Origin of the sequence: uncultured Tenacibaculum sp., from assembly GCF_947502995.1 — a bacterium.
Classification (GTDB): domain Bacteria; phylum Bacteroidota; class Bacteroidia; order Flavobacteriales; family Flavobacteriaceae; genus Polaribacter.
In genome coordinates, this window is sequence record NZ_CANNBW010000018.1 from 57672 (window position 1) to 115342 (window position 57671).

At 29.9% G+C, this 57671-nt stretch carries 60 protein-coding genes, 1 tRNA gene and 1 pseudogene (1 of these 62 only partly in view); 45 read left to right on the plus strand and 17 right to left on the minus strand.

Annotation, left to right across the window (positions count from 1 at the left end; all coding sequences use genetic code 11):
* The first annotated feature begins 211 nt into the window (after positions 1 to 211).
* The 27 genes from Q1A46_RS15250 to Q1A46_RS15380 all read left to right on the plus strand — a co-directional run bounded on the left by Q1A46_RS15250 (position 212) and on the right by Q1A46_RS15380 (position 22448).
* Positions 212 to 1318, plus strand: coding sequence for a tyrosine-type recombinase/integrase (locus Q1A46_RS15250; RefSeq protein WP_299680594.1), 1107 nt, complete (start codon positions 212 to 214; stop codon positions 1316 to 1318).
* Between the two features lie 149 nt (positions 1319 to 1467).
* On the plus strand, positions 1468 to 1719 hold the full coding sequence (locus tag Q1A46_RS15255; RefSeq protein WP_299680597.1) for a type II toxin-antitoxin system ParD family antitoxin: 252 nt from the start codon (positions 1468 to 1470) through the stop codon (positions 1717 to 1719).
* Positions 1712 to 2011, plus strand: coding sequence for a type II toxin-antitoxin system RelE/ParE family toxin (locus Q1A46_RS15260; protein WP_066757883.1), 300 nt, complete (start codon positions 1712 to 1714; stop codon positions 2009 to 2011). The genes Q1A46_RS15255 and Q1A46_RS15260 overlap by 8 nt, the downstream gene beginning before the upstream one ends.
* A gap of 186 nt (positions 2012 to 2197) precedes the next feature.
* Positions 2198 to 3439, plus strand: a complete 1242-nt coding sequence (locus tag Q1A46_RS15265; protein WP_298767681.1) for a serine hydrolase domain-containing protein — start codon at positions 2198 to 2200, stop codon at positions 3437 to 3439.
* 393 nt (positions 3440 to 3832) lie between these two features.
* Positions 3833 to 4306: a hypothetical protein gene (locus Q1A46_RS15270; RefSeq protein WP_299680604.1), complete on the plus strand. Its 474-nt coding sequence runs from the start codon at positions 3833 to 3835 to the stop codon at positions 4304 to 4306.
* A 141-nt stretch (positions 4307 to 4447) separates the two neighbouring features.
* Positions 4448 to 5545: an SMI1/KNR4 family protein gene (locus Q1A46_RS15275; protein WP_299680607.1), complete on the plus strand. Its 1098-nt coding sequence runs from the start codon at positions 4448 to 4450 to the stop codon at positions 5543 to 5545.
* Between the two features lie 85 nt (positions 5546 to 5630).
* A complete protein-coding gene (locus Q1A46_RS15280; RefSeq protein WP_299680610.1) occupies positions 5631 to 6098 on the plus strand; it encodes a hypothetical protein in 468 nt (155 codons plus the stop codon).
* A gap of 190 nt (positions 6099 to 6288) precedes the next feature.
* A complete protein-coding gene (locus Q1A46_RS15285; protein ID WP_299680613.1) occupies positions 6289 to 6597 on the plus strand; it encodes a hypothetical protein in 309 nt (102 codons plus the stop codon).
* 156 nt (positions 6598 to 6753) lie between these two features.
* Entirely contained in the window at positions 6754 to 7653 is a 900-nt protein-coding gene (locus Q1A46_RS15290) for a hypothetical protein (protein ID WP_299680615.1), read from the plus strand.
* Positions 7654 to 7798: 145 nt separating this feature from the next.
* Complete coding sequence (locus Q1A46_RS15295; RefSeq protein WP_299680617.1) at positions 7799 to 8167, plus strand: hypothetical protein; 369 nt, start codon at positions 7799 to 7801, stop codon at positions 8165 to 8167.
* Between the two features lie 29 nt (positions 8168 to 8196).
* Complete coding sequence (locus Q1A46_RS15300; RefSeq protein ID WP_299680619.1) at positions 8197 to 8838, plus strand: hypothetical protein; 642 nt, start codon at positions 8197 to 8199, stop codon at positions 8836 to 8838.
* Position 8839: 1 nt separating this feature from the next.
* Entirely contained in the window at positions 8840 to 8989 is a 150-nt protein-coding gene (locus Q1A46_RS15305; protein WP_299680621.1) for a hypothetical protein, read from the plus strand.
* Positions 8990 to 9147: 158 nt separating this feature from the next.
* Complete coding sequence (locus Q1A46_RS15310; RefSeq protein ID WP_299680623.1) at positions 9148 to 9771, plus strand: SMI1/KNR4 family protein; 624 nt, start codon at positions 9148 to 9150, stop codon at positions 9769 to 9771.
* Positions 9772 to 9927: 156 nt separating this feature from the next.
* Entirely contained in the window at positions 9928 to 10689 is a 762-nt protein-coding gene (locus Q1A46_RS15315; RefSeq protein ID WP_299680625.1) for an RDD family protein, read from the plus strand.
* 89 nt (positions 10690 to 10778) lie between these two features.
* On the plus strand, positions 10779 to 11606 hold the full coding sequence (locus tag Q1A46_RS15320) for an alpha/beta hydrolase (protein ID WP_299680627.1): 828 nt from the start codon (positions 10779 to 10781) through the stop codon (positions 11604 to 11606).
* A 191-nt stretch (positions 11607 to 11797) separates the two neighbouring features.
* Positions 11798 to 12304: a hypothetical protein gene (locus Q1A46_RS15325; protein ID WP_299680630.1), complete on the plus strand. Its 507-nt coding sequence runs from the start codon at positions 11798 to 11800 to the stop codon at positions 12302 to 12304.
* 168 nt (positions 12305 to 12472) lie between these two features.
* On the plus strand, positions 12473 to 12868 hold the full coding sequence (locus tag Q1A46_RS15330; RefSeq protein ID WP_299680633.1) for a hypothetical protein: 396 nt from the start codon (positions 12473 to 12475) through the stop codon (positions 12866 to 12868).
* 156 nt (positions 12869 to 13024) lie between these two features.
* On the plus strand, positions 13025 to 14440 hold the full coding sequence (locus Q1A46_RS15335) for a hypothetical protein (RefSeq protein ID WP_299680635.1): 1416 nt from the start codon (positions 13025 to 13027) through the stop codon (positions 14438 to 14440).
* A 172-nt stretch (positions 14441 to 14612) separates the two neighbouring features.
* Complete coding sequence (locus Q1A46_RS15340) at positions 14613 to 16340, plus strand: DUF262 domain-containing protein (protein ID WP_299680637.1); 1728 nt, start codon at positions 14613 to 14615, stop codon at positions 16338 to 16340.
* A 148-nt stretch (positions 16341 to 16488) separates the two neighbouring features.
* Positions 16489 to 16980 carry a lipocalin family protein gene (locus Q1A46_RS15345; protein ID WP_299680639.1) on the plus strand — a complete coding sequence of 164 codons (492 nt, stop codon included), beginning with the start codon at positions 16489 to 16491 and terminating at the stop codon, positions 16978 to 16980.
* Between the two features lie 155 nt (positions 16981 to 17135).
* The gene (locus Q1A46_RS15350) at positions 17136 to 17603 is read left to right on the plus strand and encodes a hypothetical protein (RefSeq protein WP_299680642.1); all 468 of its coding nucleotides are present in this window, start codon (positions 17136 to 17138) and stop codon (positions 17601 to 17603) included.
* 147 nt (positions 17604 to 17750) lie between these two features.
* Entirely contained in the window at positions 17751 to 18227 is a 477-nt protein-coding gene (locus Q1A46_RS15355; RefSeq protein WP_299680645.1) for a biopolymer transporter ExbD, read from the plus strand.
* 195 nt (positions 18228 to 18422) lie between these two features.
* Positions 18423 to 19268, plus strand: a complete 846-nt coding sequence (locus Q1A46_RS15360; RefSeq protein ID WP_299680648.1) for a hypothetical protein — start codon at positions 18423 to 18425, stop codon at positions 19266 to 19268.
* Positions 19269 to 19341: 73 nt separating this feature from the next.
* Positions 19342 to 20445 (plus strand): hypothetical protein, encoded by a 1104-nt coding sequence (locus tag Q1A46_RS15365; protein WP_299680651.1) that lies wholly within the window; start codon positions 19342 to 19344, stop codon positions 20443 to 20445.
* A 3-nt stretch (positions 20446 to 20448) separates the two neighbouring features.
* Positions 20449 to 20961, plus strand: coding sequence for a hypothetical protein (locus Q1A46_RS15370; protein ID WP_299680654.1), 513 nt, complete (start codon positions 20449 to 20451; stop codon positions 20959 to 20961).
* Positions 20962 to 21109: 148 nt separating this feature from the next.
* Entirely contained in the window at positions 21110 to 21709 is a 600-nt protein-coding gene (locus Q1A46_RS15375) for a hypothetical protein (RefSeq protein ID WP_299680657.1), read from the plus strand.
* Between the two features lie 145 nt (positions 21710 to 21854).
* Entirely contained in the window at positions 21855 to 22448 is a 594-nt protein-coding gene (locus Q1A46_RS15380; RefSeq protein ID WP_299680660.1) for a hypothetical protein, read from the plus strand.
* A 285-nt stretch (positions 22449 to 22733) separates the two neighbouring features.
* Here the strand turns inward: Q1A46_RS15380 and Q1A46_RS15385 are convergent, their stop codons facing one another.
* The 4 genes from Q1A46_RS15385 to Q1A46_RS15400 form a co-directional block, all read right to left on the minus strand.
* Positions 22734 to 22919, minus strand: a complete 186-nt coding sequence (locus tag Q1A46_RS15385; RefSeq protein WP_299680663.1) for a hypothetical protein — start codon at positions 22917 to 22919, stop codon at positions 22734 to 22736.
* A 723-nt stretch (positions 22920 to 23642) separates the two neighbouring features.
* Positions 23643 to 23834 (minus strand): hypothetical protein, encoded by a 192-nt coding sequence (locus tag Q1A46_RS15390; RefSeq protein WP_299680666.1) that lies wholly within the window; start codon positions 23832 to 23834, stop codon positions 23643 to 23645.
* Positions 23835 to 23956: 122 nt separating this feature from the next.
* Complete coding sequence (locus Q1A46_RS15395) at positions 23957 to 25270, minus strand: site-specific integrase (RefSeq protein ID WP_299680669.1); 1314 nt, start codon at positions 25268 to 25270, stop codon at positions 23957 to 23959.
* A 111-nt stretch (positions 25271 to 25381) separates the two neighbouring features.
* Positions 25382 to 25454: transfer RNA gene (locus Q1A46_RS15400), tRNA-Met, on the minus strand.
* A gap of 122 nt (positions 25455 to 25576) precedes the next feature.
* On the opposite strand from Q1A46_RS15400, the gene era reads away from it, so the two are divergent.
* From era to der, 3 genes are all read left to right on the plus strand, one after another.
* Complete coding sequence (era, locus tag Q1A46_RS15405; RefSeq protein ID WP_095069344.1) at positions 25577 to 26458, plus strand: GTPase Era; 882 nt, start codon at positions 25577 to 25579, stop codon at positions 26456 to 26458.
* Positions 26459 to 26550: 92 nt separating this feature from the next.
* Complete coding sequence (locus Q1A46_RS15410) at positions 26551 to 28107, plus strand: choice-of-anchor I family protein (RefSeq protein ID WP_299680678.1); 1557 nt, start codon at positions 26551 to 26553, stop codon at positions 28105 to 28107.
* A gap of 83 nt (positions 28108 to 28190) precedes the next feature.
* Positions 28191 to 29501, plus strand: a complete 1311-nt coding sequence (der, locus tag Q1A46_RS15415; RefSeq protein WP_299680681.1) for a ribosome biogenesis GTPase Der — start codon at positions 28191 to 28193, stop codon at positions 29499 to 29501.
* Between the two features lie 21 nt (positions 29502 to 29522).
* Here der and Q1A46_RS15420 read toward each other — a convergent pair whose 3' ends face one another.
* The 3 genes from Q1A46_RS15420 to Q1A46_RS15430 form a co-directional block, all read right to left on the minus strand.
* Entirely contained in the window at positions 29523 to 30230 is a 708-nt protein-coding gene (locus tag Q1A46_RS15420; protein ID WP_299680684.1) for an energy transducer TonB, read from the minus strand.
* Between the two features lie 134 nt (positions 30231 to 30364).
* Positions 30365 to 31204: a type IV pili methyl-accepting chemotaxis transducer N-terminal domain-containing protein gene (locus tag Q1A46_RS15425; RefSeq protein ID WP_299680686.1), complete on the minus strand. Its 840-nt coding sequence runs from the start codon at positions 31202 to 31204 to the stop codon at positions 30365 to 30367.
* A gap of 23 nt (positions 31205 to 31227) precedes the next feature.
* The gene (locus Q1A46_RS15430) at positions 31228 to 31587 is read right to left on the minus strand and encodes a hypothetical protein (protein WP_299680689.1); all 360 of its coding nucleotides are present in this window, start codon (positions 31585 to 31587) and stop codon (positions 31228 to 31230) included.
* A gap of 428 nt (positions 31588 to 32015) precedes the next feature.
* Here Q1A46_RS15430 and Q1A46_RS15435 point away from each other — a divergent pair, with 428 nt between their 5' ends.
* Entirely contained in the window at positions 32016 to 34820 is a 2805-nt protein-coding gene (locus tag Q1A46_RS15435; protein WP_299680692.1) for an outer membrane beta-barrel protein, read from the plus strand.
* Between the two features lie 114 nt (positions 34821 to 34934).
* Positions 34935 to 37325 (plus strand): GAF domain-containing protein, encoded by a 2391-nt coding sequence (locus Q1A46_RS15440; RefSeq protein ID WP_299680695.1) that lies wholly within the window; start codon positions 34935 to 34937, stop codon positions 37323 to 37325.
* A gap of 51 nt (positions 37326 to 37376) precedes the next feature.
* Here Q1A46_RS15440 and Q1A46_RS15445 read toward each other — a convergent pair whose 3' ends face one another.
* Together Q1A46_RS15445 and Q1A46_RS15450 are read right to left on the minus strand one after the other, a co-directional pair.
* Positions 37377 to 37865, minus strand: coding sequence for a hypothetical protein (locus tag Q1A46_RS15445; protein WP_299680698.1), 489 nt, complete (start codon positions 37863 to 37865; stop codon positions 37377 to 37379).
* 121 nt (positions 37866 to 37986) lie between these two features.
* The gene (locus tag Q1A46_RS15450; RefSeq protein ID WP_299680701.1) at positions 37987 to 39201 is read right to left on the minus strand and encodes a Pycsar system effector family protein; all 1215 of its coding nucleotides are present in this window, start codon (positions 39199 to 39201) and stop codon (positions 37987 to 37989) included.
* Between the two features lie 87 nt (positions 39202 to 39288).
* Here Q1A46_RS15450 and msrB point away from each other — a divergent pair, with 87 nt between their 5' ends.
* Positions 39289 to 39738, plus strand: a complete 450-nt coding sequence (gene msrB, locus Q1A46_RS15455; RefSeq protein ID WP_299680704.1) for a peptide-methionine (R)-S-oxide reductase MsrB — start codon at positions 39289 to 39291, stop codon at positions 39736 to 39738.
* A complete protein-coding gene (msrA, locus tag Q1A46_RS15460; RefSeq protein WP_299680707.1) occupies positions 39728 to 40258 on the plus strand; it encodes a peptide-methionine (S)-S-oxide reductase MsrA in 531 nt (176 codons plus the stop codon). The genes msrB and msrA overlap by 11 nt, the downstream gene beginning before the upstream one ends.
* 1 nt (position 40259) lies before the next feature.
* Here msrA and nrdG read toward each other — a convergent pair whose 3' ends face one another.
* From nrdG to Q1A46_RS15490, 6 genes are read right to left on the minus strand one after another with little or no spacing between them, the layout of a single operon-like run.
* A complete protein-coding gene (gene nrdG / locus Q1A46_RS15465) occupies positions 40260 to 40862 on the minus strand; it encodes an anaerobic ribonucleoside-triphosphate reductase activating protein (RefSeq protein ID WP_299680710.1) in 603 nt (200 codons plus the stop codon).
* A 1-nt stretch (position 40863) separates the two neighbouring features.
* Entirely contained in the window at positions 40864 to 41862 is a 999-nt protein-coding gene (locus Q1A46_RS15470; protein ID WP_299680713.1) for a helix-hairpin-helix domain-containing protein, read from the minus strand.
* A gap of 14 nt (positions 41863 to 41876) precedes the next feature.
* Complete coding sequence (locus Q1A46_RS15475) at positions 41877 to 42860, minus strand: hypothetical protein (RefSeq protein ID WP_299680716.1); 984 nt, start codon at positions 42858 to 42860, stop codon at positions 41877 to 41879.
* 14 nt (positions 42861 to 42874) lie between these two features.
* Complete coding sequence (locus tag Q1A46_RS15480) at positions 42875 to 43081, minus strand: DUF2997 domain-containing protein (protein WP_299680718.1); 207 nt, start codon at positions 43079 to 43081, stop codon at positions 42875 to 42877.
* A gap of 10 nt (positions 43082 to 43091) precedes the next feature.
* Positions 43092 to 43586, minus strand: coding sequence for a hypothetical protein (locus tag Q1A46_RS15485; RefSeq protein WP_299680722.1), 495 nt, complete (start codon positions 43584 to 43586; stop codon positions 43092 to 43094).
* Between the two features lie 18 nt (positions 43587 to 43604).
* A complete protein-coding gene (locus tag Q1A46_RS15490; protein ID WP_299680725.1) occupies positions 43605 to 45278 on the minus strand; it encodes an AAA family ATPase in 1674 nt (557 codons plus the stop codon).
* Positions 45279 to 45420: 142 nt separating this feature from the next.
* Here Q1A46_RS15490 and Q1A46_RS15495 point away from each other — a divergent pair, with 142 nt between their 5' ends.
* The 11 genes from Q1A46_RS15495 to Q1A46_RS15545 all read left to right on the plus strand — a co-directional run bounded on the left by Q1A46_RS15495 (position 45421) and on the right by Q1A46_RS15545 (position 56378).
* Positions 45421 to 46641: a bifunctional alpha/beta hydrolase/OsmC family protein gene (locus Q1A46_RS15495; protein ID WP_299680728.1), complete on the plus strand. Its 1221-nt coding sequence runs from the start codon at positions 45421 to 45423 to the stop codon at positions 46639 to 46641.
* 35 nt (positions 46642 to 46676) lie between these two features.
* The gene (locus tag Q1A46_RS15500; protein WP_299680731.1) at positions 46677 to 48239 is read left to right on the plus strand and encodes a YdiU family protein; all 1563 of its coding nucleotides are present in this window, start codon (positions 46677 to 46679) and stop codon (positions 48237 to 48239) included.
* Positions 48240 to 48480: 241 nt separating this feature from the next.
* Complete coding sequence (locus Q1A46_RS15505) at positions 48481 to 48714, plus strand: thioredoxin family protein (RefSeq protein ID WP_299680734.1); 234 nt, start codon at positions 48481 to 48483, stop codon at positions 48712 to 48714.
* 69 nt (positions 48715 to 48783) lie between these two features.
* Positions 48784 to 49176, plus strand: a complete 393-nt coding sequence (locus tag Q1A46_RS15510; protein WP_299680737.1) for a hypothetical protein — start codon at positions 48784 to 48786, stop codon at positions 49174 to 49176.
* A gap of 78 nt (positions 49177 to 49254) precedes the next feature.
* Positions 49255 to 49509, plus strand: coding sequence for a hypothetical protein (locus tag Q1A46_RS15515; RefSeq protein WP_299680740.1), 255 nt, complete (start codon positions 49255 to 49257; stop codon positions 49507 to 49509).
* Position 49510: 1 nt separating this feature from the next.
* Positions 49511 to 49774 (plus strand): DUF2024 family protein, encoded by a 264-nt coding sequence (locus Q1A46_RS15520; RefSeq protein WP_299680743.1) that lies wholly within the window; start codon positions 49511 to 49513, stop codon positions 49772 to 49774.
* 54 nt (positions 49775 to 49828) lie between these two features.
* Positions 49829 to 50434, plus strand: a complete 606-nt coding sequence (locus tag Q1A46_RS15525; protein ID WP_299680746.1) for a MarR family winged helix-turn-helix transcriptional regulator — start codon at positions 49829 to 49831, stop codon at positions 50432 to 50434.
* A gap of 206 nt (positions 50435 to 50640) precedes the next feature.
* Complete coding sequence (locus Q1A46_RS15530) at positions 50641 to 50739, plus strand: AraC family transcriptional regulator (protein ID WP_306420535.1); 99 nt, start codon at positions 50641 to 50643, stop codon at positions 50737 to 50739.
* Positions 50740 to 50771: 32 nt separating this feature from the next.
* Positions 50772 to 54419 (plus strand): metallophosphoesterase, encoded by a 3648-nt coding sequence (locus tag Q1A46_RS15535; RefSeq protein ID WP_299680749.1) that lies wholly within the window; start codon positions 50772 to 50774, stop codon positions 54417 to 54419.
* A gap of 3 nt (positions 54420 to 54422) precedes the next feature.
* Positions 54423 to 54791 carry a DUF423 domain-containing protein gene (locus Q1A46_RS15540; protein ID WP_299680752.1) on the plus strand — a complete coding sequence of 123 codons (369 nt, stop codon included), beginning with the start codon at positions 54423 to 54425 and terminating at the stop codon, positions 54789 to 54791.
* A gap of 72 nt (positions 54792 to 54863) precedes the next feature.
* Complete coding sequence (locus Q1A46_RS15545) at positions 54864 to 56378, plus strand: hypothetical protein (RefSeq protein WP_299680755.1); 1515 nt, start codon at positions 54864 to 54866, stop codon at positions 56376 to 56378.
* A 75-nt stretch (positions 56379 to 56453) separates the two neighbouring features.
* On the opposite strand, the pseudogene Q1A46_RS15550 reads toward Q1A46_RS15545, so the two are convergent.
* Together Q1A46_RS15550 and Q1A46_RS15555 are read right to left on the minus strand one after the other, a co-directional pair.
* A pseudogene (locus tag Q1A46_RS15550) lies at positions 56454 to 56819 on the minus strand (DUF2237 family protein).
* Between the two features lie 14 nt (positions 56820 to 56833).
* A protein-coding gene (locus Q1A46_RS15555) for a hypothetical protein (protein WP_299680758.1) crosses the window boundary here: on the minus strand, positions 56834 to 57671 show its 3' portion. It continues 29 nt past the right edge of the window; 838 of the gene's 867 nt are visible here — the last part of the coding sequence; the start codon falls outside the window, past its right edge; its stop codon occupies positions 56834 to 56836.

Sequence of the window (57671 nt, forward strand, 5' to 3'; positions counted from 1 at the left end):
GGACTCGAACCTGTGACCTTCGGGTTATGAGTTCGAAGGAATGCCTATTTTCACGCTTTTAAACATCAAAAACTAATCAAATCGTTTACGATATTGTTTACGGTAATTAAACTTTAATTTGTTGTCAAATATAGTAGAAAATACACATTTATATTGATTAATATATTTTATTTAACTTTAAAAGACTTATCTCACTATAAGTCTTTTTGTTATGAGTAAAATTCACTTATCAAAACTTTATCATAAAAATAAGAATCAAATTAAAGTTGATTTTGAATATGATTATAATGTAAAAGAATATATAAAGAAGTATCCTTTGGTTAAGTGGAGTAATACTTATAAAACATTTTATCTCCCTTTCTCTAAAGAGAATGCTAATAATTTTTGTATTTATTTACGTAAAAATAATTACCATGTTGATTTTAAAAAGTTACAAGACGGTTTCCCTAATTACAATTTATCTAAACAGTTAAATTCTGAAATTATTTCCTCTATTGATTTATTTAAAAGATGGCTAATTCAAATGAGATATAGTAATAACACTATTAAAACCTACATATCAATGATTAAACTTTTCTTTAGGTTTCATTCTCAAAAAGACATTGATAAAATTAACGTAAAAGATATTGAGTTATTTAACGATCAGTATATTATTAAAAATAATTTCTCTTCTACATTTCAAAATCAATTAATTAACGCAATTAAGCTTTTTTACAGCTATAACAACAACAAGCACTTAGATTTACAAAATTTAAATAGACCTAAAAAAAGCAAAAAACTTCCTGAAGTATTAAGTCTTGACGATATAAAACTTATCTTAACTTCTATTAAAAATGTTAAACATAAAACTCTTTTAAGTTTAATCTATTCTTGTGGACTAAGAATTGGTGAAGCTTTAAACCTAAGAATAAATTCAATTGATTTAAATCGGAAATTACTTCACATAAAATCTGCAAAAGGAAGAAAAGATAGGTTTGTTCCCATATCACTCACGATGATTGATCTTCTGAAAAAATATTTTTCTCTATATAACCCCAAATTATATTTATTTGAAGGACAAAAAAATGCAACATACAGCGCAACAAGTGCAAGACAAGTTTTAAAACGAGCTTTAAACAAAACTAACATTAATAAAAATGTTACACTACATACTTTGCGCCATAGTTATGCGACACACCTTCTTGAAAATGGTACAGATATTCGTTTCATTCAAGAATTACTTGGTCATAACAGTCCTAAAACAACAATGATTTATACACATGTTAGTACAATTAGCCTACAGAAAATAAAAAATCCTTTTGACGATTTCAATATTTAACTTTTATATTTGTTGTATAACCGCAACTAAATACGTCGATTTTATTCTAAATCGGGTGTATAACGACGTATTTTATGCGTATATAAACAAGTTGGGTGTAATTTGGAAAACTTACCAATTTTTGGTACTTTTGAGTAAATATTTGAATTATGAGTAAGAACACATCAATATCACTCGGAAATTATTTTGACCAATTTGTGAGCAGCCAAGTCTCTGCTGGACGATACAAAAACGTAAGTGAAGTAATTAGAGCTGGACTACGTCTTTTAGAAAACGAAGAAAGTAAAGTCATTGCTTTGAGAAATGCAATCCAAGAAGGAATTGACAGTGGGATTGCACACGATTTTGATCCAGAAAAACATCTTCAGGAATTAAAAGCTAGACATAAAAAGAATGGCTAAATATGAACTGACCAACAAAGCTGTTGAAGATTTAACTGGAATTTGGGAATACACAATTGAAAAGTGGTCTGAACAACAAGCTGATAGATATTATAACTTGCTATTAGATAGTTGTCAAGACATTGCTAATAATCCTGATTTAGGAAAAAATTACGAGGGAATAACCAATGACTTATTCGGACTTAAAACAAGCCGGCATATAATTTTTTACCGAAAACGAATTAACCTACCGATTGAAATTACGAGAATTTTACACGGACAAATGGATTTAAAAAATAGAATAACCGAATAAAAAACTACACCCAACAATGGCTATAAATAATTGCTTGGTTCGTGCCTACTCGGAAAATCCTACGGATTTTCCTCTGGTTCGTGAACTTTTGCTAAATTAGTAACTAAACCACGCAACTATCCATAGCCGAGACCGTTGCCAACCATAAGACCAAAAAATAAATAATTCAATTAAAAATCTATAAATATGAGAAAAAGTATCTCTGTCCTCTTAGTGATAGTTTTTTTTCAATCTTGTCAAAAAGAAGAAAAAAAAGACAGTGACATCTTAAGCAATACAAGTCCAAAATATGAAACGTATAATTATTCTGGATTTACTAAAGAAGAGATTTACGCATTCCACAAACATATTTATGAAGGTGGGAATTGGACTGTATATGGAGATACAGAGCGGTATTTTTATTTAAACTTCTCAGAAATAGGAAATCATTCACGTATACTCAAATCAGACACACCAAGAGTTCTTGAAGAAACGCCAAGAGATGATGTAAAAAATTTTATAACCACAACGGATTTAAAAAAAGGAGGTGGATTATCGTTAAACGACTATGTGCAGCAAGTAGAAGTTAATGGCTTAATTATAATTCATAAAGGCAAAATTGTTTTTGAAGGCTATCCGAGAATGTTTCCAACAGATTTGCATATTAATATGCTAATAACGCAAGTCTTTGTTAGTTCTTCAATTGCAATTTTAGAAGATAAAGGTTTAATCGATACTAGTAAACCCATTGATTATTACTTTGATGCCTTCAAAAACTCAGGTTGGGAAGGTGTACCAGTAATAGATATTCTTAATAATAGCTCTGGAATTGATCCGAGTTCAATGAAAATATATAAACCAAGTTATAACCCAATTAAAGATCTAACCACTGCAAAATCTGTTAAGCCTTCAGGAACAGAATACCAATTTTCGAATGCTGATGCTTTAGTGTTAACATTACTAGTCGAAAAAGCAAGTGGTCTTACCTTTCGTGATTTTGTAGAACAGGAAATATGGGACAAAATAGGCGCTGAACATAGCGCCCTTTTAGCAATCAATAAAAACGGAACCTCTCTTTCATATCTTGATGGTATGTCAACAACACTTCGAGATCTTGCTAGATTTGGTCTTTCATTTACGCCTAGTGGTAGAAAGAGTGCTAATCCAATCATTTCTGATGCTCACTTGTTTAAAATTCGAGATGTTAATAAAGACTTAGATAAATCAAGGGATTTGGAAGAAAAGAAATACAGCTGTTATCAATGGGGTGAAGTATATGAGGATGGCGATTTTTATAAGGGTGCGCATGGAGGTCAAGGTCTTTACATTTCTCCATCTAAAGATCTAGTCATTGCATTTTATGGAACTGCCAATACTGATCGTGAAAGTAATCAACTGCATATTATTGCTCGACAACTTTCTAAATCTGGACTTTTTGATCTTGATTAAAATGACCTGCAAAGGATATATTTAGTAGATCAAATATCTATACCTATAAGCATTTACTAATAAAGTAACCACTTGAATAGAACACAGAAAATAACGACGTCTAGAATAAAATAAAGGAATTTCAAAAAAATGAATAAAACCGCCTTACATCAAATTAAAGTTGAATTACGGTTGGCAACAAGGTGTATAAAACATAGCAGGTGAGTGCTAAACCCAAAGGTTTTTGCTTATTTGCAAAGACCGCCAAATTTTTAAATTTGGCTTTTATGATTGATAAGTTAAAAACAAAATATAAAAATTCGGCTTTGTGCTAATCCGAAAAGTACTTGTCTTTTTACACGCTACGTTTCATACACAAGACCGTTACCATACATTATATTTAAAAATTGAAATTTGAGATTAATCATTTACATATCTATTTTGAACTTTTTACTTGCTGGATGTTCAAATCCAAAACGGGATTTAATTATTGTGGAAAATGATTATGAAATTGATTTAAGTAAATTAGACTCTGTACGTGAAAATCTAAGAGGATTTTGGATTCATGAAAACAAAGTAGATTCTAATGAAATAATATGGTTAGAATTTATTGGTAAAAGCAACTCTACACGTTGGGAAACCATTTTCTATAACAAAGAAAACGAAAAGACTAAAACGCTTAACTACTTAACTTCCGCTCCTTTTATAGAACTAACAAAATTTGATGGAAAAACTATGATGAAATTTATAAGTTTATCTGGAAATGATACTATAGAAATTGAAAAATTGACAAAAACAAAATTGAAAATATATGGAGGAACTTACCTTAAACACAAAGGTTATGACTTTCTAAAAAATAATAAATGTAAAACCCATAACGTCTGGTAACAAAATGTATAGTTAATTGCTTGCGGATTTATTCCTTCGGACTAAATCTCGCAAAATCTAAAGTTTATCACCTTTTAATTAACTTTACAACTAAAAACCGCAAATAACAATACACAAAACGTTAGCTCTAATTGAAGAAAGATGGATATACATATAAATAATGATGAACCGGAAGCTTCACCGAAAAAAATTGAAGAACTAGAAAGCTTATTGGGTACTAGTTTACCTAATGAATATAGATCATTTCTTCAAAAACACAATGGTTGTACCATTTATCCCGATGTTCCAACAATAGAAGCTGATACTAATATGGGAGTATGGGCTGTTGAAAGGTTTTTGAGTGTTGAAGACTTAATTATGCAAAAACAGACCAAAGTAATGTATTCAGATAACGAATATATTAAAGAGTATGATGGTGAAAAGTATCCAATAAATATTGAAAAGCTACTAACCATAGCTATTGCGGAAAGAGGCTGCTATCACATCTATCTTGGTAATGAAGAAAAGGGGCAAATTTACGCTACTTGTTATTCGGATGGAGATGGATTAGTGAAATTTGACACTAACTCTTTTAATGATTTTATTGATTCTCTATCGTTTTATGATTTTGGTGATGATGAAATCGAAGAATATTCGCCTCCAAAACTAGAGAGATCTTCTAAAGTTTTTGACTATTTCCTATTCGATACTGTTCAAAATCCTGAATTAGGTTTTCAGCGGTTCAAAGAAGTCTTGAAAGAATATGGAGATCCTAATTTTCCCAAAGATGATGGATATAAAAACGTTGTGGAAACATATGTTCATAACCACCGATTTTTAAAACATATTCTTTCTCAAGGAGGAAAAACAGAAGGTTTATTAAACTCTTGTAATAACTATGAGACAATTCAATTATTGATTAGTGAATATAACGAAGATATAAACAAACCTTACAAAGGAAGGTTCCCAATTCATAACTATGCGACAGCAACATCAATGCACGATCATAAAGTAGGTTATGAATTGATTGATAAAATTTTAAAATCAAAAATTCACATTAATTTATCTGTAACTGATAGTAATGGAGTGGATATTAAAACAAAACTTATAAAACTGAATAAAGGTTACAATGATTATATTGATTACGATAAAAAAAGAGGAAACTACAACCCAGAAGATTGGATCTTCAGCGAAGAAATTGAAAAAATCATTAATGGATCAAATCATAAAGGTTGGTTAGGTAAATTATTTAAAAAATAAACTAGAGCTAACAAAGTGTATAGTGTATAGCACCCTTCAGGATACTACGACACCATACACAAAACGTTGTAGCCAATTAAACTGAATGCGAAAAACAGTCGAATTTATAGAAGATAGAATTAAGTGGAGAGCTTCTCAACATAATCTGCCGAATAAAAATGCATTTTTATTTGAGAACTTGACTGACGAAGTCAAAATGAAATACTTAAATCATTTTGACGAAAAAGATAGCGGAAAAATAATCTTACTATTTACGGATTCAAAGAATAATTGGACAGCATTGGGAACAAAAAGAATTATTGGGTATGATGGAACAAAACTCAACTCTGTAAAATTAGATGCAATTGAAGATGTGGATTCTAAAAATCGGAAAGAATATTTCGAAAAAGCAGAAGCTGGTGAAACTAAACTCAAAAAAATTAATAAACGCAACGAACGCGAATTGCTAGTCACTGAATTTGACGGGAAAGAAACGGTTTTTATTACGAAAAAAGGAAGTGACTTATTCTCTCTATGGAATATTATGATTATGATAACAAGATTAAATAAATAAACTGGCCACAACAACATATATGTGATCATAGCATTTAAGCGATCAATCGAAAGGTTGTTGTTTTTTTGGTAAGGCGCAATGCTTGCAAAAAGTTAAAGTTCGCAACCAATGCGCAGAAAAATCAAAAAGCGGGGTAACATTTTGCTCTGCTACGACACATATATTAAACGTTGGCAATAATTTTATAAAAATGGAAAAAGAAAAAATATCTGGATTTGAAACAATTGACTCAATAAAACTATATAATTTCTTGACTTTAAATCTTCCTGATTTGGTAACTTATAAAGATCTATATAATTTATGCCTATCTCTATTTTGTTCTCTGGATATTTTACCCGATCATTTAAGAAATTTAAAAATTGACAAAGATATTTTAGCTATAATTTTCAATAAAATTTCTAAGAAAAATAATTGGGCTGAGGAAATTGATAGTTTTTTAAAGCTTGAAAACAACTTTCCTGATCACGAAAAAGCAAAACTCTTAATTGGAATGGATTAAAACAATTGCCAACAAAATGTATAGTTAATTGCTTGCGGATTTATCCTTCGGACAAATCTCGCAAAACCAAAAGTTCAACTCTTTTAATTAACTTTACAAATAAAAAATCGCAAATAACAATACACAAAACGGTTAGGGCAAATTTGAAAAAGAAAAATGACTTTAGTAATATGTAGACAAGTAGAAGAAAAAATTTATATCGCATCTGACTCGAAAGTTACCGATAAAAATTCAGTGAGAAATAATCCTCTTACTGGGAATTTAAAATCCTTAATATTAAATCCTTTTCTGAGCTTATCATTTGCTGGAAATATTCATTATGCTGAAAAAATACTCGAGCTATTTTATAGTAATAAGATTTTTTCTTTCCAACAATTAATACTTGAATGTCTTAAAGCAAATATTGACTCAAATAATGAAACTGATTTTATAATAGCTTCTCTCGATAAGGGAAAAAGAATAATTATTAAAGTTTCTAATAAAAATGTTCTTCAAAACCAACAAAACGCTTGGATTGGAAATCAAAAAGCATTTAGTAAATTTCAAGAATATTATCATTCAGATCAAACCGATAAAAAAGAATCTTCAAAAATAAATCATGCTTTTAAACAAGTTATAAAAAATGAAAATATTGAAGATGTTGCTGATTTCTGTTTATCAATCGAAACAGTTTATCAAAAACAAATTAAGCAATACTGTTTTATTTATGAGATGAGTGGTGAGGTATCTTTCGCGCCTGCAGAAATTAAAATTACTGAACAAAATAAAAGTCAAATTCTTCCTTTTGGCGGACCAGAAAAAGGTGCCTTTCTAGCACTTTATATGAGGTCTTTCAATTTACTAAAACCTGCAATAGCAATTCACTTCCCAGAAGGAAAATTTGGAGTGTTATTTTGTCCAACTGTAAATCTTAATAAAGCTGAAATAATTAAAGAAGAAGATGGAGAAAAGTTTATGGATATAATTTCTGACAAATATGGAATAAACCTTGAAGGTTTAGTTGCAAAAGATGGTAATAGACTAACTATGATAATGAATAAAAAAAACATGCCCTAACAAGGTGTATAATTAATTGCGGCTGCATTTCCTCACCGGAAATTCAATCTTATTAATTATCTTTCCACTACATTGGAAAAGAACTCGCGTCCTTTTCCCGCAAAAAATCATACACAAATACGTTAGCCACAAGTAAAAACTAAAAATGAAAAAAAACATAATCTTTATTCTGATATTTATAACTGTGTACTTATCCTCAGGATTTATATCTGGTTATAATAACATTAATCATAAAGAATATGGAAAGAAATATAATTCTGAAAGAACAAAACAAGGAATTTCTGAAATACCTAAATCATTTATTCTAACTGAAAAACCGATTAATAGTTTCTTAGACTATTTTAATGCTGTTGGAATTTACTCGTTAGAATACACTACTAATATTAAATTAGATTCTGGACTGATAAAAAAAAGAATTGATGTTGACGAGACTACTATTGGAATAATTAGAGAATATAGTTTTTATAAAAAAGGGAATGATACTATTATAGACATTCATAATTATTATAAATAAAACCAGTGGCTAACAAAGTGTATTATTAATTGCTTGCGGATTTATTCCTTCGGACTAAATCTCGCAAAATCAAAAGTTCACCACTTTTAATTAACTTTACAATCAAAAAATCGCAAATAACAATACACAAAACGTTGGCTGTAATTCGAACCAAGGAAATGGGAAAAAAGAAGAAAAATAAAGAGAACTTTCAAAAAGATAATAATTGTCAAATACTCGCTTTAAAATCTAGAGAATTACTAACAGACCAAATAAATTCTGTTGATACAAATAATAGTAAAGCTGGAACTTTCATTTCAATTTCATCTCTTTTTATTCCATTAGCTTTTTCTTTGTTTGAAAAATTTGAATTGTCAATTGTTTGGATTCTAATATTTTTTATTCCAATAATTTTAAATTTAATAGGATTGTTTTTTTTAGTTAAAGCATTGTTTCCACGAAAAATTTATCATGGAATAAACTTTAATGAGTTTCAATCTTTAATAGAAAAATCAGAGGATGAAATTTACCTTTTTGAAATTGGAATAAACAGGGACTCATTCAATGACAACAAGATTACAATAAATGAACAAAACAAAAATTTGAAAACTGGATTAAGTATTATTTTTTTGAGCGCGGGAGTTTTAACTTTAATAATTTTTGTAAATTTATTAATTACAAACTGTAACTAAAATGGCTAAGAGTAATAATAACGGGAATTCTAGCAGCAACAATTCGAATAATAATTCAGGTAATAGCTCTAGACAAATTCCATCAACAAGTCCTTCTCAAAGATCTACTATTGATAAAGGAAAAAACGGAAATAATAGTACAAAAAAGTAAAAACTACAGCCAACAAGGTGTATAATTAATTGCGGCTGAATTTCCTCACTGGAAATTCAATCTTATTAATTACCTTTCCACATCAACGGAAAAGAACTCGCGTCCTTTTCCCGCAAAAAATCATACACAAATACGTTGTACTGCATTTAAAGAGCGAAATGAAAATTCTATCAAAATACATTTTAATTATATTATTACTGATGTCTTGTAATTCAATTACGGATAAAAATAACTCTACCGAACGATCAAAGTCAGATATAGAAATGCAAGAGTTAATTAGAATTTTAAAAGATGACTTAAAATATCACGAAAATATCAATTCTAAAATTACTAATCAGCAAATAAATAAGTTGGAAAATGATATGAATATTAAACTTCCTGATTCTTATAAAGTGTTCCTTCAAGAATTTGGAAACGGAGCTGAATCTCTATATCATATTGACCAGCCAATCAATGGTATAAATATAGAATTCGGAGCTATACATTGGATTGGAAAGTTTCGAAAAAAATTAGGTAAAGAAGTTCCCTCTGATGGTTTCGGCATTTATAAAAAAGATAGTTTATTATGTTTAATGACTGAAAACTCAAATGGTGGAGCTTGGGTGTGGTTGACTTCTCAATCAGATGAAAATGGAGAATGGCCTCTTGCTTTTTATAATATTAAAGATGGAAAATTATATTACAAAGTAAATAGTTTCAAAGAATGGATTCGAATAGCAACAAAATGCAAGAATGAAGTAATTCGAGAATTAGATAAGAAAAATAAATTAGGTTTAGGATAAAAAAACGCAGTACAACAAAGTGTATAGTTAATTGCTTGCGGATTTATCCTTCGGACAAATCTCGCAAAACCAAAAGTCCATCACTTTTAATTAACTTTACAAACAAAAAATCGCAAATAACAATACACAAAACGTTAGCACCAATAAAAAACAACAATGAACGAAGAATTAGAACAACAGTTAAATCTATCAAGTAGAAAAAGAAGAATAGCGGCATTTATGATTGACCATTTTGTGATGACATTCCTTATGGTTTCAATTGTCTTTTTAGCTCTCGGACCTAATTTTATGGATGAAAATAATATAGGAAAAATGACATCTACAATGTTAGCGGTTATGCTTCCTGGATTTCTACTTTATTTCGCTAAAGATTCAATTAAAGGAATTAGTGTTGGGAAGTGGATTATGGGAATTATGGTACGAGATGCTAATAATCCATATGATATCCCTTCTTTTGGCAGATTACTTGTTCGAAATTTGTTTATCCTAATTTGGCCAGTTGAATTTATCGTTCTTGCTTCAAGTCAAGAAAAGAAAAGGCTTGGCGACAAAACAGCAAAAACTATAGTCGTTAAAAACCCAAATAAACCTTCAAAACTACCAAGGATTTTAGCATTAGCTGGAGTTGGAATCGCCTTTTACACATTCACATTTTTATTTGTTGGTTCAGCTATGAAAAATTCTGACGCATATAAAGTTGCGGTACAGGAAATTGAACAAAATCAGGAAATATTAGATGAAACAGGTGGGATAAAAGGGTATGGAATGATGCCAACTGGAAGTGTAAATATTTCAAATGGAAATGGACAGGCTCAATTGGAAATAAAAGTTCTTGGGAATGAAAAAGATTTGAATATCAGTGTTTACTTGACGAAAGAGCCGAATGGAGAATGGAAACTCATAGAAATGAATAAATAAAGGTGCTAACACTGTATATGAAATCATAGCACCCTTCGGGATGCTACGCTTCATATACTCAACGTTGTACGTCATTAAAAAACAAACCATTGAAAAGAAAAAAAATAAAGATTTTTAAAATCATCTCTTTTTCCTTTATAGCCTTGTATTTAATTAATTGTGCTGGATTCTATTTTACTCAAGAAAAACATTTTTTTACCCCAACTAAACTTTCTGTAGATCATAAGTTTCATTCGAACAGAAGTTTTGAAGAATTAAATTTTAGAACAACAGATGGTGTAACTTTAAACAGTCTCTTATTTAAAGTAGACAATCCAAAAGGTCTAATATTTTATCTTCATGGTTCCGGAGAATCACTAGCTTCTCTTGAAAAGGGATCAGATATATACACACAACTAGGTTATGATGTTTTTATGATAGATTATAGAGGTTTTGGAAAAAGTGGAGGAAATATAACAAGTGAGAATCAATTATATGCAGATAATCAAATGTTGTATGATGAACTAAAAAAGACTTATGCCGAAGAAGACATCATTCTTGTGGGATATTCTCTTGGAGCTGCAATGGCAGCTAAATTAGCCTCTACGAACAGTCCAAAGCTATTAATAATGAAAGCTCCTTTTTATAATTTAAATGAAGCTATATCTAAAAGGGTGAAGTTATTAAGTAAGCTTTTTCCTTTAAATATGTTAAGCAAATACAGCTTTAACAATAATCAATTTATTCAAAAATGTAAAATGCCTGTTTTAATTTTTCACGGTACTAACGATAAGACTAACCCACACAGTTACTCTTTACAACTCCAAAATCTTTTTAAACCAAAAGATAAATTAATACTTCTAGAAGGTGAAGGGCATGACAATATTTCTAACAATCCTCAATTTCGAAAGGAATTAAAAATACTTTTAGGAAAATAAAAACGATCGTACAACAACATATATGTGATCATAGCAGCAAAGTGATCAATCCAATGGTTGTTGTATATTTATAAAGGTGCAATGCTTGCAGAATGTTAAAGTTAGCAATCAATGCACAGAAAAAACCAAAAACAGGGTAACATTTTTCCCTGCTACGACACATATATTAAACGTTGTACGCAAGCTGAAAAATGGAACGCATAGGAAAAATAAATAACAGAGATGTATTCTACATTTCGACAAAAGACAACTCGAATTGGTTGGATTTTCTTCCGACTGAAAAATGGGTTGTTTTTACCATTGCGGACAAGGAAAACAGAGAAATACTTCACGAAAGTACTGCTCGAATATTAGATAAAAACGTGACTTATACTTGTAGCGCAGGAGAACTTGCAGGATTGACTGAACAATACTTTGACGAGGAAATTGGTTGGCGTGGAGTTCAATTTGAGGAAAAAACTGGAAAGGAATACGACTATGAACTATCGCCTATGACAACTATGCACCAAAATTTTAGTGAAGGATTTTGGTTTTCAGGGTTTTGTGCATTTGATGGAGAAAAGGAAATTGATAAAATTGTATGCGTTGACTTTACAACTCGAAAAGTAAAAAAACATCTGACTGAATTGGTTGAAAAAATAAATAATGGTTGGTTACCAAGCGACGAAGAAATTGAAATGGCGGAATATGATAACTGACAAAAAAAGCCAGCGTACAACAATGTATAACCGCAATTACGGCGGATTCGACTTCGTCCGAATCCACTCGGAATTGCTAAGGTCAGTGCTTAACCGAAAATCATTAACTTTAATCCCGTAACTGACGGTTATACGAGACCGTTGTGTGTCATTAAACTGAATAAAAATATGAGTTGGGACTTATTTATTCAAGACTGGGGGAATGTGAATTCGTTAGATGAGATACCAGATGATTTCACTCCTAAACCTATTGGTAAAAGATCTGAAATAATAAATAAGATGAGAGAAGTTGAACCTACTATAGACTTCTCAGACTCTTCGTGGGGTAAACTTGAAAATGATCAATTTTCGATTGAATTTAATATGGGAGACAAGGAAAAATTATATGGATTCACTATGCATATTAGAGGAAATGAAATGGTAATTCCGTGTATAGCCAATATCCTTTCGAAACTTAGCTTAAAAGCAGCAGATGGATCAAACCCTAATTTCTTTGACGTTGAAAATTCGAAAAATGACATTCAAAAATGGATAACTTATAGAAATAAAATATTGAATAAATAAAACGAACACACAACAAAATGTATAGTTAATTGCTTGCAGATTTATCCTTCGGACAAATCTCGCAAAACCAAAAGTTCATCTCTTTTAATTAACTTTACAAACAAAAAATCGCAAATAACAATACACAAAACGTTGTAACCAATGCCGAAAAAATGAATGGTAAGAATATATTTTGACAAACAAATCTTCAGTCACCTGTTCAAACAGGAAAAAGCTCAATATGTCAAACTATTGAATCAAATCAGGAAACAAAAGGCAAGTTTGTTCTGTTACTCTCACGCACATCTTCGAGATTTAAAAAACGATAAAACAAATATTAAATATTCCGAATTAGAATTTATGGATTCAATTGTGAATGATAATTACCTATCATACCACGCAATTGAAAAGAAAACCTCTTGCTATTTAGCAAGACCTTTAGAAGCATTTGCAGATGTTGAAAAAGAAACAGATGATATTGATTTCTCAAGCATCTTTGATTTTGACACGAGCGACCTAAATCCAGAAGACCAAGAAAAGTTTGAAAATGCAAAAACTCTCTTAACCGAAACAAAGTTAGATTTCAACTTTCCAGAAATGGAAAACTTGGACTCGTCAATAACTGACCCATTAAAAAACTTTCTTCCTTTTGGCAGAGAACCAATGAGTATATTGCAATGGAGTGAACACTTTATGGGAATGCTTAAAAATATGCAGGAGGATAAATCTGTGTATAAGGGATTGAGAAACGTTACAGACAAGCATATTAACAATGGAAAGTTTACTATTGACTATGACGAGATAGATTTCAATGAAGACTTGAAAGATTCTCATCTTCAAAAGACGTTTATAGAATATGTGAATAGTAATTTAAATCCAAATGGAGACAAGGAAATATCAAAATATGACTTTTTTACAAACGCATACTTTACTCTTGATCTTTTAGGTATAAGTAAAGAACCATCTAAAAGTGTTAGATTCAATAATATGCTAAATGATGGGATTCATAGTTATTATGGAGCTTACTGCGATTGTGTTGTTTCAGACGATAATGGTTTTTTGAAAAAAACCAGAGCACTTTATAAGTTACTTGGAATTGACACTAAAGTTATTCACGCTGATGAATTCATCCAATCTTTTGACTTTATTGTCGAAAAGGAAGAAAAAGACCAAAATACTTTTTCCGAACTTTTAGTGAATGATTTGAAAAATGGATTGATTGTAGATTCTTATAAATCTATTGATATAAATAGAGAGACAAATACAATTAAGCCTGTTCATAATTATTTGGGATTCTTTAATAGAATTGATAAAATCCTTGAGGATGGTAAAAGCTACCTTTATTTTTATCGAAAAACCAATAATTATTCAAACTTCACATTTATAAGAGAATACGAATTAGTTGTTAATAATGCGGTTGAAATTTTTGGAGCGGATAAATATTTTAAAGAAAGATTTGAATGGGAAAAAGAAAAGGATTTGATTCAATCCAATAAATGGTATGGACGAATATGGGACTTTGAAACTTTTACTTTAAAAATTGAGACAAATAAAGGTTCAGGTAAATTAAGTATATTGATATCAATAAAATAAAAAGCACTGGTTACAACAATGGCTATAATTCATTGCGGTTGTATTCCTTATCGGAATTCAACGCAAATTTCCTATCTTTCGGCTACGGCGGAAAGAATCCTGCGGATTTTTCCGCAACGAAATCATAGCCGAAACCGTTGCCACCAATTAAAACAAAACGCAGAAATAGAATATGTCATTTCAAACACCAATAACGATTTCTGATGCTATTGAAAGAATAGAATCAAATAAATTTTTACTTCCAGCTATCCAAAGAGAATTTATCTGGACACACTCGAAAATCGAATGGCTTTTTGACTCAATTATGAGAAACTATCCAATAAGCTCATTTCTATTTTGGAACGTAGAAGAAAGTACCTCAAAAAATTATAGATTTTACAAATTCATAAATGAATATCGAGACAGATACAAAACTCACAATGAAGAAATTTCGACAAATGGAATTAACTCATTTAGCGCAGTTTTGGACGGACAACAAAGACTGACTTCTTTGTATTTAGGCTTAAAAGGGAGCTTTGGCTACAAAGAATACAGAAGAAAATGGGAAGATACCGAATGGAGCATTCCGACAAGACATTTATACCTCAATATTTCTAACGAGTTGACCGAAGAAGAAGATGGTAGAATTTACGAATTCAGCTTTCTTAAAAAAGATTTAACCCAAGAACGTGAAGTTTACGAAACCGAAGATAAAAATTGGTTCAAAGTTGGAGCAATCTTAAACTATTCGGATGACGAAACATTTGACAACTTCGTTGAAGAATTTGAAAATAGCTTTTCACGAAAAGCCATAAGACAATTAAGGCGAACAATTGTAGAAAAGTCCATTATAAACTACTTCCTTGAGAAAGAACAAAGTCTTGACAAGGCTTTAAACATTTTCATAAGAATAAATAGTGGTGGCGAACCACTAAACTTTTCTGACCTATTAATGTCTATTGCTGTTGCCAATTGGACACAGAAAGACGCAAGAAAGGAAATTCACAAATTAGTTGATACTGTTCGAGATAAGGGGTATTCAATTTCAAAAGACTTGGTGCTAAAGTCATTTTTGTATTTGCATAGTAAAGACATTAAATTTAGAGTAACCAACTTCTCAAAAGAAAACGCAAAGGAATTTGAAACAGAATGGGAACAAATTAGAGATGCAATTCTATCAACCTTTGACTTGATAAAATCATTTGGGTTTACAGACTTTACTTTAACCTCAAAAAATGCTGTGATTCCTATAATTTACTATTTGTATCATAAAGGAATTTACAGAGACTTTTCAAATAAAATTGAGTTTAAACAAGATCGAGAGAGTATTAAGAAATGGTTACATATTGTGCTTATAAAAAGACTTTTCGGTGGAACTTCAGACAATGTGCTTTCACAAATGCGTAGAGCATTTACAGACAACATTTCGGAAACTAAAATTAAAGCTGTAATTTCAAACTTCCCGATTGACACAATTTTCAACCACATAAGAAAAGACACGAGCGTTGGAGATGAATTTATTGAAGAAATATTATTTACGCAGATTGACAATCAATATTCTTTTTCAATTCTTTCGCTATTGTATCCGAATTTAGATTATAAAAACAACAATTTCCATAAAGACCACATTCACCCAGCTTCAACTTTCGGAAGTTTAAGTGAAGATAATAAAGAGAAATATGGATGGAGAACTTTTAACTCTATCTATAATTTGCAGATGCTTGATGCAAATGAAAATATGTCAAAAAACGACTTAAACTTAAAAGACTGGGTTGACAAAGAAACTAATGAAAATAACAGAGAACAATTTTTGAATTTACACATAATTCCAAATGTGGACTTGACATTAGAAAACTTTAGTGAATATCACGAAAAGAGAAAGGAAATACTAATGAACAAATTGAAAACACTACTGAATTAAAAATAACTAGTGGCAACAATGTGTATAAGTAATAGCGGTTTAAGTGATAAAACGAAAGTATAAACATAAAACAAAGGTCAGTGCAAAACCGAAAGGTTTGTGAGTAAAAATCCGATACTACTCATACACGAGACCGTTGCCCACAATTATGAAAAAAATCCTACTGACAATAATATTGACTTTTCAAATTGGGATTATAGTTGCTCAAAAAAATCAATCTGAATTGATAATTGGAACCTGGCGTTTTGAAAAAGAATGTGATTTAAGAACCGACAAAGAAAAATCTGAATTTGTAAATGTTGCTATTGACCCAATAGAAACTGAAAATGGAACTGGTTATTCCGACAGGACTTTTAAAGAAAACGGTGAATTTGAATTTTACTATAACTCAGATCATACGAATATTGGAACATACCGAATTGAAAATGACAAACTGATTATTGAGCGACGTTTATCCAAAGAAATAGCGAAAAACCGAAAAGAAGCAGTTGATTTGCATTTAAAACGGAAATTAATGATAAAAAAAAAGGACGGATTTTATTATTTCAAACCGCTTGGATTGGATTTAAAATCAGTCTCTGATAATCGAATTGAATTTGGGACTGAAAAACATTATACGATTTGGAAACGGATAAAATAACTGTGGGCAACATCGTGTATAATTAATAAGATTGAATTTCCTCACCGGAAATTCAATCTTATTAATTATCTTTCCGCAACATCGGAAAACGACTCGCGTCCTTTTCCCGCAAAAAAATCATACACAAATACGTTAGCAATAATTAGAAAAAGAATATGAAAATAGAATACTCAGAAGAAGAAGATCAATATTATTCATTGGTAACCTTAAAATCACTCAATCAATTTAAAAAAGACAATCGACCGGTAAACGACTTTATATGTATTGATTTTTTTGGTTTTGGAGATAAACCCAGCAAAGAACAATTAAATGCTTATAAATTTCTCTTAGAAAATGAAGAAAAGATCTTTAATTCTTTAATCATTGGAGCAGTAAACTCATATAATTCCATTTACTTAAAGAGATTTGAAAAACACATAGAGTTCTTGCCTAAAATTACAGATACCTGTGATTTTGAAAAAGCTATATCAATTGAGAATATAATAATTTCTGATAATCATAAAAATGATTCCTCATTTATTATGTTCAAAGGTGAATGTAGCTGGGATGAGGAACATGGAGTTTGTATTGTTATGTTAAAAGATGAATTTATAACAATGCAGTCTTGGGACTATTACCACTGATAAACTATTGCTAACAAAGTGTATAATTAATTGCGGCTGAATTTCCTCACCGAAAATTCAATCTTATTAATTATCTTTCCGCAACAACGGAAAACGACTCGCGTCCTTTTCCCGCAAAAAATCATACACAAATACGTTAGGCAAAATATGAAAAAGACTATTATTATACTTTTGACTTTGGGATTTACAATCATTTCATCCCAAGCACAAAAAATTAAAAATGAAAACAATGCACTCAATAATGTTGACAATCGGGGAATACCAAAAAGATTAACAAAAATAAAAAAAGAGAAAAAAAGGCATGATCTAGGTAGTGCTATCAAAGTTCACATTGACTCTGAAAATCAAATCTTTGTAAACAACAAAAAAGTAAGTATTGATGAGTTAAAGAAAGATATTCGAAATTATGAATCTAAGTACAAATCAAAATCAGTTATTATTTTTACATCAAGTAAAGCTACAAGTTTTGGTTTTTACATAGAAGTAGAAAACGCAATGCTTAGAGAAATAAAATATTTGAGAGAACTACTTGCTAACAGAAAGTTTAAGACAAATTTAGATAACCTTTCAGACAAGCAATTACTTGAAATTAAAGAGGTATATCCTCAAGAAATAATTGATTGACAATAATACTTTGCCTAACAAAATGTATTATTAATTGCTTACGGATTTATTCCTTCGGACTAAATCTCGCAAAAACCAAAAATTCATCCCTTTTAATTAACTTTACAAACAAAAATCGCAAATAACAATACACAAAACGTTATATCAAATTATGGACTAACTATCAAGCTCTACGAAATTTAATAAAATTGAAACATGAAAACATACTTGGAACTAGACACGTCAGAAAATTCACTTTTTTGTAGGATAGAAATAAAAAAAGGTCAATTTATTGAGATAGAAGAAGGATTGATTGGAGAAAAAGGTCAAAAACGAAGAACTAAGCCTAAAATAGAGATAGAAAAGGCATTCTTAGATTTAATTGAAAAATATATTCAGAAAGGGTATATAAAAAGTGATGAACCTACCATTGAAATTAGTACTGAACTGCTGAATCTTTTGGATTGTAAGGACATTGTGATTGGATTAAAAAAGTACTTTCGTTATTTAGTTGTTTCTGACGAAATTCTTCCTGTCTTTAATGCTATTATGGATACAGGTAAGGAAGTAACAATTAAGGATAACATTCTAAATATTGAGTTTGATACAGCAACACTTAGAGCTAGCTTACCTTTAAAAGGTAAATCAGACAAAGATTATAGCTCCTGGCCTAAATCATTTCAAGAAATAGTAAAAAGACATAGTTGGATTGAATTCCCACAAATGAATTGGGCTCTACACCTAGGAGATATAAAGCACAAAAACAAAACTTTTTTGTCTTATTCGGAAATTCTAAAAAACGCAAAATGTGATATACCAAACTACATTAATGATCCTTCTAAAATATTCTGTCCTTTCATTGATTATGGTAGTTTTATATTTTACCACCCCACAATAAAAAACTCTTATGGAGAACCAGCTTTGTTCAGTGCTGATAATGTTAATTATAAAACGGAAAAACCAGTTGACTGGAAAGTTGGAGATTTATTTTTATTAAAAGCGGCAAGAGTGATTGACTTAGATCATACCAATATAGTTCTTCCTGAGATACCGTATATTTAAAAAATAAAAATGATATAACACCATGTAAAATGCATTAAAACGCATTTTACATTAAACGTTAGCAACCATTAGAATGAAACAACTTCAAATCATAATTTTTCTTTTTTTCAGCATCAGTGCTTTTGGACAAAAAGTGACATATAATCACGTTGTTGATTCAACAAATGCGGAAACCAAAGAAGTAATGAATCTTTTTGAAAACTACTTGTCATCAAACCCACAAGACAAAACAAAAAATCCCTTTTGGAATATTGAAGAACAACAGAATCATAAGAATTTCGACTTCTTGGAAAGCGAGTTTCAGCCTTCACTTTATATGGGATTTCCAGTTCACATTTTAAGCATAAAATTCAGAAATGAAATCTGTGTAATTAAAGCCCAGTTTTCTTATTGCAAAGAAGATGGTAGCCCTTACGTTTTGGCGATTGCGAACTATTTCGCGAAAAAGGAAAACGGAAAATTCAAATTATTCAATGCTTTAACTGTGAATAAACAAACTTGGAATTGTACAACAGTAGGTGTTGTGGACTTCTTTTATCCTACATCCCATAAGTTCGACTACCAAAAAGCTCAAAAGCTTAATCGTTTTATAACTGAAACTTGTAAGAATTTTGGTGTAAAGCCAAAACCTTTTGAATATTATCTCGCTGACGATTATGATGAAATTCAAGTGTTAAAAGGGCTCGATTATTACATTGGTATGGGCGGGCAGTTAAAACCAAGCGGCAAAGCAACTGACGACAAAGTTTATTCTGGTGGTTTGGGAGAATATTATCCGCACGAAGCTTTCCACGTTCAAATAGACGAACACTTTCCAGACAAGCATTTTTGGGTTTCCGAAGGAGTAGCAACATTATTGGGAGGAAGTCGTGGAAAAAATTTGGATTGGCATATAAAACGGACAAACCTCTATTTACAGAAACATCCTAAAATAGACCTAAACAATATGCTCAAGCTAACTAACTTGGATGGCGAAACTTCCTATCATTATGTTTTGGGTGGACTAATAGCAAGGAAAATATTAGAAAAAGGTAGTTGGAGTTTACTCAAAGAATTTATGTCAAGTGGAAAAACTGATGAGGACTACTACAAAGCGATTGAAAAATACCTAGATATAAATAAGTCTGAATTGAATGACTATATTAGAGAACAATTACAGTTTGAATCAAAAAAATAACGGTTGCCAACAATATCCAAACTGAACGCAAAACGAATGAAAAAGAAATTAAAGCAAAGTATTCTGACTTCTTATCTGATTGGAGCACCAATTGGAATTTTTGTTGTTTTCGCAACGATTTTTGTTCCAAGCTTCTTATTCGGAGAAGGACTTATAACAATTGCTATTCTTGGAACTTATGGAGTTTCAACAATCGGACTTGTAGTTGCGTTTTTGGTTGCTCTATGGATTGGCGGAAAATTAGCGCACAAGAATATTAAAAACGGAAAATCATTAATTCTGACTTCCTTTAAATATTCAGCTGTTGTGAATTTAATAATCTGGATGACTTTTTGTCTGATTGTCGGACTGACTATAACAGAGGAAAGATTTTTAATGATGATTCCACCAATTATTGCATTTGTTGTTTGTACCATTCTGACAACATTTACAATTGGACTTTTAATAACATACATGATAAAACGAATAAATAATAAACCAACTGAATTAAAAAATACTGTTGCCTACAATGTATAACCGCAATTACGGCGGATTCGAACGTAGTCGAATCCACTCAAAATTGCTTAAGCTAGTAAATAACTAAAATCTTTTGGCTAATTTAGCCCGATAACTGACGGGTTATACGAAGCCGTTGTGCATAATGTCCAAAAACCACAGAAAACAAATGAAAGACCTGAATGGAACTTGGTTAAAGATTAAAACAGGAGACGATTATTGTCGACCAGAATTTATTGAATTCACTAACGACCAAATTATCCATTTTGAACTTGAATTAAAACGCGAAAATGAATTATCAAAAGTCCAAACTGAATGGAGCGAGAAACTTTCCGAATCAAAATATGAATTCGTAAATGACAACCGAATAAGAATATTTAGAAAAGGAAAAACTCTCACGATTTTGAGCGAAACTGAGTCTAAAACAGAGGATACTGAATTTGCGACTGACTATGAAAGAATTGAACCAACCAAAACGGAACTTGAATCTAAAAAAATTGAAAAGCTCGAATTCAAAGCACACTGGAATAACGAGAAAATACCATTAACATTCAACAAAATTTTGGATAGTCCAGTAATCCAAGAACTCAATAAAAGAGTGAAAAGAAATGGACGGAAATTAATATTAGAAAATTTGCAAGGAACTTATTTCGCATCAATTTTCGAAAATGACGAACGAGAAACGCTAATCGGAATTAAGGAAATAGATGAGCAAAAAGCAATATTATTTGGATTTCCAGAAGAACCTTATGAAATAAAAGCTGAATAAAACACTATGCACAACAAAATGTATAGTTAATTGCTTGCGGATTTATTCCTTCGGACTAAATCTCACAAAACCAAAAGTTCATCACTTTTAATTAACTTTACAATCAAAAAGCGCAAATAACAATACACAAAACGTTGCCCACAATTTGAGAAAAATAGAGTACATATTATATTCACAGCCAATTCAAGAAGAATGGAATGACACAGAACTTTATAAAAAAGCGACTGAAATTAATGCGTTGATTAAAGTTGACGAGTATAATAATGAACTTATTTTATCCAAAGTAACAGACGATTTAATAATAGCAACAATTGACTCACATATTGAGGAAATAGACCCTAAAGATTATTATGACCAAATTGTTCCATTAGATGGTGGATTGCGAATTGAAAAAGACAATCTGATAATTGAACACCAATGTTGTAGTGAATTAAATGACTATCAAAATTGGAAAAAAATTATCACGGAGAAATCAAGAAAATGGAAAGAAATCTGGATTGGTCATCCATCAATTTTTTATCGTAACAAAGGAAACGAAATTGAATTGTCTGAATATTATGATGATTCGCCAAAAGACGAAGAGATAAAAACAAAATTGATATTTAACGAAACTGAGTTTATAAACGAATTGGAAAGAGCAAATTCAGAATTAGAAATATTTAAACAGAGAGTTTATCGAATCGTAGAAAATGGAAATTATAAAAATAAAGAAGTGCTAAAAAAAGCATTAATTGAATAAAAACTGTGGTCAACAAGGTGTATAATTAATTGCGGCTGAATTTCCTCACTGGAAATTCAATCTTATTAATTACCTTTCCGCAACAACGGAAAACGACTCGCGTCTTTTTCCCGCAAAAAACCATACACAAATACGTTGTACAACATTAACAATGAAAATAAAATTACTCATAATATTTTTATTTTTTGCTTTTTTTATTCTAAAACGTTAAATTTTATTCCCTTTAACATTTAATAAAATGGGTGAAAAATAAAGGTTTTGGGAATCAAGTATTTTCTATTTATCTTATTTCTTATTGAAAACATTTTTAAGCAAATACTGAATCGCTGCTTCTTGTGTTAACACTGATTGTTTCTTTTTTGTTGTTTGAAGTGAATTTACACTAAGTTCTTTTTGTAGCATTTCATATAGCACTATTTGCTCTTCTTTAGGAAGAGCTTTGGCTACTTGATATACTACTTGGGCATTCAATATTACTTTTTACTTTAATTAAAAAGCAATAGTAAGATATCTCTAGAATTGATTTCAAGATTCGCCAGTTTCTGCAAGCTTTTGCAAGGATTAGCCAACTTAGTCTACTTTCTGCTAAGATTCATAAGGTTTCTTTTTCTTATTTTTACTCTATTAATGAAGAACAATATTCTAGAAGTTCTGCATCATATCAATCCATTTTAATATAATTAATAATTTTGAAAAACAAGTGGATTTAAAGTATACTATTTGTTACGTCAGAAATGACTACGTAAATTTTTAATTGTTAAGGTATAGTCCAAATTTCACTAAACCTAGTAAAGTAGAAAAATATCACATAAAAAAATGTTTCAAATGGTACATGAGAAGCTCCAATTGCTTCCGCTCCAAATGAAACACTACACAAATGTAGTAAAAAAATCACTTTTAAACACAAAACATAGATTGACAAACATAAGCTTTACGCAAAAGCGAAAATAGAAACGCAAAAAACAAAAAAGTCTTACAAACACTCTTAAACACCTAAAATACAAATACATTAATATTTTAGATTTAGAAAAATATCATTTTACAAAAAAAACGCAAAGAAAACGCAAAACGCAAAAAAGAGTCATTCAACTACTAGAGGGGTAAAATTATCAACGATTCAAATTACTCTTTTATATAAAAAGAACATGAACTTATAAATACAAGAATACAATTTCTGTTTAAAATATTAGTGATTTATAAACTAGCTTTGCTAAAAACATTCTTTAACAAATATTTTATAGCTTCTTCTTTAGATAATATAGGTGATTTTAATTTATCAATTTTAGAAGGTTTGATAATGAACTCTTCTTGTAGCATTTCAAATAACCTCTTTTGCTCTTCTTTTGGAAGAGCTTTAGCCACTTGATATACTACTTCTGCGTTCAATATTCTACTTTAACTATTTAATTAAAGCACAATAGTAACGTCTTAAAAATAATAAGTCGAAGACTAAAGTAACCTAGCATAAACTAGCTCACTTTTTTGCAAAAAAACTTTATTTTTTTCTGTTATTTTATCAATAAAGAATAATCTTCTGGCAATTCAGCATCTATATCTCGTAAATATTTTTCTAAGGCTGTTATGGTAGTATGCCCTGTAATGAGCATTAGTTTACTTTTTGTTTCAAAAGGAGAATAGGTTTTTCGTAACTCTCTATATAGTTTTGTAATGAACGTATGCCTAAAACTATACAACCCATATTCTTTTCCTAACTTAAAAAACTCTTTTATCTTTTTAAATCTCTTAGTAAAATGATCTCTTTTATTTTCTTCTTCAATATCCCACTCTCCTCCTATTTCATTTTGCGTAAATAAAAATGATTTTCCGTCTTTTGTCGTAAGGTCTGGTAATTGATTGATTAATATATCTGGTATAATTTTTATTTTAACAGGACTATTTTTTGCTTTTACATATAGCTTTTTATCTTTAATATCAATATCCTCTACTCTAAGTCTACATACTTCTATTGGGCGCAAAAAATTATAGGAGATAAACTGAATAAACAATAGTAAATGTCTATCATTTTTTTCTAGATAATTATAAATATCTTTTTGAAGTTGTGGTGTGTAGGTTTTGTTTCTTTTAGGAATAGATTTTAAAACATTAATCTTTTTAACATAGTTCTCTTTGATAATCTCATTATCTTCTAAAATCTGAAATAGCGAACTTATATCGGTTCTTGTATTGTTTCTATTTCTTGCACTTGAGCTTTGTAAAACTTCATTTAAGTACTGAATAATCAACTTTTTATCTAAAGATTTTACAGATTGCTTTTCGTATCCTTTAGTTTTTAACCATTTTGAAAATCGATTAATTCTACTCTTGTATTTAGTAAAAGAGTTTTTATTCATCAATTTTTCTTTTAAACCCAACCCTAATTCAAAGGCTCTAACAATAGAAGTTTCTTCAATCTCAGTTATTGCTTCAGAATTAATTTGCACTTTTTGCGTTTTTTCTTGCGTTATTTTTTCTTCAACAGCAGTAACATTAGAAATAGTATTTTCGTTAGCATCACTAAACAATTCCGCTTCTAATGCTGAATTATCTTTATATGGGTTAAATCCTGCTTGAAGTAATTGTAACAATGCTTTTTGCATAGTACGCAAAAACGCAATACGCTCTCTCTTTGTTTTTAATTTATTAACTCCTGCTTTAATATAAGGCTGTCTTTGTAACTTCTGAGTTTTAGGATTTCTATAAGAATAATAAACAAACCAATCTTTATTCAAAGCTTCTTCTTTCTGTAATTTAGATAACTTTGACCATTCGGAAATTAACACTCCTCCTGTATAAATTTTGGGACTTGAAAAATTCAGTTTCATATCAAAAACGTTTACGGTAGTGTTTACGGTTTGTAAAAGTAACGAAGTTATAGGCATAAAAAAACGGATTGTCCATAAACAATCCGTTAATTTTATTAGCTTTAAGCTCTGTAGCGGGAACAGGACTCGAACCTGTGACCTTCGGGTTATGAGCCCGACGAGCTGCCTACTGCTCTATCCCGCGATATTGGACGGCAAAGATACAGACTTTAAAAACACTTTACCAAATTTATTTTAACTTTTTTTTCAAAAAACTATAAGAGCATTTTATAATCAACACTATAAAAAACACTTACCTTTGCACCTATGACACATAAAGCAGGATTTGTAAACATTATCGGAAACCCTAATGTTGGAAAATCAACCTTAATGAATGCTTTAGTTGGTGAAAAGTTATCTATTATCACATCTAAAGCTCAAACTACAAGACATCGTATCTTAGGAATTGTAAATGGAGAAGATTATCAAATTGTTTTTTCTGATACACCTGGAATTATAAAACCAGCATATGAATTGCAAGATTCAATGATGGATTTTGTTAAAGCTGCTTTTGATGATGCAGATGTATTAATTTACATGGTTGAAGTTGGTGAGAAAGAGTTAAAAAATGAAGCCTTTTTTAATAAAATAATTAACAGCAAAATTCCTGTCATTTTATTATTAAATAAGATTGATACTTCTAGTCAAGAACAAGTTGAAGAGAAAATCGAATACTGGAAAAAGAAAGTTCCAAATTCATTTGTATATGTGATCTCTGCTTTAGAAAAATTTAATGTAGAAACTGTTTTTTATAAAATTATAGAGTTATTACCAGACTCTCCTCCTTTTTATCCTAAAGATCAATTAACAGATAAACCCGAACGTTTCTTTGTTAACGAAACTATTCGAGAAAAAATCTTACAACATTACAAGAAAGAAATTCCTTATGCTGTAGAAGTAGAAACTGAGAGTTTTGTGGAAGAACCTAATATCATAAAAATTAGAGCTGTAATTATGGTAGAAAGAGAAACACAAAAAGGAATTATTATTGGTCATAGAGGAACAGCAATTAAACGTGTTGGTACTGAAGCTCGAAAAAGCTTACAACACTTCTTTGATAAAAAGATATTCTTAGATCTTTATGTTAAGGTGAATAAAAACTGGCGTTCAAACGATAAACAATTAAGAAGGTTTGGTTATAAAGAATAATTTAACATTCTTAAGTTTAATCTAACAAACTCTTTTACTTCGCATAACTTTTAAGTAAAGTTTTAAAATAAGTTTTGTCAAAATTATCAACCATGAAAAATTTATTTAAAACTTTATTGTTAATGCTTGCTTTAAATTTAGTGAGTTGTGACGATGATAAAACTACAGATCCAGTTCCTACTCCAGTAGATACAACTGTGAATTTTCAATATTTAAGTTCCATTAGTGTAGGTGGTGAAGGAGCTGCTGAAATTTCAGCATACGATAAAAAAACAAAAAAGTTGTTTGTTGTAAATGCTGAATCAAAAGAAATTTCTGTTTATAATATTGAAAATTTAGTTGCACCTCAACAAGTTTCTTCTATTTCTGTAATGAGTGGTGCTCCAAATAGTATTTCTGCTTATGACGGTAAAATTGCTATTGCTTTAGAGGATGAAGTAAAACAAAACAATGGGAAAATTGCTTTATATAATGCAGAAAATAATACTTTAATTAATACTTACACAGTTGGAGCATTACCAGACATGGTTACTTTTTCTAAAGATGGTAAATTATTAGTTTGTGCTAATGAAGGAGAACCTAATGGTTTGTATACAAATGATCCTGAAGGTAGTGTGAGTATTATTGATATTGAAAACAGCCAAGTAACTACATTAGATTTTAATGCATTTAATGGACAAGAAGCTTCTTTAGAAGCCAATGGGTTTAGAGTATTTGGTCCCAATGCGAATTTAGCTACAGATGTTGAACCTGAATACATTGCTATTTCAAATGATTCTAAAACTGCTTGGGTTTCTTTACAGGAAAATAATGGTATTGCTAAAATAAATTTAGTTTCAAAATCTATTGAAGCAATTTACCCTTTAGGTTTTAAAGATTATAGCCAAGCAGGAAACGAAATCGATCCTAGTAATGAAGATGGTAAAACTGAATTAAGAAGTGTTCCGGTTTACGGAATGTATCAACCAGATGCAATTACTTACGTAAATATAAATGGAGTTGGATATATTATCTCAGCTAACGAAGGTGATGCTAGAGAATACATTGACGATAAAGGAACAGATACTGAAGACGATGATGAAGATGTTTTTGTAAACGAAAAAAGAATCAAGAAAATTGATTTAGATCCAACTGCTTTTCCTAACGCTGCTGATTTACAAAAAGAAGAAGATTTAGGTAGATTAAAAATTGCATTAGATTTAGGTGATACCGATGGTGATGGCGATTATGACAAGTTATATTCTTACGGTGCTCGTTCTTTCAGTATTTGGTCTGAAAACGGAACTTTAGTTTACGATAGTGGTAACAGTATTGCTAGTAAAACTTTGGAATTAACTCCTGCTAGATTTAATGATGAAGATAAAAGAAGCGATGACAAAGGTGCAGAACCAGAAGCGGTAGAAGTATTAAACATAGGTAATGAAAGATATATTCTTTTTGTTGGATTAGAAAGAACTGATCAGGTATTAGTTTATGATATTACAACACCTACTGCACCAACATTTTTATCAATTTTATCTCACGAAGGCGACGAAGCACCAGAAGGTCTGTTAGTTATTCCTGCAGCAGACAGTCCTAATGGAAAAGACTTAGTACTTGTTTCGAATGAAGATAGTGGAACTGTAAGTATCTATCAGAATGTAAAATAAGAACTAATTTACGTATTCATAAAAAACAACTATTGATTCTCTTCAATAGTTGTTTTATTTTATAGAAACGCTACCTTTGCAGCATGAATAGTATTGTAGCCATTGTAGGAAGACCTAATGTAGGTAAATCTACATTATTCAACAGATTAATTAAAAGAAGAGAAGCCATTGTAGATTCTGTAAGCGGTGTAACTAGAGACCGTCATTATGGAAAATCTGAATGGAATGGAAAAGAATTCTCTGTAATTGATACTGGTGGATACATCGTAGGATCAGATGATATTTTTGAAGGAGAAATAAGAAAACAAGTACAATTGGCTATAGATGAAGCTGATATTATTTTATTTGTTGTAGATGTAGAACAAGGTATTACTCCAATGGATGATGCTGTTGCTAAAATTTTACGCCAAGTAGATAAACCTTTATTTATCGCAGTAAACAAAGTAGATAACGCCATGCGTGCTGCTGATGCTGTTGAATTTTACAACTTAGGTTTAGGTGACTATCACACTATTTCATCTGTTAACGGAAGTGGAACTGGTGATTTATTAGATGCAATTGTTGAAGAAATTCCTGAACCTGTAGAAGAAGAACAAACAGAAAATGAATTACCACGTTTTGCTGTAGTAGGTAGACCAAATGCAGGTAAATCTTCTTTTATCAACGCATTAATCGGTGAAGACAGAAATATTGTAACAAATATTGCTGGAACTACTAGAGATTCTATTGATACAAAATACAATCGTTTCGGTTTTGAATTCAATTTAGTTGATACTGCAGGAATTCGAAAGAAATCGAAAGTTAAAGAAGATTTAGAATTTTACTCTGTAATGCGTGCTGTTAGAGCCATTGAATATTGTGATATCGCAATTGTTATGGTAGATGCAACTCGTGGTTTTGAAGGACAAGATGAAAAGATATTTTGGCTTGCTGAAAAAAACAGAAAAGGTGTTGTTATTTTAGTTAACAAATGGGATTTGGTTGATAAAGAAACCAATACTATGCGTGATTTCGAAAATAAAATACGTAAAACAATAGAACCTTTTACAGATGTTCCGATCGTATTTATCTCTGCTTTAACAAAACAAAGAATTTTTAAAGCTATAGAAACGGCTGTTGAAGTTCATGAAAACAGAAAACGTAAAATACAAACGAGTAAACTTAACGAAACTATGTTGGAGATTATGCAACAAACTCCTCCTCCAGCTACAAAAGGTAAGTTTATTAAGATTAAATACTGTATGCAGTTACCAACGCATACGCCTCAGTTTGCCTTTTTTGCGAATCTGCCACAGTATATAAAAGATCCGTATCGTAGATTTGTTGAAAATCAATTACGTGAACATTATAATTTTAACGGTGTGCCTATAAGTATTTATTTCAGACAGAAATAATATAACATTACTAATTAATTTTTAGTCTTCTAACTCAAAATCAATTGGTATAAAATATTCTACGTTAACAAAAGCATCATTTTGTTTACCAGGAATAAACTTAGGTAATAAAGTAACTAATCTTTCGGCTTCTTTTTCTAATAATTCAGCATTATCAGGACCAGAAGTCGTTATATTTTTTACATAACCTTCTTTATCTACAATAAATCGCACCCAAATTCTACCTTCAATTCCTTCCGAGGCTGCATCAAATGGATAAATAAGATTTTCTAAAATATTATTTAATATAGTTTCTTTAATACACTCTTCTTTATTGTAAATAGTATTATCAGAACATGTAATAAACACAGGTTTGTCTGTAACTTGATCGAACCTAATATAATTTTTAAGTAACACTTCTTCTGAAGTTCTCCCTTTTAAAATAGCATCTTTAGAGTTATTTTTTAAGGTTTCCTTTTTTTCTACGATAGTTTTCTGTTTAGAAATAGCCTTTAAATTCTTCTTAATTTTTAAAATGTTAGGAGTATTTCTTCTTCGTACTACTCTGCTTCGAGTAGAAACTGTTAAATACTCTTTCTCGTTTGATTTTTTAAACTTTTCTATAGCGCATTTCCCTATACTGTTTAAATCTTCTATTTGATTTTCTGGAGAAGTACAAACATTGTTTTGTGCATTTGCTATCGTGTAAACAAAAACAAAACAAATAGCTAAATAGTTCTTAAGTTTCATAATATTGGGGGTATGATTTTTAAACTAATAAGATGGTATTTTTAAAACACTACCAAATTCATAAGACTTTTAGTTATTCACGTAATAGTCTTTTAAGTTCCACACATATTTAATTAATGTTCTCAGTTTATACTTTATTCAATTCGTACTTTTTCGTACAAATTGGTTATTTTGTTAAAAGTTTTAGTTAATTGATTACTTAACTTATACATTTCAGCATCTTCATAACCTTGCTTAAACAATCTATCTGAATTAGATGTTACACTTTCCCATAATGCTGAAACATCTCCTAAAGCTTCATCTATTCTATCATTATTAAAACTAGAAATTAGTAAATCATTTAAAGCATTATCTAATTCTGTATATACACTTTTTAAATTCCTTTCACTTTTAGGTGTTTTTAATTCTGGTTTATTAGCAAAATAATACAAAGCTAATCGTTGCGAAAGCATACGCTGCCTCCCAGATTTATTAATAATCTGTTTTAATTCTGAATCTTCTTCTTTCACAAAAGAATCATTCGAATTTGTTTTTCCTTTAGATTCTAAAATAATAGCATTTACAACATTATTAGCATATTTTAAAATTGTAGAATTGGTATTAATAATTTTAACAGCATCGTCTTTATTTGGTTCAGATGCTAAGAACTTCTTATACTTTTCCCAAGTATCTTTCACTTCTTTAATACGTTCTTTTGTTAAAGGAGCTTCAGTATTTTTATCAAGAATATTATTTTGTTTTTCAAATATTATCTTAGTTATTTTTAAATCTTTTTTTGCTTTAAAATCATTTGGATTACTTAAAAGGTATAAATAAATTTTACCCATTCTTTGCGTTAACATTCTTTGCTTTCCTGAAATATTAACAGCTTTATTATAGGTAAGTGCTCCATATTTTTCACTCTGACTATGGCTTAAATTAACGGTTAACATTAAAAAAACAGAAAGGGTTATATTTTTAAATATTTTTCTCATGATGTTGTGTTTGTACTTAAGTATTAATAGTCTTTAATTTGGAAGCTTGTAATTTTTCCATCTTTGGATAAATAGAGTAAAACCAACATTGAACCATTTTCAAATTCAACTAGAAAGTTTTTCTCTTTTTCATCTTCCATAATCAACTCATAAGTCGACATTTTACCTTTATCTTTATGTAAACTGTCTACCATTTTCCCAAACTTATCAGGACTCCATTTTCCTTTTAGTTTAGCATCAAATTTTTCGTGAATTAATGATGATTTTTTTTCATTGAGAGCTTTTTTAATTAACTCTAATGTAGTCGTGTAATCTTTTTCAGATTGAGAAAAAACCGAAGTAGATAAAAATAAAGTCAATATAGAAATAAACAAAATTTTCATAAGGGGGGGATATTTTGTTATTAAAAATTCAGGGTATAAATATAGTGCCTTACACCATCTATTCAAAATATTTTCAATAAAAACAGTGAAAAATCTGTAAAAATTCAGGAAAACACCTTTTTTTAACATTATTTTTAAATATATGGAATTTTAAGTGTTGATTTTTCAAAAATTAACACTTCTTAACCATTGTTAACTTATATTAACTTTATATCGTTAGTTTTTTTCGTTTTTTTGTCGAGAATTTATTGGTAAGAATAAAATGTTATGAAAAAATTGTTTTTCAATATATTCAAAATCAGTGTTTATGATTTTTGAAATTGAGAAACATTACAATTAACCACATAAAATATACATTTCACTACATTTCGTTTTTCCATCTGAAAAGAGTCTAATATTTTTGGCGACTTTAAAATAAAAGGGGACATATGAAAAAAACATTGTTAATTATTGCTTTAATACTATCCTGTAGTATGTATGCTCAATCATACAAATTTAAAATATCAGGTACTATTAAATCTGAAAAGGAAAAAACAGCTATTGAAGCGGCAACAATTCATTTAGAAAAAGAAAAGGATAGCACCGTTTTATCGTATACAATTTCTGATAACAAAGGTAATTTTTCACTAGAAGGAAAAGTATATAATAAAAATGTGAAGTTATTCATTTCATTCATTGGAATGGATGAATACAAAAAGGCGATTGTATTAGACAAGGAATCTAATATTAACTTAGGTACAATTTTATTAAAAGAAGAATCTAATCTACTAAATGAAGTCGTTGTAAAATCAAGAGCTCCAATTACCATAAAAAAGGACACATTAGAGTTTAATGTAAAATCTTTTAAGACAAAGAAAGATGCTAATGTGGAAGATTTATTAAAGAAACTACCAGGAGTTGAGGTTAACGAAGAAGGTCAAATTACAGTTAACGGAAAACCTGTAAATAAAATCTTAGTAAATGGTAAACCTTTCTTTGGAAACGATCCTACAATTGCCACTAAGAATTTATCTAAAGAAATTATTGAAAAAGTTCAAATCACAGATACTAAATCTAAGTCTGAAGCTTTCTCTGGTGAAAAAGGAGATGCTAATAATAAAACCATTAATCTTACCATTAAAGAAGAAAACAACAAAGGTTGGTTTGGTAGAGTTGCAGCTGGTGGTGGAACAGACGAACGTTATGAAGCTGCTACTATTGTAAATAGATTCGACAATAATACTCGTTTTAGTGTTTTAGCTGGAACAAATAACATTAACTCTCCTGGATTTAGTTTTGGTGAAATCACCAAAATGTTTGGTAATTCTAATAATGTAAGCTTCTTTGGAAATGGACAATTTTCTGTTGGAGGTAGAAATTTTGGAGGCGGACAAGGTATTATAACCTCTAGAACTGGTGGAGCAACTTATGCCGATGAATATGGAAAAGGAGTTGATCTTAATGCAAATTACTTTTATTCTGGTAGTGATTCAGAGAACATAAATAGAAGTAATAGAGAATATACTGTTCAAGTACAAGATGAAAATGATCCTACTCAAACTAGAGAACTTCGTTATTTTACAAATTCAAATTCTAGCAGCACTACAGAAAATGACAATCATAATTTCGATGCTGATTTAGATATTGAAATAGATTCTACGTTTTTAATTAATGTTACACCTCGTTTTACGTTTAATGATAGAAGTTCAAACTTCACTCAATCGGATGAAACATTAGATGAAAATAGAGCACTTACAAACAGGTTTTCTAGTAATTCATTTTCTACTTCAGAAGCTAAAAACTTTCAAAACAGAATCGACATTACTAAAAAGTTCGGTAACAAAGGTGGTTTTATTAAAGCCTCTATTACAAATCAAATTGATCAAACTGAAGGAGAAGATTTTAATAACTCAACAATTGAGACTTTTGGAACAAATGCTAACACTGAAATACGAGATCAAAAAACTGATATTACGAGTGATTTAAATGGATTTAGAACTCGTTTATCGTATCGTCAACCAATTATCGCTAAAAAGTTATTCATTAATTTAAATTATCGTTATAGAATAGACGAAAGGACTAGAGTTGAAAGTACTTTTGATTTTGATAATGCAACACAAGATTTTACAAATTTCAACACTGATTTAAGTACCAACTTTACATTTAATGATATTACAAAAACTCCATTAGTTGGAATTACATACGACACAAAATCATTTAATTTAGATTTCGATATCGGTCAAACAATAAGAACTTTAGAAAATCAAGATGTTTTAAGACCTAATTTAAGTTTAAATAAAGACTTTAATAACGTTACTGTTGATGCTAGTATGCGTTATAGATTTCCATCTAAAGCTAGAGTTTATATCGGATATAATTTAGATAATAACGCTCCTGGGATAACACAATTACAACCTTTCACAGATGTATCTAATCCATCTAATATTGTAACTGGTAACCCAAACCTTAGACCAAGTCAAAATCACAGAGTTTTTGCAAACTTTAATAAGTACAACTGGCAAAAAAGAACTGGATTCTTCTTCTGGGGAGGTGGAGATATTACAAACAATCAAATTGTAAGTAAAACAACAATTGGAGACGACTTAGTAAGAACAACTACATATGAAAACGCAGATGGAGTTTACAGTTTTTATGGAGGAGGTAGCTACAATAGAGGAATTAAATTAGATTCTGTGTCAACATTTAATATTAGAACTGGATTAAGATTTAATGCTTCTAAAAGTTTAAATATTTTAAATGAAATAGAAAACACAACAAAAACTAACGCTATTACTCCTCGATTAGGTTTTGAGTTTAACTGGAAGAAAAAGATAGTTATAGAACCTAACTATGAAATTGCTTTTACTAACACTCGTTTTAACGCTAATAATATTGCAGATCAAAACTTTACTAGACATTCACTTCGTATAAGAACAAGAACTAGTGTACCTAAAAAATTAGAATGGAGAAATGATGTGCGTTACACTTTTAACCCAAATGTTATTGGATTTAATAGATCAGCCTGGTTCTGGAACTCTACTCTATCGTATTCAATATTAAAAGATAAAGGTACAATTACTTTAAAAGCTTATGATGTATTAAATCAGAATACAAATGCCAGAAGAACTGTTGTTGGAAATTATGTTGAAGACTCAGAAAGTACCGTACTACAACAATATTTTATGCTTGGATTTAGTTGGAAATTTAATAGCTTAGGAAAAAAAGGAGAAGTTCGAGATTACGGATTCCATTAAAACACAACAAAAAGTCATCTTAAAAGATGGCTTTTTTTATTTTAAATCTGCAAGTTGTCATAGATCAATACGACTAAAAAATACATTTCGTAATTTTGCAATTACAAAAAAGAGATGAAGATGACCATTAGAAGCTTTCACGATAACGTTGATTTAGAATTACCGCTACATATTAATATCAGTTTTAAAATGGTATACGACCTTTTTGAAAAGTACACTGATAATCAATACAAAACACATCCTTTTCATGAAGCGGCAAAACATATGGTTGAGGAAATTGACAAAATTCCTGAGCTTATTAATGGGTTTTCAGATTTCTCATTACTTCAGAAACATGAAGACATTATCAACTTAGTTTTAGATCCTTTATTTCCTGAAATATTAAGTACAAACGAAATAAAAGCTGCTACAGTTCCATTTTCATTTACTTGTTTTAAGTTTACTGAACGTTTTGAAAATATTTTAACCAATGCTGGTGACGACTATGAATTTGTAGTTCGTAATTTCGAGCAAGATGCTATGTACATTTATGCTTGTACTTTAATTTTATCATATATATACAATTATCATGTAGATTTAAAACGTCCGTTTTATTTTGATATTCCAGATAAAACTAGCGATTTTACTAAACATTATAGAGTAGCATTTAATGGTGATTTTATGGACATTACTCCTACTGAAAATGCTCCAAAGATTACTGAAGACGATATTAAATTATTATTAGATAATTTTGATAATATTGAAATTTGGAAAGAAAAATTTCCACCAAACTCCTATATTTTTAAAGGGTTTGGTATTATGAATCTTTTTGATGTTACTGCAGATGAAACTATCACTTCTATTCGCGACAATCTCGTTAGGAGAGAAGATCAAAGCATGACAGAAAAATTAAGAGATAACTTACGAGATTTTTATACTATTAAAGACTTAAAAGTTGGATATTCTGTTTTTGACATCAGTAATATTTCCGAAGGAAAAGTAAAAGTAAAAAGATCGGAAAGCATACTTCTTAATCAAGAAACTCAAATTACTTGTAATGAATATTTTTGCAATCATTTAATTAGTAAAATTTTCAGAGAAAACGAGAGTATCGTAATTTCTGATGCTAAGAATTATCACGATTTATCTGGTGGAAATAAATTTTCAAAAAACTTAGAAAATCGAGAAATTGGTAGTATTATTCTTATCCCAATTAAGAACAGTACCAATCAAGATTTAGTTCTTATAGAAATTGCTTCACCTAGAGCTTATGAATTAAACTCTGTTAATAAACAGAAACTTAAAGATATTATTCCTGTTTTTCAAGCTGCTGCAGAACGTAATTCAGAAGAATACATGAATATTCTTGAAGCAACCATTCAAGAATACTATACTTCTATCCATCCTGCTGTTAAATGGCGTTTTTACGAAGCTGCTGAAAACTATCAAAATGCACTTTTAGATCAGGAAGAAGATGCTAAAATCGAAAAGATCACTTTTAACGATGTTTATCCATTGTACGGACAATCAGACATTAAAGGTTCTTCTCATGCAAGAAATTTAGCCATTAAACAAGATTTAACAAAGCAGTTAAAATCTGCAATCCATGTTTTAAGAGAAGCTTGTTTAAAAGAAAACTTACCGATATATGATGAATTAATGTATCGTGTAGAAGATTATTTAGTTGAAGTTGAAAAAGGAATGAAGGCTGGCGATGAAGTTGCTATTTTAGACTTTTTGAAACGTGATATTTATCCTGTTTTTAATCATATCAAAGAAATCAACGACGAACTTACACAGGTTGTAAATGATTACTTAGGATTGTTAGACAACAATCTTCAAGTTGTTTACGAAAAGAGAAAAGACTATGAAAATAGTGTTACTAAACTTAATGACAAACTAGCTAAGTTTATCGATAAGAAACAAGAGGAAGCTCAAAAGATATTCCCACATTATTTTGAACGTTACAAAACAGATGGTGTAGAATATAATTTGTATATCGGACAATCGATTACAAAAGAAAAAAAGTACGATCCTTTATATCTTTATAATTTAAGATTATGGCAATTGCAAACCACTTACGAAATGGAAAATGTTGCTTATAACTTGAGAAAAGATTTGGATCATGACTTACGTGTTGCATCATTAATTTTAGTTCATAGCAATCCTTTAGCTATTGAATTTAGAATGGATGAAAAGCAATTTGATGTAGATGGTGCTTACAACATTCGTTATGAAATCATAAAAAAGAGAATCGATAAAGCACACATAAAAGGTACTACAGAACGTTTAACAACTCCTGGAAAAATAGCCATTGTTTATTCTCAAGATAAAGATGCACAAGAATACTTAAAATATATAAAGTATTTACAATCTAAAAACCAATTAGGAAAAGTAGAGATTTTAGAATTAGAAGATTTACAAGGAGTTTCTGGATTGAAAGCTATTCGAGTAGAAGTTAAATATAATGAAGAAGAGAACTCAAAATCTTCTTTATCTATTGATGAATTGATTAAAAAAATATAATAAACAACTATATAAAATAAAAAGAGCCTCAATATTGAGGCTCTTTTTATTTTAGTTTACTTCTTTTCCGTCTTTGTCCAAGAATCTTAATTTATAATTACCATCATTATCTTTAAAAACAACTGTTTTCTCAGTTTCTGGCTTATTAAAATCAGTTACATTTTTCGCAGTTACAATTAATGTTTTACACGTTTTATCTGGAGTACAATCGTTGTTTGCAATTGCTACAGTTAAACAAACAGTATACTCTCCTTCTCCAATTCCCCAAACAAATGAACTTTCTCCTTTACTTGTATCTTTTGACTCTTCAGTTTTACCTGTTGCATCTTTTTGATTTACCTGAAAAGTATATGTGTATCCATCTTTCTTTTCTGCTTCGAATTTTAAATCTAATCCAACATTTTCAGAAATTGTAAAGTCAACTTTTTCACAAGTCGCAGAACCATTATCTGGATTTACAACATCAGAATCGTCATCATTACAAGAAACAAATAAGATTAATGCTAAATTAATTACTAATAGATTTTTGATAAATTTCATGAGAATTATTTTTTAAATTATTACTCATGTAATACAATTCAATAGAAATTTACCCTATCATTTTTCAAAATATTTTTAGCTTAAAAGAAAATTTTCCTTTAAACTATCTATTAACAAGGAATTAAGCAGCCGGAACAACCCCCGCACTTTGATTATAAAAAGCTACTGCAAAAGCAATAACACTTACAATAATTCCTATCATAAATACGGTGTAAGTAGTGCGTAATAAGCTATATTTTCTATTTAAAACTAATCCTAAGAAATATAAATCTTTCGTTAAAGACCCGTATAAATAATCACGATCTTTCATCATTTCACTCATACCCCATTCAAACTCTTGCAAACTCATTTTATGAAAGTTGCCAAAGAAAATCAGATTTACTTTCTTGTTTGCAATATCTTCCTTTGTAAACTTTCCTTGAGTAACATTAGGTCGTGTTGCTAATATGGAAAGAATTATAGAGATTACAGTAAAAACAACGAAAATAATTGTTGGTACTATTAAATACCCATTAGAAGGATTATCTAATTTTGGAATTAATGTAGATAATGCCATAGAAATAATAATTGCATTTACAGAAAGTAAAATATTGGCTTTCGTATCAGCAATATCACTTAGTGTGATATGATTTCTCAATGCAACACGAAACATCGTTTCAATTCCTCTTTCAGGTAACTCAACTTTATCTTTTTTTAACTGAAGTTCTTCTTTTTTCTGAGATAATTTCTTTTGTTCTTGCTTGATTTTTTTCTCAGTTTTTAAAAGCTGTGCTAAATTTTTTGATTTTTGCTTTTCCCATTTTCTTACAGCAATATCTGTATAAAAACGATGTCCGTTAGTTAAAAAATCAATATTCTTTTTTATCCAATCTGTATCTTTAATTTTGGAATCAGATAATAACTCCATTTCTTTATGAAGCAATTGAGAAAACTCATTATAATTTTTACTTCCTAAATGAGAACAATCGGCATCTTTTAGTAATTTTTCTAATTCAGAAACAGGTTCAACATCCATTTTAGTTGCTAAAATAGTCCCTTTAATGGCTTTAATTTTCTCCTCTTCTACTCCTTCTTTAGATAAAAAATCAGATACAATAATCGTACTTTCCTCTTCATGATTGTTAGGGTCTACAGTAAAACCTGTATCATGAAACCAAGCAGCAATAACCAAACACTCTTTATCTGTTTCAGATAGCTTTGCTTCTTCTGCCAATTCAGAAGATTTTTCTACTACTCGAAGTGTATGTGATAAGCTATGATAAACTAATTTCTTGTCTAGTTTTTCATTTAAAGTATTCATCACAAAACTTTCTGCTTTTTCTAGGAGAGTGCTCATAAATCCGTAATTTAGTTTAGTAAAAGTAACTAAACTTTATCAATTTTTATAACGCAAGGATTCTTGTATTATTTCGACATAATAATTATGCTTACTTGGAAAAATATTATACACTTTACCGTTAATGGTAATCCAACTCCTGACAAGAGAGTTGAAAAAACTGATGAGGAATGGAAAGAAATCCTTTCTCCTGAACAATTTAAGATTACTCGATTAAAAGGAACTGAAAGACCTTTTAGTGGAGAACACTGTACTTCGTTTACTGAAGGAAAATATAGTTGTGCTTGCTGTGGCACTCCTTTATTTGATTCTTCAATAAAATTTGATTCTAGTTCTGGTTGGCCTAGTTTTAATCAGCCAATACAGGAGAACGCTATTAAGTATCATAAAGATTCTTCACATGGAATGATTCGTGTTGAGATTGTTTGTAATACTTGTGATTCTCATTTAGGTCATGTTTTTCCTGACGGACCAGAACCTAGTGGTTTGCGTTATTGTGTAAATTCTTTATCAATTCAATTAGACGATGAAAACTAAAATAGCTACAGTTGGTGGTGGATGTTTTTGGTGTACTGAAGCCATTTTTAATCAAATTAAAGGTATTGAAAAAGTAGTTTCTGGTTATGCAGGTGGAAACGCTCCTGGACATCCGACATACAGAGAAATTTGTTCTGGTTTAACAGGACATGCTGAAGTAATTCAGATTACTTATCATCCTGATGTAATTTCTTTTCAAGAAATTTTAATCATTTTTATGACCACTCACGATCCTACAACGTTAAATCGTCAAGGAGCAGATGTTGGCACTCAATATCGTTCTGTTATTTACTATCAGAATGAAGAAGAGAAAAGCATTATCGAAGAAGTGGTTAAACAAGTACAACCTTACTTTGATAATCCAATAGTTACTGAAGTGAGTGAAATGCCAATTTTCTATGCAGCAGAAGATTATCATCAAAACTATTACGAAAACAACAAAGAACAAGGATATTGCAATTTTGTGATTACGCCAAAGCTTTCTAAGCTTAGAAAATTATATGCTGATAAGCTGAAGTAATTCAATTTGAAATTAAATTTTCTAAATACCTTATAGAATCTTTATGAGCTATACCATTAACAACAACTTCACCCGTATTTTGTATGGTAATGGTTAGCTTGTTTTTAATATTGAGCTTCTTAACCAATTCTTTATATCGATCGGTAAAAAAGAAATATCGTTGATTACTTGAGCCCGACCATGGACGGGATAAATCGTGTAACTTTTCTATATAGGGTCCATCAACAAAAATATCACATAGTTCCAGCAGTAAATGATTTGTTATTTCCTTTCTCCTTCTAATGTGCTCAATTGTGTAACCACTAAAAATCATTACAGATAATTTAGTTTGGCTCTTAATTTTTTTAATTAATGAATACAGTGCTTCATGTTGATCAAAGGGCTCTCCTCCAAAAACAGTTATCCCTTCAATATCCTCTTTTACGTTTACTATAATATCATACAATTCATCAACTTTAATTTCTGTTCCTTCTTTTCTATTCCAAGTTTGAGGAACAAAACAATTTTCACATTGTATGCTGCATCCTTGAACCCATAAAACAAAACGTTTTCCTGGACCTTCAACCTCTGAAGAAGTGATATATTTATGAATATTTAAAACCATACTATAACTCTAACCTTCTTCCTCTAAATCTTTTTCTCGAAGTGTCCTTGGGTTTTTCATTTTCTATTTCATCACACGTAATTTTTGCTTTAATATTCTCTTGAATATTTTTAGAAATATCGTTTCTAGTATAGAAATTTTCCAAAGAGCTATACCTCCCATTATCTTCTCTTTCCTTTACCAAATATTTAGCTTGTACCATTGAAATCCCTGATAATGTTGCAAAATCTTCCTCGCCTGCACGATTAACTTCTAATAAGCTAACTTCATTTTCAATACTGATTTCAGTATTATTTTCATCAGCTTCATTGATTACATCATCTAACAAATTATTCGTATCTAATCTCTTTTCATTATTAAAAAATGATGGTCTTTTTTTCGAAATATCTTTTAATGATTCAACGTAGGTCTGAGCAGTTTCAACTGAGAAAAATGAATAAAACACCGCCAAAATACATAGTACGTAAATAATTCTTCGAGCATACCTAAAGAACCCTTCTTTTCGAACAGGAAAATCAAGAATTACCTTTTTACCAGGATTATCTCTTTCATAATTGGCAACTTGTAAATGATATAACTTATCTAAATGATTTTCTAATGTATCACCAACTTTATTGGTAATAAAATATGAAGTAAACACTCCAGATTCTACTTCAATTTTATGAATTGTTTTTACATTATTACTATCTTTTTCAAATTCATGATGCCCATTATTTAATTCAGTAGTTACTAAAGAATACTTTGGATTTATCGTTGAAAAATAGTCGTTTCCATAAAAGAATTCCAAATCCTCTACATTGTCTACCTTATAGAACGATTTCATATAGTCTTCATTCGTTTTTTCATCTATTTGAACCGTAAAATAGTAAGCCGAAAATAATAAAACAGTTCCTAAAATCAACTTATAACTACCACTGAATAAAGAGAAGAAAATTGCCACAATTGCATTTGCATATGGTACAAAAGCTAGGACAAAAATGATAATTGCAATTAAACACATAACAAAAGTTAATATTAAAAATCTAACACTCTACCTCTTCGTTCATTTGAATCAGAAGCATTATCATCTGTTATATTCTTTTCAACAAAAAGAAATTCTTTTAATTCATTTTGAAGTTTCTCAGAAACAGAATTTCTATCAAAGAAATTAGAAAGATTTATATATTTTCCATTCTCATCTCTTTCTTTAACAAGGTATACAGCTTGAATTTTAGATATAGCTTTTAGTTGAGCAAACTGCACATCATTTGCTTTATTTACATCTAATAATTTCAACTCTACATTTAAGTCATTTTCACTCTTCTGGATTAACTCTTCAACCTCTAAGTTTGCATTTACTTCATTCTCTACAATCATTTCGACTTCTTTTGATGGTTCGATACTTAGTGAATTGTTACTCGTAGTTACCACTTCATCTTCTTTCCTTCTTCTCAATGTAAAAAAGCAATGAATCATAGAAATTATGATGATAAAAGGAGCTATTGTTCCATAGTAAGAACGATAAACTATATCTTGAAAAACCACTTTTTTATTAGGATGGTCTTTTTCGTAGTTTTTTAATTGTTGTTGATGTAATTTCTTTAATCTATCTTCAACTAAGTTTCCTTGTTGATCTATAATAGAATAGGATTTAAACTTCCCTCCTAAGGCTGTAATTTTATGAACAAACTTCTTTCCTTCGTTTAACTTAACTTCTTCATGATAACCATCTGACAGTTGAGTAGTAGTTAAACTATATTGTGGAAAACGTATAGAAATATCATCAAAATAAAACACCTCTAAATCTTCTATTCTTTCTACTTCATGAGTTTTTACCAAATGTTGATTTGTTTCATAAGAATCTAACTCTAAAAGAACTACTGAAGCTATTAAAAATAAGGCAGCGTAAATCGCTGCAGAAAATTTCTTTATAAAAACTCCGTAACCAATAGCAACAATACTATTAAAAACAGGGACTATAGAAATAGCAATTATAGCTACTAATTTTAACTTTTTCATTTTACAAGTAACACCTATTTATTGTTGTTTGACAATTTATTTTCTTCCTTGACTTCAATCTGATCTTCATGAAATTCGTGAGTAAGCTCATGTTCTAATGTTTCTCCTTCAATCAAATCTTCCAATACACTTATATATTCTAAACATCTTTTTCCTTTTACTCCTTCAACTTTTGCTTTTACAGCTCCACTTTTTGTTATTTCTATTATGATTTTCTTCATTACTGAGCAATTATTGATTGATATTATAAGTAAGTACTATAGATTTATTCTCTGTTAATTCTTCTGATTCTAGAGTTAAACCTTTAGAGTCAGCATCATTTTTTAATTTCTTATATACCAATTCTTGAATAACATTACCATACTCCGTTTCTATTTGCGATACTAATTCTTGAGCTTTTTCTTTATTTGCTCCAATAAAAAACATATCAATAGCTTTACGATTAGGATTAAATACACACTCTATTTGTACATCATCAATTTCCGACAAAACGTGGTTTTTAACATTCAATCTCGCATTATTTGATAAATTATTTAATGCAGATTTAACAATGTTTATCTTTCTAAAAATAGAGGGATAAATTACAGTGTTATTTATAGTTGAAGTTTTGGTTTCAAGATTTGATAACAATTGTTCAGCAACAGCTCCTACAGCGATACTACCAACAGATACTCCTGCTGCTCCTAAAAGAGCACTTGCTCCTCCGATTACGACTACTACACTCATTATAAATACTTTTTCTTTTTAAAAATCTATTGTTCTACCTCCTCTTCGTGGCTGACTATTTGGAGTTGGTTTAAAATCATCAAAACCATCTTCATGAACAACTACTGCTTCTTCTATAAATTCATTGTCATTTATCGTTGTTGCTGATACAGCTCTAACATTTGCCCATTGTCGAATTGCCTCAATATTTTCTGCTTGAGTTACCTTTAAAGGAACTGTATTATTAATAGATTTTTCAAAATCTTGAAAGGTTAGTTTTCTTCGTTGATCGAAAGCTTCGAATAATGCAGAAATTACTACTTGTTCAATTTCAGCTCCAGTAAAACCTTCTGTTTTTTCTACAAGAATATCAAGATATTCCTGCTCGCTAAAATCAGCTTCTAAAACTTCTTTATTCTTTAATTTTTTACGCAAATGCACTTTAAAAACTGCTGCTCTTTCAACTTTAGTTGGTAAATCAACAAAGAAGATTTCATCAAAACGTCCTTTTCGCATTAATTCAGGAGGCAATAAATCAATTTTATTAGCTGTTGCAACAACAAAAACAAATTTTTGCTTTTCCTGCATCCAACTTAAGAAAGTTCCAAAAATACGAGTTGAAGTACCGCTATCTCCAGAAGAACCAATTCCTGTGAATCCTTTTTCAATCTCATCAATCCATAGTACACAAGGCGCAATTGCTTCTGCAGTTTGAATTACCTTTCTCATATTAGCTTCACTACTTCCAACAATTCCACCAAAAACACTTCCAACATCAAACTTTAATAAAGGTAAGTTCCATTCGGAACTTAATGATTTTGCTATTAACGATTTTCCGCAACCTGGAACTCCAGTAATTAATACTCCTTTGGGCGAAGGAAGATTATATTGTTTTGCTACACTCCCCCAAGAATTAGACCTTTTATATATCCAATTTTTAATATTATTTAAACCTCCAACACTTTTCATATCTATTTTTGGAGATAAAAATTCAAGAATACCAGATCTTTTTATTAGTTGTTTTTTTTCTTCTTTTATTGCTTCAATATCACTTAGACTTAAAGTACCGTCTCTCGTGATAGCTAAAGCCAATGCATTTTCAGCTTCGTGTAAAGTTAGTCCTGATGCAGCATCACTTAATTTTTTTAAGTCTTCATTATCAACTCGAAGCTTTAATTTTTTATTATCCTTATTTGTATCAATGATATTCTTGTAAACTTTCTGAATTTCCTCATTATTTGGTAATTCAAAATCCATCAAACAAATTTGTTTTGACAGATCATCTGGAACAAAAATATCATGTCCGATAATGATAATTGTTTTGGAATATTCTGACATTTTAAGTTGATAAACCAAATCTTTAATTTTTCTAATTAGGATTTGATTTGGATGATTTTCACAACATCTCTTTAAATCAAAATACAAATCTTTTAAAATGAAAACCGCATCATCTTTATAGTTTTCAATATATTCTAATACACTTATAGAATTCTTTAAATCTGATTTTACGACTTTTCCATTCTTTTCAATTCCTTTGGTAACACTCCATTGAAAAACTTCTTTTCTAAATTTAAAATGATCTTTTTCATTAACCATTTGATCAATTAATTCAATAAGCCTTTCTTCTTCCCAAGTAGTAATATATAGTATTGGGAATCGAGCTTTAATATGATTCGCTAAAGATTGTTCAAACTGGAGGTATTGTGATTTCATTGCATTTTTTTGTTGATTCTGCTATAAAACTACTTAATAAGAATTTATTTTAAAAGGAATATCAATATCTTTTTCAAACCATTTCTTTCGTAAGAATTGAAAACGGATAACGACATAAAACTTGTAAATAAAATATTACTTCATGAAAAGATCTAAACTGAAAATACCTAATAGTAAAGGACAAATTTTAAATGCTTTTTTAGAATTACCAGCAAATCAAAAACCTGATTTCTTTGCCATTTTTGCTCATTGTTTTACATGTACTAGCTCTTTAAGTGCAGTAAAAAATATCAGTAGAACACTTACAAATTATGGTTTTGGAGTTGTTCGTTTCGATTTTACAGGTTTAGGTAAAAGTGAAGGTGAATTTCATGAAAGCCATTTTTCAGCAAATGTTGCCGATCTTATTGCGGTAAGTGAATATATGAACACTAATTTCGAAGCTCCTTCTTTATTAGTTGGGCACTCTCTTGGTGGTGCGGCTGTACTTACTGCAGCAGCAGAATTAACTTCAGTAAAAGCTATAGCAACAATTGGCGCACCAGCAGATGTAGAACATGTAACGCATTTATTCTCTCACGGAATTCACGAAGTAGAACAAAAAGGAGAGGTAAATGTGAATATTGGAGGAAGACCTTTTAAAATTAATAAAGAGTTTGTTGATAATTTCACGAAAACAGATTTACCAAGTATTGTAAAAAAATTAAGAAAACCAATTTTAATTCTTCATTCACCAATAGATACTGTTGTAGGTATTAAAAATGCTGAGAAAATATACCATAACGCACATCATCCAAAAAGTTTTGTAACGTTAGACAATGCAGATCATTTGTTAACCAACCCAGAAGATAGTAAATATGCAGGTAATGTTATTGGAGCTTGGGTACAACGTTATTTCCCTAAAAAAGTAAAAGTAAACTTAAACTCAGCTCAAGAACAAGCTGTTGGCCATTTGAATTTAATTGAAGATAATTTTACAACAAAAATTCAAACTAGTAACCACAGTTTAATTGCAGATGAACCTGCTAGTGTTGGTGGAGACGATTTTGGTCCTTCTCCTTTCGATTATCTTAATGCTGCTTTAATTGCTTGTACTACGATGACACTTAAAATGTACGCAAATAGAAAACAGTGGGATTTACAAGAGGTATTTGTGTATGTTACTCGTGTAAAAAAATCTAGTGAAGAATTAGGAATAACTTCAGAAGGAATCAACAGGCATGATCATTTTACTAAAAAAATAAAACTGGTTGGTGATTTAGATGAAAAACAAAGAGCTCGTTTATTAGAAATCGCTGCAAAATGTCCGGTTCATAAAACTTTAGAAAACAAAGCATATTTTGAATCTAGTTTAATAGATTAAAGAAGTATCTTTATGTATTATTTCAATAAAAATCTATGATTTTTAATATTAACAATACATTTAGCGATTCGCTTCCAGCAGATAAAACTTTAGAAAACACAAGAAGGCAAGTTGTTGATGCTTGCTTTTCTTATGTTACACCTAAAAAAACAGTAAAACCAGAACTTTTACACGTTTCTGAAACTTTACTTGAACATTTAGGTTTGACTAAAGAAGACACAACATCGGATGAGTTTTTGTCGATTTTTACTGGAAATAAAGTTTTAGAAAATACACATCCGTATGCCATGTGTTATGGTGGACATCAATTCGGGAATTGGGCTGGACAATTAGGTGATGGTAGAGCGATTAACCTTTTTGAAATTGATCATAATAATGAACATTGGGCATTGCAATTAAAAGGTGCTGGTGAAACTCCATATTCTAGAACGGCAGATGGATTGGCTGTACTTCGTTCTTCTATTCGTGAACATTTGTGTAGCGAAGCTATGCATCATTTAGGCGTTCCAACTACGCGATCTTTATCGTTGAGTTTAACAGGGGATCAAGTGTTACGTGATGTAATGTATAATGGAAATCCGGCTTACGAAAAAGGTGCTGTAGTGTCTAGAGTTGCACCTAGTTTTATCCGTTTTGGCAATTTTGAAATTTTAGCAGCTCGTCAGAATCATGAAACACTACAATTACTTACAGATTATACCATCAAACATTTCTATCCTGAAATTACTTCAGAAGGAAAACAAAAATATCTTGATTTTCTAACTGCAATTAGAGATCGAACTATTGAAATGGTAGTCCACTGGCAACGAGTTGGTTTTGTGCATGGTGTAATGAATACTGATAACATGTCTATTTTAGGATTAACTATTGATTATGGTCCGTATGGCTGGTTAGAAGATTTTGATTATGAGTGGACTCCAAATACTACTGATGCACAACATCGACGTTACAAATTTGGTAATCAACCCTACATTTGTATGTGGAATTTATTCAAATTGGCAAATGCGTTATATCCTTTGATTAATGAAGTAGAACCGCTTGAAGAAGTTCTAGATACTTTTGAAGGGTTGTATATTGAGCAATATTCTAAAATGATGATGCAAAAACTTGGTCTTTCTATCAATGGAGATTATGTTGAACTTATTTCATCTTTAGAAAAAGCTTTACAACTTATAGAAACAGATTATACTATCTTCTTTAGAAATTTAGCTTCAATTTCAAAAAGTGATTCAACTGCTAAAGCTATCGAAAAAATAACATATGCATTTTATAACGAAGAAGCTTTACAAGGAGAGGTTTTATCGCAGTGGAATGATTGGATGAATAGTTACATTGAAGCATTGCAAAATGAAACTATTGAAGATGATGAAAGAAAAACTAAAATGAATTCAGTTAATCCAAAATATGTACTAAGAAATTACATGGCACAATTAGCTATCGATGATGCTGATAAAGGAAATTATGAATTAATTGACGAATTATATCAAATGCTAAAGAAACCTTACGAAGATCAACCTGAATATGAAAAATGGTTTGCTAAGCGACCAGATTGGGCTCGACATAAAATAGGTTGTTCTATGCTATCATGTAGTTCTTAATTGAAGAATTTCAATATAAATAATATACTAAAAAGTCTCTTATAACATAATTTAAGAGACTTTTCTTTATTCTAAGAGAAAAATAAACACATACTGTTTCCCTTATAACACAAGGGTTTCATGATATATTCAGAATTAATATTAGAAAAAAATCTATCAAAAATTTTATTTAGTTAGGAATCCTTACTATATTTGTATCATAATTAAAATAGAAACAAATTTAAAATCAATACATATTATTATGAGTAAATCAATTTTTTACCACGCAGGTTGTCCAGTTTGTATAAGTGCAGAACATGATATCGTTAATTTAATTGGATCAGATAATGTAGAAATCGTTCACATTGGTGAAGATCGAAACAGAATTGCTGAAGCTGAATCAGTAGGAGTTAAATCAGTACCTGCTTTGGTAACTCCAAATGGTAATGCTTTACATATCAACTTCGGTGCTTCTATGGAAGATGTAAAAGGATAATCTTTTTTTAAATCAATATAGTTAGGATTCCTACCTAAAAAAAGAATCCTAACTATTAAAATAAATAATATGAAAACTAATATTAAACAATTAACTATACTATTATTACTTTCAATAACAGTTGCTTTTTCTCAGCAAAAGGAATATGAAGATGATAACTTTAGTATTAAAAACGTACAGGTTACAAATAAAACAGACTTAGGAGTAACAGTTTGGGAAATTGAAGTAAAAGGTTTCGCAGGTAAAACTGTTCCTAAAAAAACGGGGCAATTGGATGGAGCACCAGTTTTAGGTTATGTATTCCCTACATCTTTACAATCAACTGATGTTGGTTTTAATGAAACCTCAGGTATTGTTGCACTCGCTTTAACTTCTCATCCTGATTTTGATGATACTCCTTTGTGGGATGAAAATAATGATCAGAAATACGACAATGATGGAATTATATGGCATCCACATTAGGTTGTATTACATAAAGATGATAAAGTTTCAGGTGGGCTTTCAGTAAAACAATTTAAAAAAGCAGATAAAACAATAGTATTGCCACCTACAAATCCAGGAATGCCAATGTATATGGATTCTCCAGGTTTTCCAGTAACTACAGAAAAACATACTATAAAAGTTGTTGTTCCGAATTATAGAATGAATAATAAATCTGATTTTAATTACGATGGAGTAACTGCATTTATGAAAGTTAATACCAGTAACAGTAATTTACCGATGCTTGGTGTATATCATGTATTTAGTGTAGCTAGTGGAAATTTATCATTACCCTATAAAGTAAAAATTCAATAATATGAAAGTATCAGTTTGGGACACCTATGTAAACAGAGAAGATGGCAAATTAATGCATTTCGATATTTTAGTACCAGATCATATTACAGATTCAAATACAGTATTTGACTTTGGTAAAACGTATCTAAAAAGTAAAACCTTTAAAACATTACAATTAACGGCTAAAGAATGTCGCCTTTGCCACATTGAACAAGCTACTGAAGAGGTAGTTTCTGTGATTCAAAAAAACGGATTTGCAATTATAGAAATGGAAAACTGCAATTAATTTAATTAGGATTACTAACTTTGCCTGTCTACTAAATTCAGACAGGCTTTTTTTATGAACGAAAGTACTTTTAACCCTGAACAACAAGAAAAAGATATTTCTAGCAAAATAGTTGCTGGTTTAGAACGTGTTTCGGAAGTTTTTAAAAAACTGCTTTGGGAAAAAGCAAAACTTATAGGTTTAAGTCCCATTCAAATACAAATTCTAATTTTTATTACTTTTCATAAACGAGATTTATGTAATGTAAGTCATCTTGCCAAAGAATTTAATGTTACAAAACCTACTATAAGTGATGCCATTCGTGTATTACATAAAAAAGAGTTGATTATAAAAGATTATTCTTCTTCAGATAATAGAAGTTATACGATCATTTTATCAGAAAAAGGAAAAGAGATTGTAAATGAAACTCAAGGATTTTCAAATCCTTTAAAAAATCAAGTAGACAATTTCGAACAACAAGAAAAAGAAAGTTTATTTGAAACTTTAAGTACTTTAATTCATAAACTAAACAAAAACGGAATTCTTTCAGTACAAAGAACTTGTTACGGGTGTAAATATTATCAAAAAAACGATACTTCTCATTTTTGCAATTTATTAAACACACAACTCCAAACTACAGAAATCAGACTTGACTGTCCTGATTTTGAAATAAAAAACTAGTCAATAAGAAATTTGTACACATCATTCAGTAAAATGTATACTTTTTACAAAGGCTTTAAAAGTAATTTTGTGATGTAATTAAAAGTATTACATCATGAACAAAATTATAACACTTATACTTATCATCTATTCTACAAGTCTCATAGGGCAAAAAAACTGGAAAATTCAAACTTCTAAAAAAAGGTGAAATCACAATAAAATGTGAAATTACTTACAATTTAGGTTTTGAATACCCTCAACATTTCAGTAAGATATTCAAGAAGAAAACGGGCTACTCACCTGTTCAATATCGATCTGTAAACTAATTTGTATTTTTGTTTAGATTAACTCAACTACTATGAAGAAATTCTTTCTTTTAGCTATAATTTCTGTGTGCATTTATGGATGTGCTAGTTATAAAGCTCAGTATAGTTCTAAAAACTACACACCTCAACAAACAACAACTAAAAAACCTAATCATACTTTCTATTTAATTGGTGACGCAGGTAATGTAGCTAAAGAAGGTGATCAACTTACTTCTTTAAACTTCTTTGAAAAAGAACTTATAAATGCAACAGAGAATAGTACTGCATTGTTCTTAGGAGATAATGTATATCCTGTTGGAATTTACCCTAAAAAACATCAGGATTATAAACTTTCTAAATATCGTTTAGAGATTCAAACAGCAGTTGCAAAGAAAAATAAAGGTAGAAGTATTTTTATACCTGGTAATCATGATTGGTATAATGGTGTAGACGGATTAAAAAGACAAGAAAAACTAGTTGAAAAAGCATTAGGTAATGATTCGTTTTTACCTGAAAACGGTTGTGGATTAGATAAGGTTGATATTAATGAGAATTTAACTCTAATTACTATTGACAGTAAATGGTTTATCATGAATTGGGATGAAGAGCCTAAAATAAATGACAATTGTGATATTAAAACTAGAGAACGTTTTATTGAAGAATTATGGAGTTTATTTAAAAAGAATAGGTACAAAAATGTAGTAGTAGCTATGCACCATCCAATGTATTCTAATGGTCCGCACGGAGGAAGTTTTTCTGTAAAAGATCATATGAGTCCGGCTCCTATTTTAGGAACATTTAAAAATATGTTACGTTCTCATGCAGGTATTCAAACTGATAACTTTCATAAACAGTATAGCGATTTTGTTCGTCAAATAGAAACTATTGCTAACGACTTTAAAAATAACATTGTTTTTGTTGGAGGGCACGAACATAATTTACAATACATAGAAAACAACGGTTTTAAACAAATTGTAAGTGGAGCAGGATCTAAAAAATCTCCTGCTTTAGTTGGCTATGGTGCCGAATTCACTTATGGTAATTATGGTTATGCTAAATTAAACTTCTATGATGATGGTTCTGCAATCGTTGAGTATTACTCTGCAAATGATGAGGATAAGAACAAATTATTATTCAGCAAACAAATTATAGCTCCTATCCTAAGAGAAACAAATTTTGATTTTTCTGAATTTGAACAACATAAAAAAGAAATTACAACTACTTTATATAGTAAAGATGCAGTAGATGTTTCTGGTTTTCATAAATTCATGTGGGGTGATTTAAACCGTGAAAAATATGGTAAAGAAATTACTGTTCCCGTTTTAGAATTGGATAACGTTTTTGGAGGTTTAAAACCAATTCGTCGTGGTGGTGGAAACCAAACAAATTCCTTACGACTAGAAAATGCTGATGGAAAACAATATGTGCTTCGATCTATGTATAAAGATGGAAGTAGAATTATGGGAGGTGTTTTAAAAGGTACTTTTTTAGTAGATGTTGTTCAAGATATTTTTACTATGTCGCATCCGTATGCTGCTTTTGTAATTCCTGATATGGCTGAAGCTGCTGGTATTTATCATACAAACCCTAAATTATATTACATGCCTAAACAACCTGCTTTAGGAATGTATAACGATGTTTTTGGTGGTGGTTTATATTTATTAGAGGAAAGACCCGCTGGAAATCGTGAAGATGTTGCTTCGTTTGGTAACTCTAAAAAGATTATTAGTACTTATGATGTACTAGAGAAAATCAGAAAAAACGGAAAACATACCATTGATCAAAGCTTTACAGTGCGTTCTAGGTTGTTCGATATGGTAATTGGAGATTGGGATCGTCATGAAGATCAATGGCGTTTTGCTTCATTTAAAACAGAAGATGATAAAACCTACTACAGACCAATTCCTAGAGATCGTGATCAACCGTTTTCTCGATTTGATGGAGTTTTAATTCCGCTTTTAAAATTAAACACTCCGTTAATTAAGAACATGCAAACTATGGATTACGATATTAAAGATATGAAGTGGTATAACAACTATCCTCGTTTCTTTGATGCAGAATTCTTAAATCAATTAACTTTAGAAGATTGGTTAAAAGAGGTAAAATATATTCAACGTAACTTAACTGATGAAGTTATTGAAAACTCAATAAAACAATTCCCTAAGAATGTATACGACATTGATGGAGAAGAATTAATTGCTAAAATTAAATCTAGAAGAGACAAATTAGAATCTTTCGCAAGAAAATATTATGCAAAACAAGCTAAGAAAGTTCAAATAGTTGGTACAGATAAAGATGATATTTTCATTATTAAGCGTTTAAACAACAATGAAACTAGTGTTGAAATCTTAAGAAAACAAAATAAATTTTTTAGTAGAGTTTTTAAAACTAGTGAAACTGAAGAAATTCAACTTTATGGATTAAATGGAAAAGATCAATTCTTTATTTCTGGTGATGTTCAAGAAGGAATTTTATTACGTTTAATTGGAGGACATAACAACGATCTTTACGAAGATAACTCTTCTGTTGAAGGTAATAGTAAAATGACAAAAGTTTACGATTATATTTCTAAAAAAAATACAGTAAATGGAAAAGAAGTTGACGATTTAAGAGAAGATAACTACTTCAAAAACACTTATAACCATAGAGATATAGAAAATAACACAACACTTGTTTTTCCAAGTTTAGGTGCCAACCCAGATGATGGTTTCTTCTTTGGAGTAAATGTTACGCATACTCGTTATGGTTTTAAGAAAAGACCATTTGATAACCAACATAATTTAACAGCAAATTATTACTCAAGTACTAATGGTTTCGATATCAATTATACCGGTGAGTTTACAGAATTTATTGGAAATTGGAGTTTAGAATTAAAAGCTCGTGCTACAAGTAGTAATTATTCTTTTAACTTCTTTGGTTACGGAAATGAAACAAATTTTGATCAAAGTAGAGATTTAGACTTTTACAGAGTTAAACGAGAAGAATTCTTATTGCTTCCTTCTTTAATCAGAAGATTTAATTGGGGAAGTACTTTTAAAGTTACAGGTACTTTTGAAGCTATTAAAGTAGAAAATACTCCAAATAGAAATATTACAAACTCTCCTAATAGTGCTATTAATATTTTTGATAGAAATTATTTTGCTGGAGGTGAAGTGAACTTTAATCACAATAGAGTTGATAATAATAGTTTCCCTACAAAAGGAATGAACTTTGATGTTACTATGGGAGCTAAAATGAACACAAATAACACAAATAGATATTTCGGATATTTAAAAACTTCACTTGCTATTTATCAGAATTTAGTTCCAAATAGAAGTTTAGTTTATGCTACGGAAGTTGGTAGTCATTTAAATTTTAAAAATAGATTCGAAATATATCACGCAGCAAGTATCGGTGGAAATAGAAACTTAAGAGGATACAACAATCAGCGTTTTACAGGAACTGAGAGTTTTTATCACACCAACGATTTACGTTTACGTTTAGGTAGTTTTAAAGCTTTTATTCCTATGAGAGTTGGAGTTACTGGTGGTTTTGATTATGGTAAAGTTTGGAGCCCTTTTGCTGCACAATCGAATACTTGGAACTCTAGTTACGGAGGTTCTTTCTGGTTAAGTGGATTGGATATGTTTACCGCTAACTTAGCTTTATTTAACGGAGATGATGGTAGCCGTTTTACATTTAGTTTAGGATTTAACTTTTAAAACATGACTCAGGAAATCACAATTATTATTGCTGCTACTTTTGGTTTTTTAGCTATCATTTTAGGAGCTTTTGGAGCACATTTTTTAAAGAAAAAATTAACTACAGATCAACTCACTAGTTTTGAAACTGGAGTAAAATATCAAATGTATCACGCAATTGTATTACTCACATTAGGATTACAGTTTAATGAAAAATACGCCAATAGTTTACTTTTATTTACTATTGGTGTACTATTATTTTCTTTCAGTATTTATGGTTTAGTATTGTCTGATGCTTTTGGAAAGAAAATGAAGTTTTTAGGTCCTATTACTCCATTAGGCGGACTTTGTTTGGCTGCTGGTTGGTTGCTGTTAGGTGTATCTATTCTCTAAAATCTACCTACAAATAGGTATAAGATTCGTCACTTTAAGGCTTTATTTTTATCCCAACCAAAATAAAAGTCAATGAGAACCTTTATAAAATTAATTCTATTTTTATCTTACATCGCTACGTATTCTCAATCTAAAAGAGAAATATTTAATAAGCGCTTAGACTCTATAACTTCAAATTATAAAGGTGCACATCATGGCAAAACTATTATTCAAAGTAAACTTTTAAACGAAAGGCTAACCAACGCTTTTAACTATGTTATTTTCAATAATTCAGATTTAGTTGATAATGCTTCTGCTTTTGGTGTTTCTTTAAACGACGAGAAAACTAGAGTTTCTGTAAATACTAATTTTCATTTATGGGGAGAAAGTAAACATCAATTTTTTCTAAAAGCCGGAATTAATGCAAATGGTAGTGGTTCTTTTTTTAACTTGTACTCTAGAGGTGAATGGCAAAGTAATGTTGGTGGAAATTTAGGTCTTATTTGGAAATTTAAAGCTTCTGGCTTAACCAATGAAGGCAAAAACAAACTAAATCATAATAAAGTTCTTAGAAAAATTTTTATTCGAGATAGTATTACTAAAAAAATAACTTCTATTAAGAAGAATGAGTATAAGAATAAACTAGAATTATATCTAAATGCATTAAAAAAAGGAAAAAACGACAGCATCTTAAAACGTTATTTTAAAGATTTAAAAAACCTAGAAAAAATTTTTAAAACAATTGAAAAGTATAAAGGCAACAGAGAAATCACTAATTTAAATTTTAAAGATTACACTGACTCAACAAAAAACAAGAGTAATTACAACAGTATTAATAAACTTCTAGATTTACTTTGGTCTCAAAAAAAAGAGGGAAATAGAGCTTTAAGTGAATTAATTAAAGAAACTGCTTATGTTTATGATAAAAAAAACATAAAAAGTACAGGTTATAATTTCTGGTGGTTAGATGCTAATGTTCGTTTGAATAATAACTCTTTTAATTTTTCTGAAAAAGCGGCGAATATCAATGAAGCTGTGTTAACAGACTTTAATGCTTTAGAAGCAAAGAAAACAGGGATTAACAGATTAAACACAGTTGTTTCTTTAAACTTAAATTGGACTTTAAACAAACGTTATTCTGCTCTTTATACAAAAGCAGGTTTACAATTTAATTTTGGCTCATTTTTAAATAGCAACTTAATTAATGGAACAGCTGAAATTGCTGAAGTTAATACAGATGGTTTGTTTATAATAAAAGATGAAGATGAGCAAGTTCTTGGAAGTTTTGACAACGTAGATGAAACATTACAATACGGAACTTTTAACCTTTATGGAGCCTACTTTTTTGGAGAGAAAAAAGTGTTTGGTTTAAACTTATCTTTAGCGCACAGATACAAGATTAAAACTCCTGCAAATTCATTTTATCAAGATAATTATTCGCTTTTATTTGGTCCTGTATTTAGAAAACCAAAAGACAATAAAACAGGACTTACTTTTGGTATTGATATTGGTTTTGACAATGCTAGATATGATAAAAATGCTTACAAAAACTTTGTGGCTAGAATTAGAGTTGGTATTCCTTTCAATTTATATAAAATGAAGAATTAAATATTGTAGTTTATAAAGCTATAAGCTCGTCAATTTTTTATTGACACTAAAGGAAAGTGTTTTTAGAATTATAGACTAAGAAATTACAAATTCATAAGTTTTCAACTTTTCTAAGGTTGTGTATTGTAAAGCTTTTTGATGTGTAGCTTCTAAAATAATTTTTGGCGCTTTTCCATATTGTTATGCTTCTAACCATCTTGAAATACACAAACACCATTTAGAACCTGGTTTTAAACCTGGAAATTTCCAATGTGGTATTGGAGTAGATAAATCATTTCCTCTTCTTATAGTAAATTCAAGAAATTCTTGTGTTACAACTGCACAAACTACATGTGTTCCATAATCGTGAGCTGCAGTTCTACATAAACCATCTCTAAAATAACCCGTAGCTGGATTATCACAGCAACTTAGTAATGGTTTTCCTAAAACATTTAATTCCATAAATTCCTTTTCCTTTAGTGATTTGTTTTTCTTGAAAGATCAAACTCATATAATTTCCCTCCTTTTCCGTGAGATCTTTCATCGGTGATAAATAATTTTGTGTCATCATCATTAAAATCGATAGCTTCTTTTTGAGACACAAAACCAAGATCAATTTCTTTTAGCTTTCCTTTTAAAAAATTATCGCCATCAAAATCATAAAATAACAAAACTGTATGAGATGTTAATAAAGCAACTTGTTTTCCGTCGTTTGAAATACTTGAAGATGTTATCCAACATTTCATTTTAGAGCAATTTTCGAAACTACCAAGTAACTCTGCCTGGTATTTCCCTTTACTTGCTGGTATTTTATATAAACTCGTTTTTCCATAATCTTTTTTTACTCTACTTTTTGTAAAAATGTACAAACTATCTTTGTAAAAAAGTATACTTTCTGCATCGAAAAAACGCTTTTTCTTTTTAGGTGGAAATTTGGTTTGTTCTGGATATTCAAACTGTATTTTTTCAACTTCAACAGACTTCTTATTCATTACTTCTTCAAAGTTAATTTTCAAAATAGTTAAGTCTTGTCTTATATTCTCATTGTTTCCAAAATCAGCTAAATACAAATTCCCTTTTTCATCTGAAGTAATATCTTCCCAGTCGTTATTTTTTGCATTAATAATAACAGTTCTTTCTATTTTTCCTGATGAATTCACCAAGTAAATTTCATTTTTGTTACCACCATCATTATGCATCCAAAATAAGTTTTTACCATGTATTTTTTCTATTCCAGAAACTTCATCTAACAACTTAGGTAATCTTGCTAGTTTTTTTAATTGACCATGGTTTGAACAAGCAAAACTTAAAAAT

Excerpts from the sequence above, each read along its gene's own strand:
- Q1A46_RS15250 (WP_299680594.1), top strand. The coding sequence starts at position 212 with ATGAGTAAAATTCACTTATCAAAACTTTATCATAAAAATAAGAATCAA.
- Q1A46_RS15255 (WP_299680597.1), top strand. The coding sequence starts at position 1,468 with ATGAGTAAGAACACATCAATATCACTCGGAAATTATTTTGACCAATTT.
- Q1A46_RS15260 (WP_066757883.1), top strand. The coding sequence starts at position 1,712 with ATGGCTAAATATGAACTGACCAACAAAGCTGTTGAAGATTTAACTGGA.
- Q1A46_RS15265 (WP_298767681.1), top strand. The coding sequence starts at position 2,198 with ATGAGAAAAAGTATCTCTGTCCTCTTAGTGATAGTTTTTTTTCAATCT.
- Q1A46_RS15275 (WP_299680607.1), top strand. The coding sequence starts at position 4,448 with ATGGATATACATATAAATAATGATGAACCGGAAGCTTCACCGAAAAAA.
- Q1A46_RS15280 (WP_299680610.1), top strand. The coding sequence starts at position 5,631 with ATGCGAAAAACAGTCGAATTTATAGAAGATAGAATTAAGTGGAGAGCT.
- Q1A46_RS15285 (WP_299680613.1), top strand. The coding sequence starts at position 6,289 with ATGGAAAAAGAAAAAATATCTGGATTTGAAACAATTGACTCAATAAAA.
- Q1A46_RS15290 (WP_299680615.1), top strand. The coding sequence starts at position 6,754 with ATGACTTTAGTAATATGTAGACAAGTAGAAGAAAAAATTTATATCGCA.
- Q1A46_RS15295 (WP_299680617.1), top strand. The coding sequence starts at position 7,799 with ATGAAAAAAAACATAATCTTTATTCTGATATTTATAACTGTGTACTTA.
- Q1A46_RS15305 (WP_299680621.1), top strand. The coding sequence starts at position 8,840 with ATGGCTAAGAGTAATAATAACGGGAATTCTAGCAGCAACAATTCGAAT.
- Q1A46_RS15310 (WP_299680623.1), top strand. The coding sequence starts at position 9,148 with ATGAAAATTCTATCAAAATACATTTTAATTATATTATTACTGATGTCT.
- Q1A46_RS15315 (WP_299680625.1), top strand. The coding sequence starts at position 9,928 with ATGAACGAAGAATTAGAACAACAGTTAAATCTATCAAGTAGAAAAAGA.
- Q1A46_RS15325 (WP_299680630.1), top strand. The coding sequence starts at position 11,798 with ATGGAACGCATAGGAAAAATAAATAACAGAGATGTATTCTACATTTCG.
- Q1A46_RS15330 (WP_299680633.1), top strand. The coding sequence starts at position 12,473 with ATGAGTTGGGACTTATTTATTCAAGACTGGGGGAATGTGAATTCGTTA.
- Q1A46_RS15335 (WP_299680635.1), top strand. The coding sequence starts at position 13,025 with ATGGTAAGAATATATTTTGACAAACAAATCTTCAGTCACCTGTTCAAA.
- Q1A46_RS15340 (WP_299680637.1), top strand. The coding sequence starts at position 14,613 with ATGTCATTTCAAACACCAATAACGATTTCTGATGCTATTGAAAGAATA.
- Q1A46_RS15345 (WP_299680639.1), top strand. The coding sequence starts at position 16,489 with ATGAAAAAAATCCTACTGACAATAATATTGACTTTTCAAATTGGGATT.
- Q1A46_RS15350 (WP_299680642.1), top strand. The coding sequence starts at position 17,136 with ATGAAAATAGAATACTCAGAAGAAGAAGATCAATATTATTCATTGGTA.
- Q1A46_RS15355 (WP_299680645.1), top strand. The coding sequence starts at position 17,751 with ATGAAAAAGACTATTATTATACTTTTGACTTTGGGATTTACAATCATT.
- Q1A46_RS15360 (WP_299680648.1), top strand. The coding sequence starts at position 18,423 with ATGAAAACATACTTGGAACTAGACACGTCAGAAAATTCACTTTTTTGT.
- Q1A46_RS15365 (WP_299680651.1), top strand. The coding sequence starts at position 19,342 with ATGAAACAACTTCAAATCATAATTTTTCTTTTTTTCAGCATCAGTGCT.
- Q1A46_RS15375 (WP_299680657.1), top strand. The coding sequence starts at position 21,110 with ATGAAAGACCTGAATGGAACTTGGTTAAAGATTAAAACAGGAGACGAT.
- Q1A46_RS15395 (WP_299680669.1), bottom strand. The coding sequence starts at position 25,270 with ATGAAACTGAATTTTTCAAGTCCCAAAATTTATACAGGAGGAGTGTTA.
- era (WP_095069344.1), top strand. The coding sequence starts at position 25,577 with ATGACACATAAAGCAGGATTTGTAAACATTATCGGAAACCCTAATGTT.
- Q1A46_RS15410 (WP_299680678.1), top strand. The coding sequence starts at position 26,551 with ATGAAAAATTTATTTAAAACTTTATTGTTAATGCTTGCTTTAAATTTA.
- der (WP_299680681.1), top strand. The coding sequence starts at position 28,191 with ATGAATAGTATTGTAGCCATTGTAGGAAGACCTAATGTAGGTAAATCT.
- Q1A46_RS15420 (WP_299680684.1), bottom strand. The coding sequence starts at position 30,230 with ATGAAACTTAAGAACTATTTAGCTATTTGTTTTGTTTTTGTTTACACG.
- Q1A46_RS15425 (WP_299680686.1), bottom strand. The coding sequence starts at position 31,204 with ATGAGAAAAATATTTAAAAATATAACCCTTTCTGTTTTTTTAATGTTA.
- Q1A46_RS15430 (WP_299680689.1), bottom strand. The coding sequence starts at position 31,587 with ATGAAAATTTTGTTTATTTCTATATTGACTTTATTTTTATCTACTTCG.
- Q1A46_RS15435 (WP_299680692.1), top strand. The coding sequence starts at position 32,016 with ATGAAAAAAACATTGTTAATTATTGCTTTAATACTATCCTGTAGTATG.
- Q1A46_RS15440 (WP_299680695.1), top strand. The coding sequence starts at position 34,935 with ATGAAGATGACCATTAGAAGCTTTCACGATAACGTTGATTTAGAATTA.
- Q1A46_RS15445 (WP_299680698.1), bottom strand. The coding sequence starts at position 37,865 with ATGAAATTTATCAAAAATCTATTAGTAATTAATTTAGCATTAATCTTA.
- Q1A46_RS15450 (WP_299680701.1), bottom strand. The coding sequence starts at position 39,201 with ATGAGCACTCTCCTAGAAAAAGCAGAAAGTTTTGTGATGAATACTTTA.
- msrB (WP_299680704.1), top strand. The coding sequence starts at position 39,289 with ATGCTTACTTGGAAAAATATTATACACTTTACCGTTAATGGTAATCCA.
- msrA (WP_299680707.1), top strand. The coding sequence starts at position 39,728 with ATGAAAACTAAAATAGCTACAGTTGGTGGTGGATGTTTTTGGTGTACT.
- nrdG (WP_299680710.1), bottom strand. The coding sequence starts at position 40,862 with ATGGTTTTAAATATTCATAAATATATCACTTCTTCAGAGGTTGAAGGT.
- Q1A46_RS15470 (WP_299680713.1), bottom strand. The coding sequence starts at position 41,862 with ATGTGTTTAATTGCAATTATCATTTTTGTCCTAGCTTTTGTACCATAT.
- Q1A46_RS15475 (WP_299680716.1), bottom strand. The coding sequence starts at position 42,860 with ATGAAAAAGTTAAAATTAGTAGCTATAATTGCTATTTCTATAGTCCCT.
- Q1A46_RS15480 (WP_299680718.1), bottom strand. The coding sequence starts at position 43,081 with ATGAAGAAAATCATAATAGAAATAACAAAAAGTGGAGCTGTAAAAGCA.
- Q1A46_RS15485 (WP_299680722.1), bottom strand. The coding sequence starts at position 43,586 with ATGAGTGTAGTAGTCGTAATCGGAGGAGCAAGTGCTCTTTTAGGAGCA.
- Q1A46_RS15490 (WP_299680725.1), bottom strand. The coding sequence starts at position 45,278 with ATGAAATCACAATACCTCCAGTTTGAACAATCTTTAGCGAATCATATT.
- Q1A46_RS15495 (WP_299680728.1), top strand. The coding sequence starts at position 45,421 with ATGAAAAGATCTAAACTGAAAATACCTAATAGTAAAGGACAAATTTTA.
- Q1A46_RS15500 (WP_299680731.1), top strand. The coding sequence starts at position 46,677 with ATGATTTTTAATATTAACAATACATTTAGCGATTCGCTTCCAGCAGAT.
- Q1A46_RS15505 (WP_299680734.1), top strand. The coding sequence starts at position 48,481 with ATGAGTAAATCAATTTTTTACCACGCAGGTTGTCCAGTTTGTATAAGT.
- Q1A46_RS15510 (WP_299680737.1), top strand. The coding sequence starts at position 48,784 with ATGAAAACTAATATTAAACAATTAACTATACTATTATTACTTTCAATA.
- Q1A46_RS15520 (WP_299680743.1), top strand. The coding sequence starts at position 49,511 with ATGAAAGTATCAGTTTGGGACACCTATGTAAACAGAGAAGATGGCAAA.
- Q1A46_RS15525 (WP_299680746.1), top strand. The coding sequence starts at position 49,829 with ATGAACGAAAGTACTTTTAACCCTGAACAACAAGAAAAAGATATTTCT.
- Q1A46_RS15535 (WP_299680749.1), top strand. The coding sequence starts at position 50,772 with ATGAAGAAATTCTTTCTTTTAGCTATAATTTCTGTGTGCATTTATGGA.
- Q1A46_RS15540 (WP_299680752.1), top strand. The coding sequence starts at position 54,423 with ATGACTCAGGAAATCACAATTATTATTGCTGCTACTTTTGGTTTTTTA.
- Q1A46_RS15545 (WP_299680755.1), top strand. The coding sequence starts at position 54,864 with ATGAGAACCTTTATAAAATTAATTCTATTTTTATCTTACATCGCTACG.